Origin of the sequence: Pseudomonas parasichuanensis (genome assembly GCF_021601385.1) — a bacterium.
Lineage (GTDB): Bacteria > Pseudomonadota > Gammaproteobacteria > Pseudomonadales > Pseudomonadaceae > Aquipseudomonas > Aquipseudomonas parasichuanensis.
The window spans coordinates 1-55977 of record NZ_BQHO01000027.1; the positions used below are offsets into that span (position 1 = coordinate 1).

A 55977-nucleotide genomic window follows, 5' to 3' on the forward strand; every position below is an offset into this window, starting at 1 on the left:
TCTGATGCGCTACAACCTCAAGCGGCTCCATAGCTACAACGGCTATGAAACGCCGGTAGCCATGGAGGCAAAGCTCAAAGCGGCGGCATAAACCTTAATCGGTGTCCAAAATTACTTGACCAGATCAAGCCGGCTCCCACAGGGACAGCGCAGATCTCAAGCTTTGCGCGATCCCTGTGGGAGCTGGCTTGCCAGCGATGAGGCCCCTGCAGAAAAGCGCAGAATTTTCTGGTTATTTTTTCACCAAAACCGTAGCTTAACGTTTTGCAACAAACGTTCGAGCGAGGTGTGTGATGTCGATGGAAACCTGGTTGGCCTTCTTTGCCGCGTGCTGGGTCATCAGCCTGTCGCCGGGTGCCGGGGCCATTGCCTCGATGTCCAGCGGCCTGCAGTACGGATTCTGGCGTGGCTACTGGAACGCCCTGGGCCTGCAACTGGGCCTGATCCTGCAGATCGCCATCATCGCCGCCGGTGTCGGCGCCGTGCTTGCCGCCTCGGCCACCGCCTTCCAGCTGATCAAATGGTTCGGTGTCGCCTACCTAGTCTTCCTCGCCTACAAACAGTGGCGCGCACTGCCGATGGACATGAGCGACGAGTCCGGCGTGCGGCCGATCGGCAAGCCACTGAGCCTGGTGTTCCGTGGCTTCCTGGTCAACGTCAGCAACCCCAAGGCGCTGGTGTTCATGCTCGCGGTACTGCCGCAGTTCATCGACCCCCATGCCGCGCTGCTGCCGCAATACCTGGCGATTACCGTGACCATGATCAGCGTCGACCTGTTGGTGATGGCCGGCTACACCGGGCTGGCTTCGCGGGTGCTGCGCCTGCTGCGCACGCCGAAGCAGCAAAAGCGCATGAACCGTACCTTCGCCGGCTTGTTCATCGGCGCGGCCACCTTCCTTGCCACATTGCGCCGCGCGCCGATCTGAGTCAGTTTTGCGGTGGCCGGTCGACCAGCCCCTTGAGCAGGTCGATCGGCACCGGGAAGACGATGGTCGAGCTCTTGTCCCCGGCGATGGTGCCCAGCGTCTGCATATAGCGCAGCTGCATCGCCCCGGGTTCCTTGCCCAGCATCTGCGCCGCCTGCATCAGTTTCTCCGAGGCCTGCAGCTCACCCTCCGCGTGGATCACCTTGGCCCGCCGCTCGCGTTCGGCTTCGGCCTGGCGGGCGATGGCGCGGATCATCGATTCATTCAGGTCGACATGCTTGATCTCGACGTTGGCCACCTTGATGCCCCAGGCATCGGTCTGCGCGTCGAGCACTTCGCGGATGTCGCCGTTGAGCTGTTCGCGCTCGGCCAGCAGCTCGTCCAGTTCGTGCTTGCCAAGCACCGCGCGCAGGGTGGTCTGGGCCAGCTGGCTGGTGGCGGCGAGAAAGTCCTCGACCTGGATGATCGCCTTCTGTGGGTCGAGCACACGAAAGTACAGCACCGCGTTGACCTTGACCGAGACGTTGTCGCGGGTGATCACGTCCTGCGGCGGTACGTCGAGCACCACCGTGCGCAGGTCGACCCGCACCATCTGCTGGATCCCCGGGATCAGGATGATCAGCCCCGGGCCCTTGACCTGCCAGAAGCGCCCAAGCTGGAACACTACGCCACGCTCGTATTCGCGCAGGATGCGCAGCGCCGACAGCAGCAGTAGCATCACCAGCACAAGCAGTGTGCCGAAACCGAATTGCATGAACATCATCACTCTCCTGGCGCCGTTGGCGCGGTGGCGCTGACTTCCAACGTCACGCCGTTGCGTGCGGTCACCCGCACGTGCTGGCCGGGTTGCAGCGGCGTGGCGCACTGTGCCTGCCAGTGCTCGCCCTGGGCCTGTACCGAGCCGTGGAACGGGTTGTCCGCCTGCACGAAGGTCACCGTGACCAGGCTGCCCACCAGCCCGGCGTCACCGCTGACCAGGGCTCGGCGGCGTGCCTTGATCGCCATGCCCAGCACGCCACCGAGCAACAAGGCCGAGAGCACGGCCAGGCCGGCGATCAGCGCCAGCGGGATGCCGAAGCCGGGCGCGTCGGTGTCCATCAGGATGACGGCGCCGGCAATGAACGCGACGATGCCGCCGAAACCGACCACGCCGAAACTGGGCAGGAACGCCTCGGCGACCATGAACGCCAGTCCGAGCAGGATCAGTGCCACACCGGCATGGCTCACCGGCAGCAGCTGCAGCGCATACAGCGCCAGCAGCAGGCAGATGCCGCCGACCACCCCGCCGACCCCGGTGCCGGGGTTGATGAATTCGAACAATAGGCCGTACACCCCGATCATGATCAGGATCAGCGCCACGCTGGGGTTGGTGATCACTGCCAGCAGGCGCGTGCGCCAGTCCGGCAGGTGCTCGACCACGCTGGCCCCGGCGGTTTTCAGTTGTACGGTCTGGCCGGCGGCAACCAGGCTCTGGCCGTCGAGCTGGCGCAGCAGTTCCGGCAGGTCGCTGGCCACCTGGTCGATCACTTTCAGGCGCAGGGCCTCGCTGGCCGACAGGCTGACCGCCTCGCGCACGGCCTTTTCCGCCCAGTCGGCATTGCGCCCGCGCAGCTGGGCCAGGCCACGGATGTAGGCCGCGGCGTCGTTGACCTGTTTACGGGCGAGGGTGTCTTCGTTGGTGTCGGCGGCCTTCTCGGGGTTACCCGGCATGCCGATCTGCACCGGCGTGGCGGCGCCCAGGTTGGTGCCGGGGGCCATGGCTGCCACATGGCTGGCGTAGAGGATGTAGGTGCCGGCGCTGGCCGCCCGGGCACCGCTGGGGGCAACGTAGGTGGCCACCGGCACGGGGCTGGCGAGGATGGCCTTGATGATCTGGCGCATGGCGCTGTCGAGCCCGCCGGGGGTGTCGAGGCGGATCACCAGCAGTTGCGCACCCTGCGCCTGGGCCTGTTCAAGCCCGCGCAGCAGGTAGTCGGCACTGGCCGGGCCGATGGCGTCGTCGACGCTCAGCAGCCACACGCTGCCACCGGGCGCGGCCTGCCCGCCCGGGGCAACGCCGAGCATCAGCAGCAACAGCAACACGCGCCAGCCGTGAGCGATCACCTGTCGTCACCTTGTGGGGGCCTGTGATTGAAGTTTAGCCGTGGCCGCCTGGCTGCGGCCTAAACTTGTGGATGGGGGCGAAACCGGAGGTGCATCATGCGTATGGCCAAGACCCTTCAGCAGCGCCTGGACCAGGCCAACTGCGACTACGACATCATTTCCCACCCGCACTCGGCCACCAGCCTTGAGTCGGCCCGCACGGCTGGCGTACCGGCTGAACGGGTCGCCAAGTCAGTCATGCTCGATGACCGGCATGGCAACTACATCATGGCCGTGCTGCCGGCCAACCGGCACCTGGACATGACCGAGGTGCGCATGACCGGCGCCTGGCAGCTGACCCGTGAAAGCGCGCTACCGATGCTGTTCGGTGATTGCGAACGTGGCGCCGTACCGGCACTGGGCGATGCCTATGGCATGAAGATGCTGCTCGATTCGAGCCTTACTCGCCAGGGCGATGTCTATCTTGAGGCAGGTGACCACGATCATCTGATTCACATGAGCATGGAGCAATACTTGAAACTGGTGCCGCACGCCGAAGTGCGCGAACTGAGCTGATGCTCGCAACCAACGCCGGGCTGGCGTCGTGGACGATCGGCCCGGCCCAAGGAGTGAACCATGGAAGCGCCGATCCACAAGTTTTCCGAACTGTTCAAGCAACTGGGCCTGCCCGACGACCCTGTGGGCATCGACCAGTTCATCACCAGCCATTCCCCCCTCAAGGGTGAGGTGAAGCTGGTCGACGCACCCTTCTGGAACGATGCCCAGCGGTCGTTCCTCAAGGACAGCATCAACGAAGATGCCGATTGGGCGGAGCTGTTCGACCAGCTCAACGAGGCCTTGCGTCGCCCCCGTAAATAAAGCGCCGAGCGGCACCTGATGGGTGACGGGGCCATTGCTATGCTCAGGAAAACAACAAGGGGATGGCGCGATGAAAGATCCCTACGCACCGGGTTTCTGGTGCACCGTGACGATCCTGGGCACCCTGACCGCCGGTTACTTCTACGGTATCCGGCACACCCAGCAGATGAACCAGGCCGTGCAGTTCCTGTATGCCGCCGCCGCCGTCACCGCGGCGGTTGCCTTGTGCGGGCTGGCGTGGATCGCCTGGGAACACCTGCACCTGAACAAGCGCGAAGTCGCCCAGGGGCGAACGTTGCTGACCATCTGGAACACCAAGGTCGCCCTGCGCCGGGTCGAAACCGTGTTCGACCGCTACTTCTGGGGCAGCTACTGGCATTCCGGGCGCACCTTCGAGGAGGTCATGGGCGAGCTCAAGGGCACGCCCCTGGAGCAGAGCCTCGACGCCCTCAAGTTGCAGTGCCGCGAGCTCGACCGGGAAATCCACGATCATCAGCATCACTGGCTGGCCAATGCCCGCGACCTGTCCAGCGTGGCCACGGCCATGGCCCGTGAGCGCTATCAGCTGGACCTGTGCGACGCGCCGATACGTGATGGCGGCAATACCGCCGTGCTCAATCGCGATCTGGAAGTGCTGGTGTACACCTGGTCGGCGCGTCTGCGCAGCTTCGACCATCAGCTGGACGAGCTGGAGCGCGCCTATCACTGAGGGGTCATTCGCCGCGAATGTACTGCTCCAGCTGCTGGATCAGGTTGGCCTGCTCGGCGATGGTTTCTTTGACAAGGTCACCGATCGACAGCAGCCCCAACAGCGCGCTGCCATCCACTACCGGCAGGTGGCGCAGGTGGCGGTCGGTCATCAGTTGCATGCAGTGATCAAGTTTTTCCTTCGGCCCTACGGTGACCACGGGTGCGCTCATGATTTCACGCACCGGAGTGGCGGCCGAAGAGCGCCCTTTGAGCACCAGCTTGCGGGCATAGTCGCGTTCACTGACGATCCCCACCACCCGGTTGTCCTCCACCACCGGCAGTGCGCCGACGTTTTTCTCCGCCAGCATTTTCACGGCATCCAGTACCGAGTCATCAGGGCCGATGGTGTAGACGGTCTGATGCTGGGCCTTGGTCTTGAGGATTTGTTCGACGTTTTTCATGCGAGCCTCGGTGGGTGAAAAAGCGCTGTGTCGGAGTAAATAAAGCATCCGGCACGGCGCTCTGCACGGCAATGCAGGAAACGGCATCGAGGCGATTGAAAAACGTCATGGGCCAGACGTTGTAGTTGTAGGAGCGGCCTTGTGCCGCGAATGGGCCGCGCAGCGGCCCCAGCGATCTCGAAGAAATACCTGCAACTGGGGCGATCGGTCCGGCGCCCCGGCAAGGCCGCTCCTACCCAGGTCAGAGCTTCGGCATCTGCCCGATTCGCGCGACCATCTCGCTGACGATCTGCAGATCGAGCATGAACTGCTCCACAGTCTTGAACTCGTTGTCGTTGTGCCCGGTGTACTTCACATCCGGCATGGCCAGGCCGAACTGCACGCCGTTGGGCAGGTCATGCACCGAGGTGGCGCCGGCGGACGTGCCGAACTCATGCTTCATGCCCAGGTTTTCGCTGGCCACCGCGAGCAGGGCCTTGACCCATTCGCCCTGCGGGTTGCGGTACATCGGCTCGTCCAGGCTGTAGTCGAACGCCACTGCGGTCTTGCTCTTGGCAGTCCAGCTGTCGAGCTTGCCGGAGATCTCGCCCTTGAGCGTGTCGAGCGACTTGCCTTTGGGGATGCGCAGGTTCACCGCCAGCTTCAGCGCCTTGTCATCCACGCCGACGAAGGTCAGCGAGGTGGTCAGCGGGCCCATGAAAGAATCCTTGAAGCCCACGCCGAGCTTGTTGCCCAGGTAGTCCAGGCCCCAGTTGTCGGCGGCGTAGCGGGCGGCGTCGGTGATGTGGTTGTGCTTGAGCGGCACCTCTTTGCCCAGGCCATTGAGGAACACCAGCATGCGCGCCACCGGGTTGACCCCCGACTCGGGCTCGGAGGAGTGCGCCGACACACCGGTCACGGTCAGCAGCACCTGCTTGCCATCGACCTTGGCGTCGATGCTGAAGTTGCCACCGTTGTGTTTGACGAAAGCAGCACCGGCCTTGTTCAGGGCCTTGGCCAGGGCAGCCGGCTGATCGTCGATCAGGGTCGCCACCGAGTTGCCGGGGATCTGGTTGGTGGCCAGGCCGCCGGTCAGGTTCACCACCTCGGCGCCCTTGCCGCTGCCGGCGCGCTTGGCGAAGGTGGCCATGACCGTGCCGTAGCCTTTCTCGGCGATCACCACCGGGTAGCCGCCGTCCAGCGCCAGGTTGTAGTCGGGCGTGGCGTTGCGCTCGAAGTAGTAGGGGATGGCGTCGCCGGTGGTTTCCTCGGTGGTGTCCACCAGCAGCTTGAACTGGCGGGCCAGTGGCAGCTTCTCGTCCTTGGCCACTTTCAGCGCATAGAGCGCGACGACGATGCCGTTCTTGTCGTCCTCGGTGCCGCGGCCGTACATGCGGTCGCCCACCAGGGTGACCTTGAACGGGTCGAGCTTGGTGCCGTCGGCCAGCTTCCAGTTGGCCGGGGTGACCGGCACCACATCGGCGTGGGCGTGGATGCCGATGACTTCCTTGCCTTCGCCAAGGGAGATCTCGTAGACGCGGTTGTCGATGTTGCGGAAGGCCAGGCCAAAGCCCTCGGCCAGGGCCTTGATCTTGTCGGCGATCTTGAGGAACTCGGGGTTCTCGTGCTGCTCCACGCCTTCTTTACGATAGGTCGGGATCTCTACCAGCTCGCGCAGGGTTTCGGTGGCGGCCTTGCCGTACTTGATACGGGTGTACAGGCCCAGCAGGCGGTTGATCTCGTCCTGCTGCTCGACAGCCAGCGGCTTGCCGGCCAGGTACTGCTTGAGGGTTTCGTCGAGCTTGTCGGCCTTGGCCAGGTCACTGCCGGCCAGCTTGCCGAGGAATTGCTTGAAGTCGGCCGGGTCGCTGCCGTCGTAGGCTTTGATGATGGCAGCGGATTGTTGCTGGGACAGGTTGGCCTGGGCCGGGATCGAGAACATGGCCAGGCTGGCCAGCATCAGGGAAGCGGCGGAGAGCTTGGTAAAAGGCATGGTCGTGCGCATTCCTTTGCAAGTGTTGGAGGGTGCCCGTTCACGTAAACGGGAAGACGCCAACGCTAACACCAAAGACCATCTTCGCGGGAGAGGTGGCATTGTGCATCCATGCATGAATCCCTGTGGTGGCGCACGCCAAGTTCAATTTAATAACAAAAATGCGTATCATTATCGCTGTTTGTAATAAGCATTGCGTTATCGAGAAGGATCCTCATGTTCATGAAATACCTAGCACCCCTGGCCGGGGTGTTCGCCCTTGCCCTGTCCTGCATCGCCCCAGCCCAGGCCCGGGACGATGGTACCGACCACTCCGTTACCCTTGAGAAGGTCGTCCAGGCCTACACCGTCCAGGCCGACGGCAGTTTCCAGCTGGACGTCGAAACGGTCACCCGTATCAACGAGGAGCGGGCCATCCAGGCCAAGGCGCAGCAGCCGCTGAGCTACAACCGTTCGTTCGAGACCCTGGAGGTCGTCGAAGCATTCACCCGCAAGCCCGATGGCCGCACGGTCAAGGTGGAGGCCTCGCAGATCAAGGAGCAGCAAGAGCAGGCGTCGTCCTTCGCCCCGATGTTCCAGGACTCGCGGGTGAAGGTGGTGATCTTCCCCGAGGTGGCCATCGGCGACCAATTGGTGCTGCGCTACAAGCTGCAGCGCACCACCGCGCTGTTCCCCGGGCAGTTCGAAGACATCACGGCGCCGGATTTCCATCCGGTGAAGCAATTCACGCTCAGCTACGACCTGCCGGCGGATATGCCGCTGTACGCCGATGCGCGCGGTTTCAAGGCGTCGGCACCCAAGGTTGGCAAAGGCCGCAAGGTCCATCGCTGGGACTTCGTGCCCACCGAGCGAGCGCGGACCGAAGCGGGCTCGGTGTCCTACCTGGACTATGGCCAGTACCTGGCGGTGTCGACGTTCAAGGAATATTCGGCGCTGGCTACCGCTTACCAGGCCCGCGCCGGGGTGGAGGTAACGCCGGCCATCGCCGCCTTGGCCGGGGAGCTCACGGCAAACCTGCCCGGCGCACGGGAAAAGGCCTTCAAGCTCAGCGACTGGGTACGCGAGAACATCCGCTACGTGGCCGTCTATGTCGGCCCTGGCGGCGTGGTGCCCCATTCGGCGCAGAGCGTGCTGGACAACCGCTACGGTGACTGCAAGGACCATGTGGCGCTGCTGGAGGCACTGCTCAGGGCGGCCGGGATCGAAAGCTCGCCCGCCTTGATCAACCTGGGCAACGCCTACACGCTGCCCAAGGTGCCGACGCTGGGCGTGCTGAACCACGTGCTGACCTACATCCCGAGCCTGGATCTGTACCTGGACTCCACCGACCCCTCCATCGCTGCCGGTTACCTGCCCCTGCCGGACCTGGACAAGCCGGTGCTGCTGACCGCCTCGGGCGTGCTCGGCAAGACCCCGGCCAGCCAGCTCAACAAGCAGTCGGGCGAGATGCTGTTCAAGGTCCAGGGCACGGGTGCCGCGGACTTCACCAGTGCCTCGGTCATCGAGGGATGGGCCAGCGAGTTCAGCCGCTACAGCGCCAAGTCGATGAAGCCGGCCGACCTGGACCGGATCGTCGAGCAGGTACTCAATGCCTATGGGCAGCGGGGCAGCGGCAAGATCCTGATTCAACCTTCGCTGGCACCCGAGCACTTCCGTAGCACGGTCGAAGGGCGCACCGAGAACCTGGTCAACCTGCCAGGCCCGGTCGGGGTGCAGGCTTTCAGCAGCCTGGTCGGTGGTATCGCGCAGACCGTGTACGGCTTCGCCGCTGAAAACGAGCGTACCCAGGCGTTCATTTGCCTCACCAATGAAGCGGTGGAGCAATCGCGCTTCGAGTTCCCTGCCGAGGTCACCATCCTGGCCACGCCCAAGCCGGTTGCCGTACAGAATGCCAGCTTCGACTACAGCGCCCGTTACACCCGCGATGGCAACGCCGTGGTCATCGAGCGCCGCCTGCGGTTCAAGCACCCGAAAGCGGTGTGCACCCCGGAGGAATTCAAGGTGATGAAGCCGTCCATCGAAACCATGGTCAAGGACCTGCAGGGGCAGATCATCGTGCAGGCCAGCTGAGGTGGCACACGGCAACGTGCGTTGACCTGATAGGTACAAACAAGCCCCGCCGGAGATATCCGAGCGGGGCTTCTTGTTGCTCTCCCCGGTGCAGGGGCGTTGGGGGCAGCGTGATATTCATGGGGCACTCGGCGGGATTCGAACCCATGGCCCCTGCCTCAGGCAGGGGACCGGTGACGCGCAGGCTCTACCACTTGTAGGTCAGTTCGGCGATCACGCTGCGGCCTTCGCCCAGGTTGCACGCCTGATAGAAGAAGCACGAGGCGACGTAGTACTTGTCGGTCAGGTTGTTGACGTTGATCGCTGCCTGGGCGCCGCGCAGGCTTGGGTCGAGCTTGCCCAGGTCGTAACGCACGGCAGCGTCATACAGGGTGTAGGACGGCACCTTGAAGGTGTTCATGCTGTCGCCGAAGGTCCAACCGGTGTAGCGCACGCCAAGACCGACGCTCAGGCCCTGCAGCGGGTCGAACGGGATGGCGTAGTCGGCCCACAGCGAGGCCAGTTTGGCCGGAGCCTTGTAGGGGCGTTTGCCTTCGTTGCCATCATTGCTCTTGGTGATCTTCACGTCGCTGTAGGACAGCGAGCCGATCAGCTTCAGGTCTTCCATCACGGTGGTGATGGCTTCCAGTTCCACACCCTTGGAGCGGATTTCGCCGGTCTGGATGCTGTTGAACAGATCGTCCGGGTCGGTGGTGACTGCGTTCTGCTTGGTCAGGTCGTAGGCCGACAAGGTGATCTGGGTGTCGGTGCCTGGCGGTTGGTAGCGCACACCCACTTCATACTGCTTGGCGGTTTCCGGCTCGAAGGGCTTGCTGCCACGACCAGGGCCGGTGGTGCCGACAACCGGGTTGAACGACTCGCTATAGCTGACGTACGGCGCGAAGCCGTTGTCGAACAGATAGACCAGCCCGGCGCGGCCGGTGAAGTCATGCCAGTCCTGGTCGGCAGTCTCGATGTCGGTGAAGCGGTCTTCGGTGCGTATGCGTGCACGGTCCTCGCGGCCGCCTACGGTCAGCACCCAGCGATCCCATTTGAGCTGGTCCTGGAAGTAGTAGCCGATTTGGGTGGTGCGCTGCAGGTTGTTGACCCAGCTGGCGTTGACCGAGGTGTCTACCGGGCTGCCATAGGTCGGGTCGAACACGTTGATCGGCGTGGCGTTGCCCCAGCGCTCGTTACGCACCGACTTGCTCCAGCTGTAGTCGATGCCGAACAGTGCAGTGTGGGAGACCGGGCCGGTGTCGAAGCTGGCCTGCAACTGGTTGTCCAGTGCCAGGTGGCTGCCGTAGGCGTGGCGGATCTGCCACTGGCGGTTGATCGAGGCGCCGGGGACGCCATCGGGGCCGGTGATCAGGCCGGTCGAACTGGCACCGAAGGAGCGTGCCAGGTAGTTCTCCTGGTTGTCGAAGTCGGCCCAGCGCACGTTCTGGCGCACGGTCCAGGTGTCGTTGAATTCATGACTGAACTCGTAGCCCAGCGAGGTGCTTTCGACTTCCTCGAAGTCGAAGCCCGGCTCGCCGACGAAGCGGTCCATGGGCACCTTGCCGTAGGGGCTGGAGCCGTTGACGGCGGCCCAGGGGATGGTGGTCGGGGCCAGGGCCTTGTTCTTCTGGTACGACGCCAGCACGGTCAGGCTGGTCTGGTCGTTTGGGCGCCAGGTGAAGCTGGGGGCGAGGTAGCCGCGATCGTCGTCGGTGTGGTCGTACAGGCCATCGGCCTCGCGGCCCAGGCCGACCAGGCGGTACATCAGGGTCTTTTCGTCGTCCAGGGCGCCGCTGACATCGAACTTGGCCTGGCGACGGTGGCCGTTGCCGACGGAAACGCCGATCTCGCCACGGTCATGGTCGGTGGGGCGCTTGGAGATCGAGTTGACCATGCCGCCAGGCTCTGCCTGGCCATATAGGATCGAGGTCGGGCCCTTGAGCACTTCGACGCGCTCCATGCCGTAGGGCTCTTCGCTGAACATGCCGAAGAAGCCCAGCGGGCGCAGGCGCAGGCCATCGCGGTAGGTGAGCGAGATGGCGTAGCCACGCAGGAAAATGTTGTCGGCGGCGTTGCTGGCGCCGCCACCGTCGGAGCGCACGCCCGAGGTGTAGCGCAGTGCCTCGTCCAGGCGCTGCACGCCCATGTCGTCCATGCGCTCGCGGGTCACCACCGAGATGGCCTGGGGGTTCTCCAGCATCGAGGTGTCGGTCTTGGTGCCAGTGGCGGTGTGGCGGGCAACATAGCCGTCTACCGGGCCCCAGGCGCTTTCAGTGCTCGCCAGGGCGGAAACGGTGCTGGGGGCGAGGGTGAGCACATCGCCAGCGGGCTGCAGGCTGTAGTTGCCGCTTGCGTTCGACAGCAGCTGCAGGCCACTGCCCGCGAGCAACAGTGCGAACCCCTGCTCCACGCTGTAGCGGCCCTGGAGCCCCTGGCTGCTCTTGCCGTTGGTCAGCCCGGCGTCGAATGACAGCACCACGTCTGCTTCGTTGGCGAAACGACTGAGGACGGCGCCCAGCGGGCCGGGGGCGATGGCATAGGTTTTCACCACCTCTGCGGCCTGGGCCTTGCCGGCATCACTGAGCAGCGGCTGGACGAAGCCGGTATGCAGGCCCAGGGTGACCGCGAAGAGGGCGAGGGCTAGGGGTTTGCGGCGATAGTGCTGGTGAGTGGTCAGATGTGGCATGTCGGCTCCTTCAGATGCCCGATGAGGCGGTTTGCAGAAGGTGTCGAGCGAGCGCCGGCAAATCGACAATCGAGAATGAAAAATATTTTCAATTGAATGCATCCCGTACAGGGTTCCCCTTCGCCCCGACTGGGGAGCGCGCGATGCACGCGAAGAACTGGCCAACAAAAAACGCGCGCGCAAGAACCCGACGGTTTGCGCGCTTGCACAGGGTTTCAGCCCTGTGGCAGCAGCCTGATCCAGTAGCGCGTGCGGGTCTCGATACGCACCGGCAGGGCCTGCGCGATAGCCGTCAGGGCGCGATCGGTGTCATCCAGCGGGTAGGCACCGGACAGGCGCAGATCGGCCACCGGGTCGGCGCATTCGATAAAGCCGGGGCGGTAGCGTTGCAACTCGGCCAGCACGCGGTCCAGGCGCCAGTTGTCGATCACCAGGCGCCCCTCGCTCCAGGCGGCCAGATCCGGCTCGGCCGGCCGGGGGCTTGGCAACGGGCCGGCATCGAAGTCGAGCTGCATGCCTGCTTCCACTCGCACTTCCTGGGCACCCGGCACATTGCGCACGGCGACCGCATGTTCGAGCACGTTGAGTGCGGTGTGATTGTCGTACTGGCGCACGCTGAAGCGCGTGCCCAGGGCGCGCATCTCGCCGTGGGCGCTGCGCACCTTGAACGGGCGCGCATCCTGGCCTGTTTCGATGAGGATCTCCCCGGCCTGCAGGACAATCAGCCGCTGCGCCGGATCGAAACGGATGTCCACGGCGCTGGCGGTGTTCAGGGTCAGGCGGGTGCCGTCGGCGAGGGTCAGGCTGCGCCGCTCGCCCGTGCGGGTGCGCAGGTCGGCAAGCCAGACCGGCGATTGCCGGTAACCGCTCCAGGCCAGGCCGCTGACACCGAGGCTGAGCACCAGGCCCTTGAGCAGGGTACGCCGTGTCGGTTGCGCCACGCCGCTGGCCAGCGCGTGTCGCGCCAAGGGGCCGGGCAGGCCGTGCAATTCAGCCTGCAAGCGCTCGAGGCGTTGCCAGGCCCACTGGTGCATTTCATGTTGCTGGTGCCAGGCCTGCCACTGCTGGCGGGTTTGCGCGCACTGCGGTGCCGCGCCGAGGCGGGCGTGCCACTGGGCCGCATCGCGCAGGGCCAGGCGTTGCTCGGCGCGGTTCATCCTTCGGCATCCAGGGCGAATAACAGGCACTGCTCAGTGGCTTTGGCCATGTACTTGGTCACCGAACTGACCGACACGCCGAGGCGCTGGGCAATTTCGGCATAGCCCAGGCCGTCGAGCTGGGCCAGCAGGAAGGCCTGGCGCACGCGAGGGCCAAGGCCATCGAGCATGGCGTCGAGTTGCAGCAGGGTTTCCAGCATCAGCATGCGCTCTTCCGGCGAACACGCCTGTAACTCCGGTTCACCAGCCAGGGCTTGCAGATAGGCCTGCTCCAGGCTGCGCCGACGCAGATGGTCGACCATCACCCGCTTGGCCACGATGGCGAGGAAGTGGCGCGGCTCGCGCAGCGGGTGGGCCACACTGCCGACGATCAGGCGCACGAAGGTGTCGTGGGTGATATCGGCCGCACGCTCGCGATCACCCAGACGCCGGCGCAGCCAGCCCAGCAGCCAGCCGTGGTGGTCGCGATAGAGATCGTGCAGATCCTGCGAGGGTGGTACTTCGGGGAATGTCATGGACATCCGCCCTCCATGCGCGCTGAATGCAAATAAGAATTTGTCGCAAGCTTACGGGAGCGCAGAGGGATTGGGAATGGTCCGACGGTGGAGCAGGTGAGGGTACGACGATACGGGATGCCAGCGGTTGACGCTTGAGCGCTTCGAGTCGTTTGGTTTTCCGCTGGGCTGAATAACCCTGGGACAGGCCCCTTGTGACACAAGGGAAAGAAGATGGCGCACTCGGCGGGATTCGAACCCACGACCCCTGCCTTCGGAGGGCAGTACTCTATCCAGCTGAGCTACGAGTGCAACGGGCCGCATGATACCCATCTGTGTCGGTGGCGTCCATCGCCTTGATATGAGGGTGTTTTTCCAACGTTATCCAGCGCGGGTCCAGCCTCACTGGCACCGATCTATTCATATGCGATATCGGTATTTCTCATCGCCGGCTTATGCCCGCTATCTTCTGGTCACAACTTGTTATAACAAGTCAGCCGACAGAGATGACCATGGCCGAACTGCTCCCGCTTTCTCCCGTACCGCTCTACACCCAGCTCAAGGAACTGCTGCGCGAACGCATCCTCGACGGCAGCTACCCCCCGCACAGCCGCATGCCCTCGGAGAGCGAGCTGGGCAAGCTGTTCGATGTCAGCCGTATCACCGTGCGCCAGGCCCTGGGCGACCTGCAGAAGGAAGGCCTGATCTTCAAGATCCATGGCAAGGGCACCTTCGTCGCCAAGCCCAAGGCGTTCCAGAACGTCAGCACCCTGCAGGGCCTGGCCGAGTCGATGACACAGATGGGCTACGAAGTGCTCAACCGCCTGCGCAGTTTTCGCCATGTGCCGGCCACTGCCCTGGTGGCCCAGCGCCTGCTGGTCGAGGAGGGCAGCCTGGTTACCGAGATCCGCCGCGTGCGCCTGATCAACCGTGAGCCGGTGTCGCTGGAAATCACCTGGCTGCCGCACACCGTCGGCGAGAAGCTGGAGAAGGCCGACCTGGTCACCCGCGACATCTTCCTGCTGCTGGAGAACGACTGCGGCCTCGCCCTTGGCCATGCCGACCTTGCCATCGACGCGGTGCTCGCCGACAGCGACCTGACCCAGGCGCTGGAGGTGGAGGAAGGCTCGCCGATCATGCGCATCGAGCGCCTCACCCACACCGCCGACGGCACCCCGCTGGACTTCGAACACCTCTACTACCGCGGCGACGCGTTCCAGTATCGCCTGCGCATCGACCGCCAGAAGGGAGGCAAGGCATGAGCATCCAGACCCAGGACTACGACATCGTCGTCATCGGCGGCGGCACCGCCGGGCCCATGGCCGCGATCAAGGCCAAGGAGCAGGACAAGAGCTTGCGCGTGCTGCTGCTGGACAAGGCCAACGTCAAGCGCAGCGGTGCCATCAGCATGGGCATGGACGGCCTGAACAACGCCATCATCCCCGGGCATGCCACGCCCGAGCAGTACACCAAGGAAATCACCGTCGCCAACGACGGCATCGTCAACCAGGCCGCGGTGCACGCCTATGCCACCAAGAGTTTCGAGACCATCGAGCAACTCGACCGCTGGGGCGTGAAGTTCGAAAAGGACGAGACCGGCGACTACGCGGTGAAGAAGGTCCACCACATGGGCGCCTATGTGCTGCCCATGCCCGAAGGCCATGACATCAAGAAGGTGTTGTACCGCCAGCTCAAGCGCGCCCGGGTGGAGATCAGCAACCGCATGGTCTGCACCCGTGTGCTGCTCGATGCCGAGGGCGCGGCGGCGGGAGTGCTCGGTTTCGACTGCCGCAGCGGTGAGTTCCGGGTAATCCGCGCCAAGGCGGTTGTCCTTGCCTGCGGCGCCGCCGGGCGCCTGGGCCTGCCGTCTTCGGGCTACCTGATGGGCACCTACGAAAACCCCACCAATGCCGGCGATGGCTATGCCATGGCCTACCACGCGGGTGCCGAACTGGCCAACCTGGAGTGCTTCCAGATCAACCCGCTGATCAAGGACTACAACGGCCCGGCCTGCGCCTACGTCACCGGCCCCCTGGGCGGCTATACCGCCAACAGCAAGGGCGAGCGCTTCATCGAGTGCGACTACTGGAGCGGGCAGATGATGTGGGAGTTCCACCAGGAACTCGAAGGCGGCAACGGGCCGGTGTTCCTGAAGCTCGATCACCTGGCCGAGGAAACCATCCAGAACATCGAGGAAATCCTGCACAGCAACGAGCGCCCCAGCCGTGGCCAGTTCCACGCCGGGCGCGGCACCGACTACCGCCAGCACATGGTCGAGATGCACATCTCCGAGATCGGCTTCTGCTCCGGGCATTCGGCCTCGGGGGTGTGGGTCAACGAAAAGGCCGAGACCAGCGTCAAGGGCCTGTACGCCGCCGGCGACATGGCGGCGGTGCCGCACAACTACATGCTCGGTGCCTTTACCTATGGCTGGTTCGCCGGGGTGAATGCCGCGCAGTACGTGGCCGGGCGTGAGTTCGCCGAGGTCGATGCGCAGCAGGTCGAACGCGAACAGGCGCGGGTGTTCGCGCCGTTGCAGCGTGAGCACGGCCTGCCGCCGGCCCAGGTCGAGTACAAGCTGCGGCGCATGGTCAACGACTACCTGCAGCCGCCCAAGGTGACCAAGAAGATGGAAATCGGCCTGGCGCGCTTCGCCGAGATCGAACGTGATCTTGAACAGATGAAGGCCAACAACCCCCATGAGCTGATGCGTGCCATGGAAGTCTCGGTCATCCGCGACTGCGCCGAGATGGCCGCGCGCGCTTCGCTGTTCCGCCAGGAGAGCCGCTGGGGGCTGTACCACCACCGGGTCGATTTTCCCGAGCGCAATGATGGCGAGTGGTTCGTGCATTGCCATCTGAAGAAGGGCGAGGACGGTGAAATGACCAGCTTCAAAAAACCGGTCGAGCCGTACCTGATTGCCCTGGATGCCGAAGAACAGACCGCGTATGACCGGCTGCGGGTGAAGGCTGACGCGGCGTGAATGGGGCCGCTGTGCGGCCCTTTCGCCGGCAAGCCGGCTCCCACAGGGTACGCATAGCGCTTTTGTGGGAGCTGGCTTGCCAGCGATAGGGCCAGCAGCCCCGGCGATGAACCATAAAGAGGGCCAAAGGCCCCAAGGACCCCGTGAAAATGGCCTACCAACCCCAGGAAATCTTCTTTCGCAGCAGCGCCCCGGTAACCATCGACGAAGACAAATGCATCGCCGAGAAAGGCTGCACGGTCTGCGTCGAGGTCTGCCCGATGGACCTTCTGGCCATCAACCCGGCCACCCAGAAGGCCTACATGGCCTTCGACGAATGCTGGTACTGCATGCCCTGCGAAAAGGACTGCCCCACCGGCGCGGTGAAGGTCGATATCCCGTACCTGCTGCGCTGAACCCGAACCCCCCGCCATCCGGCCGAACCACCGGACGCCCACCTGCGATGCCCCTCGTTTCCCACCACCCATGCCGGGCGGCGGAGACGACCTCATACCTATAAACGATTCGAGGGGAACACCCATGCGCCTTGTAGCAACCGTGGCCAGCCTTGCGCTGGCAATCACTGGCCTGAACGCCAGCGCCGAAACCATCCGTATCGCCATCGGCACCCAGGACACCACCATCAACTGCGCCACCGGCGGCCTGCTGATCCGCGAGCTGGGCCTGCTCGACAAGTACCTGCCCCATGACGGCAAGTACAAGGACGCCCAGTACCAGGTCGAGTGGAAGAACTTCACCAGCGGCGCGCCGCTGACCAACGAGATGGTCGCCGGCAAGCTCGACTTCGGCGCCATGGCCGACTTCCCCGGCTCGTTCAACGGTGTCGCCCACCTCGACGCCGGCAAGCGCAGCCTGTTCATCAGCGTGCTGTCCGGCAGCGTGCATGGCAGCGGCAATGGCATCGTGGTGCCGGCCGCCTCCAGCGTGCAGTCGCTGGCCGAGCTCAAGGGCAAGACCATCTCCGTGCCGTTCGCCTCCACCGCCCACGGCATGCTGCTGCGCGCGGTCGCCGCCCAAGGCTGGGACCCGCAGAAGGACGTGAAGATCATCGCCCAGGCCCCGGAGATCGCCGGCTCCGCCTTGCGCAGCAACCGCATCGAGGCCCATGCCGACTTCGTGCCGTTCGCCGAGCTGTTCCCCAACCGTGGCTTCGCCCGCAAGATCTACGACGGCGCCCAGGCCAACGCGCCGACCTTCCATGGCGCGCTGGTGGACGCCGACTACGCGAAAAAGTACCCGGAAGTGGTCACCGCCTACCTGCGGGCGAGCCTGGAAGCCGACCGCCTGATCGCCGCCGAGCCCGAGAAGTACAGCGAGCTGATCGAGAAGGTCACCGGCATCGAGGCCGAGGTGAACTACCTGTTCCACGGCCCGCTCGGCCTGCAGACCCGCGACCTCACCTGGAAACCCGAGTACCGCCAGGCCGTGGCCACTTCCATCGACACCCTCAAGCTGCTGAAGAAGACCGACCGGGGCCTGGACACCGCGCATTTCATCGACGACCAGTACATCCGCAGCGCCTACAAGCAGGCCGGGCTGGACTACGACAAGGCCCTGAAAAACTACGACCCGCTGCCACTCAAGGCCAATGATGCCGCGACCGGCAAGCCCATCACCGACTTCAGCCGCCTGGCGCAGATCTGGGTGCGCGGCGAGGACAAGGTGCGCCACTATGCCTCCCCGGAAGCCGCGCTCAGCGCCCTGGCCCAGCTGGAGCAGGAGGGCAAGGACATCCGCGCGATCTACGCCCAGGCCGCCGACAGCGGCATCAAGCTGCTGGCCAACCAGGCCTGGTTCGTGCGCAACGGCCAGGGCCAACTGGCGGCCTTCCTGCTCAAGGACCAGGCCGAGCAGTATGCCAAGGCCCATGGCGGCGAGGCGCTGGACTTCGTCCATGCCAACCAGAAACTGCTGGCCCAGCGCTGACCGGGAGCCGCCGCCATGACCCGTGACCTTGCGCGCTGGCCCCTGCGCCTGGCGTCGCTGCTGGCCTGCCTGCTGTTCTGGCAGCAGGCCGCGAGCCACAAGCTGGACCTGCTGCTGTTCACCTTCACCTACGTACCCACGCCCGGCGCGGTGCTCGACGCCGCCTGGCAACTGCTGGCCTCCAACGCCCTGCTGGCGCACCTGGGCAGCAGCCTGGCGCGGGTATTTGCCGGTTACGGCGTGGCGGCGTTGCTGGGGGTGGGCCTGGGCTTGCTGATCGGCCGCTCGAAGTGGCTGGAGGACACGCTGATGCCGCCGCTGGAGGTGCTGCGGCCGATCCCGGCGGTGGCCTGGATCCCGCTGGCGATCCTGATGTTCCCCTCGTCGGAGCTGTCGATGGTGTTCATCACCTTCACCGGTGCGGTGTTCCCGATCCTGCTCAACACCGTGCACGGCGTCGAGGCCATCGACCCGCGCCTGGTGGCCTCGGCGCGCAGCCTGGGCGCCGGGCGCGGGGCGATCCTGCGCGAAGTGGTGCTGCCGGGCGCGTTGCCGAGCATCGTCACCGGGCTGGCCATCGGCATGGGCACCTCGTGGTTCTGCCTGGTGACCGCCGAGATGATCGCCGGGCAGTTCGGCATCGGTTACTACACCTGGGAGTCCTACACCTTGCAGAACTACCCCGACATCATCGTCGGCATGCTGCTGATCGGCGTGCTGGGCATGGGCAGCAGCGCGCTGGTCAAGCGCCTCGGCGCGCTGGCCACGCCCTGGATACGGAGGAGCGCGTGATGAGCCGTTATCAACAGGTGCCCGGGCGTATCGAAGCGCTGGGTCTGTCGATTCGCCTGGGCCATGGGCGTGATGAGTTCGAAGCGGTGCAGGCGCTGGACTTTGCCATCGCCCCGGGCGAGTTCGTGTGCATCCTCGGGCCGTCCGGCTGCGGCAAGTCCACGTTGCTCGGCGCACTGGCCGGGCACCTGACGCCGGCTGTCGGCCAGCTGTTGGTGGACGGGCAAGCGGTCGACGGCCCTTCGCCGCAACGGGGCATGGTGTTCCAGCATCACACGCTGCTGCCTTGGCGCAGCGTGCTCGACAACGTGGCCTTCGGCTTGAAGATGCAGGGGCAGGGCAAGGCCGAGCGCCAGTTCAAAGCGGCCGAGATGCTGCAACTGGTCGGCCTGGGTGACTTTGCCCAGCGTTGGCCCAGCCAGTTGTCCGGCGGCATGCAGCAGCGCGCCGAAATCGCCCGGGTACTGATCAACCGCCCACGCCTGCTGCTGATGGACGAGCCCTTCGGCGCCCTCGATGCGCAGACCCGCGCGCGCATGCAGGAACTGCTGCTGGATATCTGGGCGCGCATCCGCACCACCGTGGTGTTCGTCACCCATGACATCGACGAAGCGTTGTTCCTCGCCGACCGCATCCTGGTGATGAGCCCGCGCCCCGGCCGCTTCATCGAAGACCTGCGCCTGGACTTCACCCGCCCACGGCGCGCGAGCCTGCTGACCAGCCCCGAATTCACCCACCTCAAACGCCATTGCCTGGCGCTGCTGCGCCATGAAGAAGGCCGCGAACTGCCGCGCCTGACACCGTTGGGCCTGCCCGACACCGACCATCCTCCGCTGCGGATTGCGCTATGACTGATCGAATCACTGACAACCCCGACATCATCGACCTGCTGCCACGCCTGAACGACCGTGATGCCGGCGTGCGGCGCATCGCCCTGATCGAACTGGCCGACCTGGAAGACCCGGACGGCCTGCCCTGGCTCACCGACGCGCTGTTGGTCGACGCCAACGCCGAAGTGCGCGCCGAGGCCGCGCGGCTGCTCGAAGCCTGGGAGGAGCCAGAGGTAGTGCAGGGCCTGTGCGCCGCACTGGCCGACCCCGCCGAGCCGGTGCGCCTGGCGGCCGCCCAGAGCCTGAGCGAGCTCAAGACCCAGCAGGCCGGGCAACTGATCCTGCCCTGGGCCAGCCATGCCGATGCTTTCGTGCGGGCCAGCGCCTTGCGCGCCCTGCGCGAGCTGCGCCTGGAGGATGCCGCGGTGCCAGCGTTGAAAGCACTGGGGGATGTTGATGCCGGCGTGCGCCGTGAAGCGGTGGGTATCCTAGGCTGGCTCAAGCACGCGCCGGCCTTGCCCGCGCTGGCACAACTGGCGGCCAACGAGCCGGATACCGACGTGCGTCGCGCCGCCATTGGCGCGTTGGGCCTGGCCCGGGACGCCCGGGTGCTGCCGGCGCTGATCGGCGCCCTGGCCGATGAGGCCTGGCAGGTGCGTGAAGAGGCGGCGACCACCCTGGGCAAGGTCGGCCAGGCTGAAGCGGGCCAGGCCTTGATCGCGGCGCTGGCCGACAGCTACTGGCAGGTCCGCTTGCGCGCGGCGCGGGCCTTGGGCCGGCTGCGCCATGGCGCGGCGCTGGATGGGCTGGCGCAGTTGCTGGGCCATGGCATCGCCAACCTGCGCAAGGAGGCGGCGCTGGCGCTGGGCGAGCTGGGTGAAGCCCGGGCATTGCCGGCGTTGCGGGCGGCCGAGGCCGACAGCGACCCGGAAGTGCGCAAGGCCGTGCGCATTGCCCTGGCGCAGTTGCAGGGAGCGGTGTGATGGACGCGCCCAGCGCTTTGCGCAACCGACGCGAACGCGGCGAGCTGCTGGTGCAGTGGGGTGAGGCTGAGCAGGTGATCAGCCACGCCCGGCTGCGCGGTGCCTGCCCGTGTTCACAATGCCGGGCGGCGCGGCTGAAAGGTGCGATTTCGCTGGTGGGCGAGGATGTGCGGGTGGCGCGCATCGAGGCCCAGGGGTATGGGGTGCAGCTGGTGTTCAGCGATGGGCATGAGCGGGGGATTTACCCCTGGGATTACCTGCGCAGTCTCGGTTGACCGCTCCGCCATCATCCCCTGTAGGCGCGGCCTTGCGCCGCGAAAGGGCCGCAACGCGGCCCCAGGATTTCAGCGTGAAAGCAACAATGGTCGGGGCTGCTTCGCAGCCCTTTCGCGGCACAAGGCCGCTCCTACACAGGCGATGAGGCCAGTGCAGGCCACCTGCTTCTAGAGCGCGATCAACTCCGGCCGCAACCCTTCCACCCGTTGCACCGCCGGCCGCAGATACCCGCCATCGCCGGTAATCTGGTGCAGCACCTTCTCGCGCAAGCCATGCAGCGCCACCCCGGTGCGTTGGCGCGGATGCGGCAGGCCGATCTGCACCACCGCCTTGATCCGCCCCGGCCGCGGCTCCAGCACCACCACCCGGTCGGCCAGGTAGGTCGCTTCTTCGGCATCGTGGGTCACCAGCAGAATGGTCACCCCCGAGCGCTCGCGAATCGCCAGCAGCTCGTCCTGCAGTTGCTGGCGGGTCAGTGCATCCAGGGCGCCGAACGGCTCGTCGAGCAGCAGGATGCGCGGGCTGGCCACCAGCCCCCGGGCGATCGCCACGCGCTGGGCCATGCCACCGGAGAGCTGGTGCGGGTAGGCCGATTCGAACCCGACCAGCCCCACCAGTTGTACGAACTCATGCACCCGGCGGGCGCGCTCGCCCTGGGTGAGTTTATCGTTGACCAGGCCCAGGCCGATGTTCTGCGCCACGGTCAGCCAGGGGAACAGGCGGTGCTCCTGGAACACGATGCCGCGTTCACCGCCGATGCCGCTGACCACCTGGCCATCGACGCGGATCTGGCCGCTGTAGTCGTTGTCCAGGCCCACCAGCAGGCGTAGCAACGTGGACTTGCCGCAGCCCGACGAGCCGACGATGGCGATGAATTCGCCCTGCTCGATCGCCAGGTCGAAATCGCGGATGGCTTCGAACGGCTGGCCGTCCACGCTGAAGGTCTTGCCGACCTTTTCGAAGCTGACCAGCGGCGGTGTGGCGTCAGGTTGGTTGGCCGCTGGCAGGGCCGGGGTGATGAAGGCGTTCATGCGGATCTCCAGCGCGTGGCGCGCGATTCGAGGCGTTGGCCGAGGTGGCCGAGCAGGGCGCCGACCAGGCCGATCAGAACCATGGCGGCCATCACCTGGTCCATGCGGAACAATTGCTGGGCGCCGATCATCAGGCTGGCGATACCGCCGTCCGAGGGCATGAAGTATTCGGCGCCGATGGTGCCCAGCCAGGCGTAGATCAGCGACAGGCGCAGGCCGGCGAAGATCGCCGGCGCGGCGCCCGGCAGCACCAGCAGGCGCAAGCGCTGTGGCAAGCCCAGGCGCAGCGCCTGGGCGGCCTCGCCCAGCTGCGGCGACAGGCTGGCGATGCCGCGCTGGGTGGCGATCAGCAGCGGGAAGAACGCGGCCAGGGCGACAAACACCAGCTTGGCGCCTTCCCCCAGGCCGAACCAGGCGGTGAGCAGCGGCACCCAGGCAAACAGCGCCACCTGGCGCAGCGCCGACAGGCTCGGGCCAAGCAGGCGCTCGCTGTGTTGCGACAAGCCCAGCAGCAGCCCCAGGGCAAACCCAGCGCCGCCCCCCAGCAGCAACCCGGCCAGGGTGCGTTGCAGGCTCAGGCGCAAGGCTTCGCTCAGCGATCCATCCAGCAGCCCGGCAGACAGGCTGCGCAGGACATCCAGGGGTGAGGCAAGGATGTTGGCGTCTACCCAGCCAAAGCTGTTGGCGGCCTGCCACAGGCCCAGCAGCGCTGCCGGCAACAACAGGCTCTGCCAGCCCTTGGCCACAGCGCCACGCGGCTGCTCGCCGGTGGCCGGTTGCGGCCAGTACAGCAGGCTGCGCTCAAGGCGCGAAAAGCCTCGGTCCATCAGCGCGCCAACCAGGCCGATCAACAGGATGCAGAGGAACACCAGGTCGAGCATGAACAGCTGGCGGCCCCAGACCATCAGGTAGCCGATGCCTTCGCTGGAGGCCAGCAGCTCCACCGCCAGCAGCGACGTCCAGCCGGTGGCCAGGGCCAGGCGTACGCCGGCAAGAAAGGCGGGCAGGGCGGCTGGCAGCAGCAGGCGCAGGAACAGCAGGTGCGCCGGCAGGCGCAAGGTGGCGGCGGCTTCGCGCAGCTTGGGTTGGGCGTCGCGCACGCCGACCAGGGTGTGCAGGGTGACCGGTACCACCACCGCCTTGACCAGCACCACCAGCTTGAGCACTTCGCCAATGCCGAAGAACAGCATGAACAGCGGGATCCAGGCCAGCGTGGGGATTTGCGCGAGGGCCACGAAGGTCGGCAGCACCAGTGTCTGCGCCCGCCGCGAAGCCCCCAGCCAGGTGCCCAGCAGCAGGCCACTGCCGATGCCCGCCAGCAAGCCCCACAGCAGGCGTTGCAAGCTTATCCACAGCTGGCTCCACAGCTCCCCGGAACCAAACTCCAAGGCGCTCTGCCAGACCAGCGACGGCGCCGGCAGGATCTGCTCGCTCATCCAGTGCTCGCGGCTGGCCACCACCCACAACGCCGCCAGCAGCACCGGCATCACCCAAGGCAACACGGCATGGCTGTTGTAGCAGCGGCCTTGCGCCGCGAAAGGGCCGCGCAGCGGCCCCGGAAGCCACCTGGGCTTGCTCAAAAATCCGCTCATCAGGCCATCTCCCAAACGGTTCCTTGTTTATTCATTTATGGAATTAAAAATTCACAAAAATAACATTCAAGGGATAAGAGCATGCGCCCCCTGCATCGGGAAGCCCCAACCCGTTGCGTTTTCCTCATATTTTCCATGCGCTGCCTGCAAGCCAGCCCAAGACCCGCATGGCCGCTGATTTATGCCTTCTGGTTACTGAAGAATGACGTATTGATCTTTGTAGGTTCTAACCAGACCCGCCTAGCTTCTGGCCAAAGCGCCGGCCATCGCCGGTGGCAGCCTGCCAAGGAGCCTTGCCATGAAAACCCCCTTTCGCCATCTGCTCACCCCATTGCTCGCCGGCTTGCTGAGTGCCCTGCCGCTGGCGGCGCAGGCCGCCCAGCCCGACGTGATCCGTATCGCCGTGCCCGACCTCAGCGCCGGCAGCAAGCCCAGCGCTGGCGGCGTGGTCGATGTGCTGCGCGACCAGCAGTTGCTGGAAAAAGAGTTTGCCAAGGACGGCATCCGTATCGACTGGCGCTTCTTCAAGGGCGCCGGCCCCGTGGTCAACGAAGCCCTGGCCAACGGCCAGGCCGACTTCGCCTACCTGGGTGACCTGGCCGCAATCATCGGCAAGGCCAATGGCCTGGACACCCGCGTGCTGTCGGCCGGGGTGCGCGGGGTGAAGAGCTACCTCGGTGTGGTGCCGGGCTCGGGCATCCACAGCCTGGCGGACCTCAAGGGCAAGCGCGTGGCGGTGTTCCGCGGCACCGCCAACCAGCTGTCGTTCGCCAGCGCCCTGGCCAGCCAGGGACTATCCGAGCGTGAGCTGAAAGTCATCAACCTGGACTTCAACGCCGCCAACGCCGCGCTGGCGGCCAAGCAGATCGACGCTACCTGGGGGCTGTCCAACCTGCTGTCGCTGCGCGAGCGCGGCCTGGTCGAACTGCCGGTCAACTCCCGCGACCTGAAAGGCGCCGGCAGCACCCAGGCGGTGCTGCTGGGTACCGGCGACTTCATCCGCCAGCACCCCGAGCTGGTGCAGCGCCTGGTCAATGCCCAGCTGCAGGCGGTGAAGTGGCTGCGCGACGAGCACAACCGCGATGCCTACATCGACCTGGTGGCCACCACCGCCAACTGGCCAAAAAGCATCCTGCGCGATGACCTGGCCCAGGAAAACCTCGCCGCCTATTTCGACCCGCGCCTGGACGCAGGCTTCGTCGGCCTGCTGCAACAGGGCGTGGACCTGGCCGCCAAGGAGCGCCTGATCCGCCGGGATTTCCAGGTAAGCGAGTGGGTCGAACCGCGCTTCCTCGATGCCGCGCTGCAACAGGACCAGGCCGTGCAGGCCGCCCGCTGATTCAAAACCCCGACAAAAACCGTGAGGACCACGACCATGAGCAATGCCGCACTGGCTACCGCGCCACACACCCTTGAGCTGGATATCCACCCCGTTGCCGGGCGCATCGGCGCCGAGATTCGTGGCGTGAAACTGTCCGCCGACCTCGAGCCGGCCATCATCGACGCCATCCAGGCGGCGCTGGTGCAGCACAAGGTGATCTTCTTCCGCGGCCAGGACCACCTCGATGACATCGGCCAGGAGGCCTTCGCCCAACTGCTGGGCGAGCCGATCGCCCACCCCACGGTGCCGGTGGTGGACGGCACCAGCTACCTGCTCCAGCTCGATGGTGCCGAGGGCCAGCGGGCCAACTCCTGGCACACCGACGTGACCTTCGTCGATGCCTACCCCAAGGCCTCGATCCTGCGCAGCGTGGTGGCCCCGGCTTCGGGCGGCGACACGGTGTGGGCCAACACGGCCGCCGCCTACCAGGAGCTGCCCGAGCCCCTGCGCGCGTTGGCCGACCAGCTATGGGCGGTGCACAGCAACGAGTACGACTACGCCAGCGTGAAGCCGGACGTGGACCCGGCCAAGCTCGAGCGCTACCGCAAGGTGTTCACCTCGACGGTGTATGAAACCGAGCACCCGGTGGTGCGGGTGCACCCGATCAGCGGCGAGCGGGCGCTGCAGCTGGGGCATTTCGTCAAACGCATCAAGGGCTATTCACTGGCCGATTCGCAGCACCTGTTCGCGGTGCTGCAAGGGCATGTGACGCGCCTGGAGAACACCGTGCGCTGGCGCTGGCAGGCGGGGGATGTGGCGATCTGGGATAACCGTGCCACCCAGCATTACGCGGTGGATGACTACGGCACCCAGCCGCGTGTGGTGCGCCGGGTCACCCTGGCGGGCGAAGTGCCGGTGGGGGTGGATGGGCAATTGAGCCGGACTACCCGTAAAGGTTGAGACCACAAAAAGGGTCGCTTGCGGCTAATGCCAGTCAGCTAAGCCACATTTGGGGCTGCTTCGCAGCCCTTCGCGGGTAAACCCGCTCCCACAGGATCGCGCATTTCGCGACATATGCGCCGTACCTGTGGGAGCGGGCTTGCCCGCGAAGGGCCGCAGAGCGGCCCCTTCTGTGTACTGCAGGGTTTACTTGTCACCCTCGTGGGTCAGCTCCAGCACCCGGTCCACCAGCTTGTAGATGCCGCCAGCCGCTTCGCTGATCGACTTGGCCAGCATGTAGGCCGGGGTGGTCACCAGCTTGCGCTGGGTGTCTTCGACGATGTCATGCACATCGCACTCTTCGTGGGTGCCGCCCATCTTCACCACGGCGGCGCTGGTGCCCTTGTCGTTACCGATGGTGCAGACCACGCCTGGGCCATAGATCTTGGCGGCCAGGGCCGGCGAGATGCAGATCAGGCCGACCGGCTTGCAGGCGTCGGCGAAGGCTTCGGCCAGCGCCAGTACGTCGGGGTTCACGGTGCAGTTGGCACCTTCGACAGCGAAGTTGGAGAGGTTCTTCGCCGCGCCGAAACCGCCGGGCACGATCAGCGCATCGAAGTCCTCGACCTTGGCTTCGCGAATGTCCTTCACTTCGCCCCGGGCGATGCGTGCCGACTCGACCAGCACGTTGCGCGACTCGGGCATCTGTTCCCCGGTCAGGTGATCGATCACATGCATCTGCGCAATGTTCGGTGCGAAGCACTGCACCTGGGCGCCGCGCTGGTCGAGGCGCAGCAAGGTGATCACGCTCTCGTGGATTTCGGCGCCGTCATACACGCCACAGCCGGAAAGGATCACCGCAACTTTCTTCGTCATGCTCATTACTCCAGTGTCGAGGCGCTAAATGTCCTCTAGTTTGGCAGATGTGGCCATAGGGGTTCAGGCAGGCGCGGCCTAATCTCTTGCGACAACCCTGGAGACTGCCGCCGATGGACCTGATTCTGCTGGCTGTGCCGATGTTCTTTGTGCTGATCGCCGTGGAGCTGGTCGCCGACCGCGTGCGCGGCCAGCGCAATTACCAGCTGGCCGACTCGATCAACAGCCTCAGCACCGGCGTGCTGTCGACCAGTACCGGCCTGCTGACCAAGGGCGTCGGGCTGCTCACCTATGCCCTGGCCTGGGAGCACCTGGCGCTGCTGCGCCTGCCGGCCGAGGCCTGGTGGGTGTGGGTGGGGGCCTTTGTGCTCTACGACTTCTGCTACTACTGGCTGCACCGCATGGGCCACGAGCGCAACGTGCTGTGGGCCGCGCATTCGGTGCATCACCAGAGCGAGGAATACAACCTCACCACGGCGTTGCGCCAGACCAGCAGCGGCTTCATCTTCTCGTGGATCTTCTACTTGCCGCTGGCGCTGCTCGGCGTGCCGCCGGTGGTGTTCATCACCGTGGCGTCGCTGAACCTGCTGTATCAGTTCTGGGTGCACACCCGCCATGTGCCCAAGCTGGGCTGGCTCGAATGGGTGCTGATCACGCCGTCCAACCATCGTGTCCACCATGCGCAGAATCCTCGCTACTTGGATTGCAACTACGGCGGTGTGTTCATCTTCTGGGACCGGCTGTTCGGCACGTTCCAGGAGGAGGACGACGATGAGCCGGTGATTTTCGGCGTGACCACGCCGCTGGCCAGCTGGAACCCGTTGTGGGCCAACCTGCAGTTCTATGCGCAGCTCTGGGCGGATGCCCGGCGCACCGATCGTGTGTGGGACAAGCTGCGTATCTGGTTCATGCCCACCGGTTGGCGCCCGGCGGATGTGGCGGCGGCGGATCCGCACCCCAGGCAGGACCTGGCGCGCTTTCGCAAGTTCGCCATCCCGCTGCGCGGCCTGCAGCAGTTGTATGTGGTTGTGCAGTTCGCGGTTTACGTGGCGCTGGGCAGCTACTTGATGGACGTGGCCGAGCGTGTGCCCTTCGCTGCCCTGGTGCTGGGCTGGGCGGTGATGGCGTTCGGCTTGTTCGTGTTGGGCGCGGCGCTGGAAGACCGGCCCTGGGCGGGGCGCATGGAACTGTTGCGGTTGCTTGCGAATGCGCCGGCACTGTACCTGGCCGGCGCTTCGGGGTTAGTGCTGGTCACGCCCCTGGCCTGGGGACTGCTCCTGGCTTACAGCCTGCTCAGCGGGTGCTTCCTGGCCTTCTGCCGCCGCGCGGCGCTCGGCGCGCTGGGTACGGAAGCGGCGGCGCAGCCAGAGCACCAAGCCCAGGCCCAGCAGGGCGCCGAGCACCCATAGCTCGTACTTCTTGATGCTGCCCAGCATGCCTTCGAGGATGGCGCCGAAGTGGTAGGCGGCCAGCCCGAGGGCCAGGGCCCAGACGGCGGCGCCGATACCGTTGAGCAGCAGGTAGCGGCGTGGCGGGTAGCCGGACAGGCCGATGGCCACCGGCATCACCGTGCGCAGGCCGTAGACGAAGCGGAAACTCAGGACCCAGAGGTCGGGGTGGCGGCGGATGTGTTCCAGCGCCCGGTCACCCATGGCCTGCCAGCGCGGTTTGCGGGCGAGGATCTTGCGCCCGTGGCGGCGGCCCATGAAGTACCACAGTTGGTCGCCCGCATAGCTGCCGCAGAACGCCACCAGCACCACGAGCTTGATGTCCATGTATTCGCGGAACGCCAGAAAACCTGCGAGCACGAGGATAGTCTCGCCTTCGAAGAACGTGCCGAGAAACAGGGCGAAATAGCCGAAATCGTTCAGGAATTGTTGAAGCATTTTCTGACGTGCTGGCGAAATGAACGCGCAGCCTACCCCTTCGTGCTCGTTCGGGAAAGTGTCCAAATGTGTCTCGACGTGAACATTTCCTACAAGGACAATGTCTGCGGCCACGAGTCGCAGGGTTGCCCTAGGGTGTAACACAGGCGTCATAATGGCCGCTTATAACTGTCGCGCTCGCCCGCCTGCGCGGGCTCAGGAGTCTGCCGTGAGCTTTACCCTCGCCAACCGTCTGTTTCCTGCCACCCGCCTGCGTCGCAACCGCCGGGACGACTTTTCCCGTCGCCTGGTTCGCGAAAACACCCTGACCGTCGATGACCTGATCCTGCCGGTATTCGTGCTGGACGGCGACAACCGTCGCGAAGAGGTGCCGTCGATGCCGGGCGTCGAACGCCTGTCCATCGACCTGCTGCTCGAAGCCGCACAGGGCTGGGTAGAGCTGGGCATTCCGGCGCTGGCGCTGTTTCCGGTAACGCCGACCGAGAAGAAATCCCTCGATGGCGCCGAAGCCTGGAACCCGGACGGCATCGCCCAGCGTGCCACCCGCGCCCTGCGTGCGCGCTTCCCGGAACTGGGGGTGATCACCGACGTGGCGCTGGACCCGTTCACCACCCACGGCCAGGACGGCATCCTCGATGAAGAGGGTTACGTTCAGAACGACATCACCGTCGACGCCCTGGTGCGCCAGGCCCTGTCCCACGCCGAGGCCGGCGCCCAGGTGGTCGCCCCGTCCGACATGATGGACGGGCGCCTCGGTGCGATCCGCGAGGCCCTGGAAGTGGCCGGCCACGTCAACGTGCGCATCATGGCTTACTCGGCCAAGTACGCCAGTGCCTACTACGGCCCGTTCCGCGATGCGGTCGGTTCGGCGCTGAACCTGGGCAAGGCCAACAAGGCGTCCTACCAGATGGACCCGGCCAACAGCAACGAAGCCCTGCACGAAGTGGCCCTTGACCTGGCCGAAGGCGCCGACATGGTCATGGTCAAGCCGGGCATGCCGTACCTGGACATCGTCACGCGGGTCAAAACCGAGTTCAAGGTGCCGACCTTCGCCTACCAGGTCAGCGGCGAGTACGCCATGCACATGGCTGCGATCCAGAACGGCTGGCTCAGCGAAGCCGTGATCCTTGAGTCCCTTACCGCATTCAAACGGGCAGGTGCCGATGGCATCCTGACTTATTTCGCCGTGCGCGCCGCTCAAATGTTGAGAGGGCAGTAACGCCCTCACAGGAATCTCAGATGAATAACGAAGTGCTCACACCTGTCGCGATCAAGGATGCCCAGGCCGTGCCCGAAGAGATGGTGCAGACCCCGCCCGACCTGCCAGCGGCAGCAGAGGCCGAGCCTGCGCCCGTGGTCGAGGCCGTGGCCCCCGCGCCGGCGCCGGCCCCGGCGATCGCCGTGCCGAGCCTGGACGACAGCAGCCTGTACATTCATCGCGAGCTTTCCCAGCTGCAGTTCAATATCCGCGTGCTGGAGCAGGCGCTGGATGAGTCGTACCCGCTGCTCGAGCGGCTGAAGTTCCTGCTGATCTTCTCCAGCAACCTGGACGAGTTCTTCGAGATCCGCGTGGCGGGCCTGAAGAAGCAGATCAACTTCGCCCGTGAGCAGGCGGGCGCCGACGGCCTGCAGCCGCACCAGGCGCTGGCACGGATCAGCGAGCTGGTGCATTTCGAAGTGGAGCGCCAGTACGCGATCCTCAACGACGTGCTGCTGCCAGAGCTGGAAAAACACCAGATCCGCTTCATCCGCCGCCGCTACTGGACGCCCAAGCTCAAGGCCTGGGTGCGCCGCTACTTCCGCGACGAGATCGCCCCGATCATCACCCCGATCGGCCTCGACCCGACCCACCCGTTCCCGCTGCTGGTGAACAAGAGCCTGAACTTCATCGTCGAGCTCGAAGGGGTCGATGCCTTCGGCCGCGACTCGGGCCTTGCGATCATCCCGGCGCCGCGCCTGCTGCCGCGGGTGATCCGCGTGCCGGAAGAGGTCGGGGGTGCTGGCGACAACTATGTGTTCCTGTCGTCGATGATCCACGCCCACGCCGATGACCTGTTCCAGGGCATGAAGGTCAAGGGCTGCTACCAGTTCCGCCTGACCCGTAACGCCGACCTTGCGCTGGACTCCGAAGAGGTCGACGACCTGGCCCGTGCCCTGCGCGGCGAGCTGTTCTCGCGCCGTTATGGCGATGCGGTACGCCTGGAGGTGGCCGACACCTGCCCGAAACACCTGTCCGACTACCTGCTCAAGCAGTTCAGCCTGAGCGAGAGCGAGCTGTACCAGGTCAACGGCCCGGTCAACCTGACCCGCCTGTTCAGCATCACCGGCCTCGACAGCCACCCGGAGCTGCAGTACACGCCGTTCACCCCGGCGATCCCCAAGCTGCTGGTGAATGCCGACAACATCTTCAGCGTGATCGGCAAGCAGGACATCCTGCTGATGCACCCGTTCGAGTCGTTCACCCCGGTGATCGACCTGTTGCGCCAGGCCGCCAAGGACCCGCACGTGCTTGCCGTGCGCCAGACCCTGTACCGTTCGGGCGCCAACTCGGAGATTGTCGACGCCCTGGTGGACGCGGCGCGTAACGGCAAGGAAGTCACGGCGGTGATCGAATTGCGCGCACGCTTCGACGAAGAGTCCAACCTGCAGATGGCCAGCCGCCTGCAGGCCGCCGGCGCGGTGGTGATCTACGGGGTGGTGGGCTTCAAGACCCACGCCAAGATGATGCTGATCCTGCGCCGCGAGCAGGGTGAGATCGTGCGTTATGCGCACCTGGGCACCGGCAACTACCACGCCGGCAACGCCCGCCTGTACACCGACTACAGCCTGCTGACCTCCGACGACGCCCTCACCGAGGACGTCGGCAAACTGTTCAGCCAGCTGATCGGCATGGGCAAGACCCTGCGCATGAAGAAGCTGTTGCACGCGCCGTTCACCCTGAAGAAGGGCATGCTCGACATGATTGCCCGGGAGACCCAGTTCGCCCTGGACGGCAAGCCTGCGCACATCATCGCCAAGTTCAACTCGCTGACCGACGCCAAGATCATCAAGGCGCTGTACAAGGCCAGCCAGTCGGGCGTGCGCATCGACCTGGTGGTGCGTGGCATGTGCTGCCTGCGCCCGGGCATCCCGGGGGTGTCGCACAACATCCACGTGCGCTCGATCATCGGCCGCTTCCTCGAGCACACCCGGGTGTTCTACTTCCTCAATGGCGGCGAGGAGCAGATCTACCTGTCCAGTGCCGACTGGATGGAGCGCAACCTCGACAAGCGTGTGGAGACCTGCTTCCCGGTGGAAGGCAAGAAATTGCTGCTGCGGGTGAAGAAGGAGCTGGAAGGCTACCTGACCGACAACACCCAGGCCTGGACCCTGCAGCCGGACGGGCGCTACGTGCGCAGTTCGCCGACCGGCAACCAGAACCCGCGCAGTGCCCAGGCGACGTTGCTGGAGCGGTTGAGCAACCCGGTGTTGAACGTACGCTAGGTGTGATGGCGAGCCGCTTCCCCTGTGGGAGCGGCTTCAGCCGCGAAGCAGGCGACGCGATGGATGGCACCGGCTACGCCGGTGTTCGCGCCTAAAGCCGCTCCCACATGGATCGCGCCATCTTCGAGGCCTGTGCTGTTCCTGTGGGCGCTTCGGTTCGCCGCTGCGACTTGCCAGCGATGAGGCCAATGCAAGCAACACAAGACAGTTGCTCCCACAGGTCCCTGCTACACCAGGCTTTCAACGTACGCTAAGAACGAACCCAACCCGAGCCAGCCACTCCGCCTCGTTGGCGAAGTCGGCCTGGGTCAGTTGGTTCTGCTCCAGCCAATCGTTAGGGAACACCACCTCAAGGCTGTTCTCCCCGGCCTGCAGCTCCACCTTGGGCATCTGCTGGGTGCCGCGGATGTGGTGGAACAGGATGGCGAAGCGCAGCAGCACGCACAGGCGAATCAGCTTGACGCCTTCGTCGCCGAATTCGGCGAACTTGTCCTTGGGGATGTTGCGGCGGTGGCCACGCACCAGCAGGGCCATCATCTGCTGGTCCTCGCGGGAGAAGCCCGCCAGGTCGGAATGCTCGATCAGGTAGGCGCCGTGCTTGTGGTAGTGGTAGTGGGCGATGTCCAGCCCCACTTCGTGCACTTTCGCCGCCCAGCCCAGCAGATCGCGCCAATTACCCTCTTCAAGGTCCCATGCCGCAGCCACCTGGTCGAAGGCGTGCAGCGCCTTGCGCTCGACGCGCGCGGCCTGGCCCTGGTCGACGTGGTAGCGCTCCATCAGCGAGTTCAGGGTGCGTTCGCGCACGTCTTCATGGTGGTGGCGGCCCAGCAGGTCGAACAGCACGCCTTCACGCAGGGCGCCGTCGCAGTGGTCCATGCGCGCCAGCTCCAGGGCGTCGAAGATCGCTTCGAGGATCGCCAGGCCAGCCGGGAAGATCGCCCGGCGGTCGGGCTTGACCCCTTCGAAGTCGATCTTGTCGGTTTCGCCCAGCTTGAACAGTTTGCGCTTGACCCAGGCCAGGCCCTCGGCGTTGACCTCGCCGTTGCCCAGGCCGCCGGCCTTGATCGCCGCGCCGATGGCACGGATGGTGCCGGACGAGCCGATGGCTTCGTCCCAGGTCAGGCGGTGCAGGGCGTTCTCGATGCTCATCAGCTCCAGGCGCGCGGCGGTGTAGGCCTGGGCATAGCGCGCCGGGGTGACCTTGCCATCGCGGAAGTAGCGCTGGGTGAAGCTCACGCAGCCCATCTGCAGGCTTTCGCGCAGCAGTGGCTCGAAGCGCTGGCCGATGATGAACTCGGTGCTGCCGCCGCCGATGTCGGCGACCAGGCGCTTGCCGGGGGTGTCGGCGAGGGTGTGGGAAACCCCCAGGTAGATCAGTCGCGCTTCTTCACGGCCGGAGATGACCTCGACCGGGTGGCCGAGAATGGCTTCGGCGCGCAGGATGAATTCATTGCGGTTACGCGCTTCGCGCAAGGCGTTGGTGCCGACGATGCGCACCGCGCCGGCCGGCATGCCGTTGATCAGCTGGGCGAAGCGTTTGAGACACTCCAGGCCCCGTTGCATGGCTTCTTCGCTGAGCTTGCGCTCCTCGTCGATGCCGGCAGCGAGCTGAACCTTTTCCCCGAGCCGCTCAAGAATGCGGATTTCCGTGTGATGGGCCTTGGCCACGACCATATGGAAGCTGTTGGAGCCCAGGTCGATGGCGGCGATCAGAGACAGGTTCTTCGCGGTGGTATGCGGCATGGTCTGGGGGTTCTCGGTCGTTAACCTGGCAATCGTGCCACGATCGTGGCCATCCGCCAACGCGCAGCACTGCAAGGCTTTGATGCATGGCAATGTGATAGCGATGTTATGACGGCGATATGACAGTTTCGATTCGTGGGGTCTTGCACAACTATAGATACAGTCAATCGTCCGTGGCTTCCTGTAGCCAGCCGGTGCCGCTATCATGGGCCACGTTTTTTTGCTTACGACCTGGAGATATCCATGAGCAGCGATCTGATCAAACACGTCACCGATGCCACCTTCGACGCCGAAGTACTGCAGGCTCAAGGCCCGGTGCTGGTGGACTACTGGGCTGAATGGTGCGGCCCATGCAAGATGATCGCGCCCGTGCTGGACGACATCGCCTCCACCTACGAAGGCAAGCTGACCGTCGCCAAGCTGAACATCGACGACAACCAGGAAACCCCGGCCAAGCACGGCGTGCGCGGTATCCCGACGCTGATGCTGTTCAAGAACGGCAACGTCGAAGCCACCAAGGTCGGCGCCCTGTCCAAATCGCAGCTGGCCGCGTTCCTCGACGCCCACCTGTGATGTGAAAAAGCCCCGCAAATGCGGGGCTTTTTTTTGCTCGTGAGGGCGGCGCGAGTCCTGTGGGAGCGGGTTTACCCGCGAATGCGCAGGTGAGTCCGGGGCCGTCTTCGCGGGTAAACCCGCTCCAACAAGGTTCGATTTCCACAGGCAAGACCACTAGACGTCGAAAAAAGCAAGTGTTACATTCGGCCTCGCACTGCTTCTTTCAGTGCCCTCTGCACGCCGTCGCCGAAGCATCCCAATTCGAATCAGTACGCGATCCTGTCGCCATCTAGCGGCGCGGCCTCATTAAGCCAAAGCTTAACTCTCCCTTCTTACATGATTACGTCACTCCCCTTATGAACCTGACTGAACTCAAGCAAAAGCCGATTACCGATCTTTTGGAAATGGCCGAACAGATGGGCATCGAAAACATGGCCCGTTCGCGCAAACAGGACGTGATTTTCGCCCTGTTGAAGAAGCACGCGAAAAGCGGCGAAGAGATCTCGGGTGACGGCGTGCTGGAGATTCTCCAGGATGGTTTCGGTTTCCTGCGTTCCGCTGATGCCTCTTACCTGGCCGGCCCCGACGATATCTACGTTTCGCCCAGCCAGATCCGTCGCTTCAACCTGCGCACCGGCGACACCATCGTCGGCAAGATCCGACCACCGAAGGAAGGGGAGCGTTACTTCGCCCTGCTGAAGGTCGACACGATCAACTTCGATCGCCCGGAAAACGCGAAGAACAAGATCCTGTTCGAAAACCTGACGCCGCTGTTCCCCAACAAGCGCCTGAAGATGGAAGCCGGTAACGGTTCCACCGAAGACCTCACCGGTCGCGTCATCGACCTGTGCGCGCCAATCGGCAAAGGCCAGCGTGGCCTGATCGTCGCGCCGCCAAAAGCCGGTAAGACGATCATGCTGCAGAACATCGCGGCCAACATTACCCGCAACAACCCCGAGTGCCACCTGATCGTCCTGCTGATCGACGAGCGCCCGGAAGAAGTGACCGAGATGCAGCGCACCGTGCGCGGCGAAGTGGTCGCCTCCACCTTCGACGAGCCACCAACCCGCCACGTGCAGGTTGCCGAAATGGTCATCGAGAAGGCCAAGCGCCTGGTCGAGCACAAGAAGGATGTGGTCATCCTGCTCGACTCCATCACCCGTCTGGCCCGTGCCTACAACACCGTGATCCCGAGCTCCGGCAAGGTGCTGACCGGTGGTGTCGATGCTCACGCCCTCGAGAAGCCGAAGCGCTTCTTCGGTGCCGCGCGCAACATCGAAGAAGGCGGCTCGCTGACCATCATCGCCACCGCGCTGGTCGAGACCGGCTCGAAGATGGACGAAGTGATCTACGAAGAGTTCAAGGGCACCGGCAACATGGAGCTGCCACTGGACCGCCGCATCGCCGAGAAGCGTGTGTTCCCGGCCATCAACATCAACAAGTCCGGTACCCGCCGCGAAGAGTTGCTGACCGCCGACGACGAACTGCAGCGCATGTGGATCCTGCGCAAGCTGCTGCACCCGATGGACGAAATCGCCGCCATCGAGTTCCTGGTCGACAAGCTCAAGCAGACCAAGACCAACGACGAGTTCTTCCTGTCGATGAAGCGTAAGTAAGCGTTTCAGGCCGGCATTGATTGGGGCTGCTTCGCAGCCCATCGCGGCACAAGGCCGCTCCTACAGGATTATGCATTCCCCTGTAGGAGCGGCCTTGTGCCGCGATGGGTCGCAAAGCGGCCCCAAGTCATTTTTGGCCTTTACCCCGCCAACGGCGCTACACTCTGCCCTCCGACCGACACGCCCCCCACACGAGGCCCTTGCATGCAGTATCGCGATTTGCGCGACTTCATCCGTGGCCTGGAACAGCGCGGTGAACTCAAGCGCATCCAGGTTCCCATCTCCCCTGTCCTGGAAATGACCGAAGTCTGCGACCGCACCCTGCGCGCCAAGGGCCCGGCATTGCTGTTCGAAAAGCCCACCGGCTTCGATATCCCGGTACTGGGCAACCTGTTCGGCACCCCCGAGCGCGTGGCCATGGGCATGGGCGCCGAGTCGGTCAGCGAACTGCGCGAGATCGGCAAGCTGCTGGCGTTCCTCAAGGAGCCCGAGCCGCCGAAGGGCCTGAAGGACGCCTGGTCGAAACTGCCGATCTTCAAGAAGGTCGTGTCGATGGCGCCAAAGGTGGTCAAGGATGCTGTGTGCCAGGAGGTGGTGGTCGAGGGCGATGACGTCGACCTCGGGCAGCTGCCGATCCAGCACTGCTGGCCTGGCGACGTGGCGCCACTGATCACCTGGGGCCTGACCGTCACCCGCGGCCCCAACAAGGACCGGCAGAACCTCGGTATCTATCGCCAGCAGGTGATCGGCCGCAACAAGGTCATCATGCGCTGGCTGAGCCACCGCGGCGGTGCCCTGGACTACCGCGAGTGGTGCGAGAAGCACCCCGGCCAACCCTTCCCGGTGGCCGTGGCCCTGGGGGCGGACCCTGCGACCATCCTCGGGGCCGTGACCCCGGTCCCGGACACCCTGTCCGAATACGCCTTCGCCGGCCTGCTGCGTGGCAACCGCACCGAGTTGGTGAAATGCCGTGGCAGCGACCTGCAGGTGCCGGCCACCGCCGAGATCATCCTCGAAGGTGTGATCCACCCGGGTGAAATGGCCCCGGAAGGCCCGTACGGCGACCACACCGGTTACTACAACGAGGTGGACAGCTTCCCGGTGTTCACCGTCGAGCGCATCACCCATCGGCAAAAACCGATCTACCACAGCACCTACACCGGCCGGCCACCGGATGAACCGGCGATCCTCGGCGTGGCGCTGAACGAAGTGTTCGTGCCGATCCTGCAGAAGCAGTTCCCCGAGATCACCGACTTCTACCTGCCGCCGGAAGGTTGCTCGTACCGCATGGCGGTGGTGACCATGAAAAAGCAGTACCCCGGCCACGCCAAGCGCGTGATGCTGGGTGTCTGGTCGTTCCTGCGACAGTTCATGTACACCAAGTTCGTTATTGTCACCGACGACGATATCAACGCCCGCGACTGGAACGATGTGATCTGGGCCATCACCACGCGCATGGACCCCAAGCGTGATACGGTGATGATTGACAACACCCCCATCGACTACCTCGACTTCGCGTCGCCGGTGTCGGGGCTGGGGTCGAAGATGGGCCTGGATGCCACGCACAAATGGCCGGGCGAGACTACACGCGAATGGGGCCGGGTCATCGTCAAGGACGAGGCCGTCACCCGCCGTATCGATGAGCTGTGGGATCAGTTGGGAATAGATTGATGCAGGTAACCTTGCAGCCGTCCGGCGCGGTGCTGGCGGTGGAACCGGGCGAAAGGATTCTGGATGCGGCGCGGCGCCTGGGCTACGACTGCCCGAACAGCTGCCGTAACGGCAACTGCCATGTCTGCGCCGCGCTGTTGGTGGAAGGGCGTATCCGCCAGGAAGGCGTCATTCGCGATCACGGTGAGCTGTTCACCTGCATCGCCGAGCCGCTGGAGGACTGTGTCTTGCTGTGGGACGGTGTGCTGGCCCTGGGCGAGCTGCCGGTGCGCAAACTGGCTTGCACCGTCAGCGAGTGCGTCGACGTCGGCGGCGATGTCTGGCGCGTGCGCCTGCGCGCGCCGGCGGGCAAGCCGCCGCGCTACCACGCCGGGCAATACCTGATGATCGAGCGTGAAGGGGCGGACAAGGCCGCTTTCTCGCTGGCCTCTGCGCCCCATGGCGGGCGTGAGCTGGAGCTGCATGTGCTGGCCCGCGAAAGCAGCGCCGTGCAGTTGATCGAGCAGTTGCGCCGCAATGGCCTGGCGCGCATCGAGCTGCCCTTCGGTGATGCGCACCTGGCCGAACTGCCCGATGGCCCGTTGGTGCTGATTGCCGCCGGTACCGGCATGGGCCAGATGCACAGCCTGGTCGAGCACTGCCGCGCCCAGGGCTTCAAGCACCCGGTACACCTGTACTGGGGCGTGCGCCGGCCCGAGGACTTCTACCAGATCGAACACTGGGCCGAGTGGGAGCGGCTGCCCAACCTGTTCCTGCACAAGGTAGTCAGTGACCTGTGCGGTTGGGAAGGGCGTTGCGGCCTGTTGCACGAAGCGGTCTGCGAAGACATCGGCGACCTCAATCAGGTGCACGTCTACGCCAGTGGCTCACCGAACATGGTCTACGCCACCCTCGATGCCCTGGTGGAAGCCGGCATGGACCCTCACCGCATGCGCGCCGACGTCTTCGCCTACGCGCCCCGTGGTTGAAGCACCAAGGCACGCCGCAAGGGCGTGCCATGTTTAATAACCAACCTATTTAATTTCGGATATATAGCGGTAACTCTTGCCGTTGCCGAAAATAACTTTCGCTATACTCGTAATACTTGTTTCCGTTCGGCGGAATATTGAATGAAACTTCCTGTGCAGGCTTGAGTGCCAGGTGCATTTTGCCTTAGGTTGGCGGCAGGCCCAGTCGCACAGCTCCTGCGAAGGCACTGGTACAGGCAGCGCACACCGCTTTTCGGTAGTTCACAGGGAATCATGGCGGCAGCTCATGTCGACACTTGAAAGTTCGTCCTGGCAAATCTCCTATCCCCCGTCGCTCGACTTCGGGCAACAACTGACCCGCGAACAACTGCAGCACTCGATGCAGCAAACAATGGCTCAACACACGGGTGGCCCGGTGTGGCTGTTCGCCTATGGTTCGCTGATCTGGCGCCCTGAGTGCAATTCGGTCGAGCGCCAGCGGGCGCGGGTGCATGGTTATCACCGTGGGCTTTACCTCTGGTCCCACGAGCATCGCGGCACCCCGGAATGCCCGGGGCTGGTGTTCGGCCTTGATCGGGGCGGTTCGTGCAGTGGTTTCGCCTACCGCCTGGACGAAGCCAACCTGGACGATTCGCTGATGGCCCTGTGGCAACGCGAGATGCCGTACCCGGCCTATCGCCCGCACTGGCTCAGTTGTCGGCTGAGTGACGGCAGCAAGGTGCAGGCCCTGGGTTTTGTGCTGGAAAGGCACCTGCCGTGCTATGCGGGCAACCTGCCGGACACCCTGTTGAGCCAGATCCTCGCCAGTGCCACAGGGCGCTATGGCACCACGCGCGAATATGTGGAGCAGACGCTCAATGCCCTGCGCAGCCACCAGATGCCGGATCGCAACCTGGAGGCGCGGTTCAGGCGCTGCCATAACCTGCGTGAGGTCTGATTCATAAGTTGGTCGTGCTGGCGCTTTCGCGGGTAAACCCGCGAAGATGCGAGCAGGGTTTCAGCAACCTTACCTGGCCACCACCACCAACTTACCCACAGCCTGCCGCTGCGCCAGCCGCTCGATCGCCGCGCCCCCTTCAGCCAATGCATAGGTCTGCGACACCAGCGGCTTGAGCTTGCCCTCGGCATGCCAGGCAAACAGCTGGCGGAAGTTGGCCGCGTTGTCCTCCGGCTGGCGTTGGGCGAACGCGCCCCAGAACACCCCGATCACCGCCGCGCCCTTGAGCAGCGCCAGGTTCACCGGCAGCTGCGGGATCGTGCCGCTGGCAAAGCCCACCACCAGCAGCCGCCCGTTCCACGCCAAACCGCGCACAGCCTGGTCGAACAGCGCGCCGCCCACCGGGTCGTAGATCACGTCCACCCCCTGGCCGCCGGTCAGGCGCTTGATCTCGTCCTTCAGGCTGGCCTGGCTGTAGTCGATCAGCTCATCGGCTCCGGCCGCCTTGGCCACCGCCAGCTTGTCGGCGCTGCTGGCGGCGGCGATCACCCGCGCCCCCAGGGCCTTGCCGATTTCCACCGCAGCCAGGCCCACGCCTCCGGACGCGCCCAGCACCAACAGCGTCTCGCCGGCCTTGAGCTGGCCACGCTGGGTCAGCGCGTGCATCGAGGTGCCGTAGGTCATGCCGAAGGCGGCGGCGGTGGTGAAGTCCATACCTGCCGGGAGCGGCTGTACGTTGTAGTACGGCACCGCCACCTGCTCGGCGAAGGCGCCCCAGCCGGTCAGGGCCATGACCCGGTCGCCGACCTTGAACGCGCCGGCCTTTTCCCCGACTGCGGCGACCACCCCGGCCGCCTCGCCGCCGGGCGAGAACGGCAAGGGCGGCTGGAACTGGTACTTGCCTTCGATGATCAGGGTGTCGGGAAAGTTGACCCCGGCGGCGTGCACCTCGAGCAGGATCTCGTTCTTCTTCGGCGCAGGGCTTGCGACCTCTTCCAGAACCAGGTCCCGCGCCGGGCCCAGGGCTTTGCACAACAAGGCTTTCATCAGGGCTATTCCTTTGCGAGTGGTGGCCGATAAGTGTAGGAGGGCCGCTTTGCGGGTCAACGAGCATGGCCCGCCCTGATGTGCCGGCATAAGCCCGGGCTTGGGTTTGCCCGGCGCGCTGGGTAAGCTGGCGCCAACTGTATTGAGGAGCGTAATTGGTGAAAGCGTGGATCTTGATGGTGCTGGCCCTGATGCTGCCAGCCGCGGCAATGGCCGAGGAAGCCAAGGAAGGGGCGCCCAAGGTGAGCTATATCAGCCTCAGCCCGCCCTTCGTCGGCAACTATGCCCTCGATGGCAGCCCCAAGCTGCGGGTGTACAAGGCCGACGTTGCCCTGCGTGTGACCGGTGATGCCGCCGCTGCTGCGGTCAAGCACCACGAGCCGCTGATTCGCAACCAGCTGGTGGCGCTGTTCACCCAGCAAGGTGTAGACAACATGAGCAACGTCGAAGCCAAGGAAAAACTGCGCCAGGACGCCTTGAAGCAAGTCCAGCAGGTGATGGAAGCCGAAGAGGGCAAGCCGATCGTCGAGGACCTGCTGTTCAACAACTTGATCGTGCAGTGATCAGCTGGCGAGGGTGCGGCGAAAGCGCGCCAACGCCACGCTGAAGAACACCAGGCCGATGATGGCCAGGGCCAGCACGTCTGGCCACACCACGCTCAGCCCGGCGTCGCGGAACAGGATCGCGGCGCCCAGGCTGACGAAGTGGGTCGAGGGCGAGCCCTGCATGACCCACTGCAGCCACTGCGGCATGCTGTCCAGCGGCGTGCTGCCGCCTGACAGCAACAGCATCGGGATGATCACCGGGATCGCCAGCAAACCGAACTGCGGCGTCGAGCGCGCCAGGGTGGCGAGGAAGATCCCCAGCGCCGTGCTGGCGAACAGGTAGAGCGCGGTCACCCCCAGAAACAGCCCCATCGAGCCTGCCAGCGGCACACCCAATGCCCCTTTCACCACCACTTCCAGCGATATCCAGGTACACACCACCACCACCAGGGCGTTGCTGGCGATTTTCGCCAGCATGATTTCCAGCGCGCTCAGCGGTAGCACCAGCAGGTGGTCAAGGGTGCCGTGTTCGCGCTCGCGCAGTAGCGCGGTCCCAGTGAGGATGATGGCGAGGATGGTGATGTTGTTGACGATCTGGATCACCGCGAGAAACCAGCCACCTTCCAGGTTGGGGTTGAACAGCGCTTTGGGGTTGAGCAGTACCGGGCTGTCGGCTGCTGGGCGATGGGCGTATTCGAGCAGCTCGCGTTCGAAGATCCGGCCGATGTAGCCTGCGCCCATGAACGCCTGGCTCATGGCCGTGGCATCGACGTTGATCTGCAGGTCCGGCGAGCGCCCGGCCAGCAGGTCGATGTTGAAATTTGCCGGGATGTTGATCACGAAGGTGTACTGGCCGCTGTCCATCGCCTGGTCCAGGTGCTGCGCAGCCAACGCGACAGCGGGTTGGAATTCTGGCGGTTGCAGCGCCTCGGCCAGCTTGCGTGACAGCGCGCTATGGTCTTCGTCGACCACCGCGACACTGGCATGGTGCACGCCAATCACCGAGCCTGCTGCGGGCATGTAGATCGCCACGCTGAAGGCGTACAGCAGAAACAGCAGCAGCACGCTGTCGTGGCGCAGGCTGGTCAGCTCTTTCAGGCCCAGGCGCAGGGTGTGGGACACGCGGCTCATCTCAGGCCTCCTGCTTCTTGAGCATGGCCAGGCTCAGGCCGGTGAAGGTGACAAAGAAGCCCAGCAGCGCCAGGCACTGCGGCCATAGCTCGCGCAAGCCCAGGGCCTTGGTGAAGGTGCCGACGGCAATGTCGAGAAAGTAGCCGGCCGGGAACAGTTGGCCCATTAACGCCGCCGCCCCTTCGAGCGACGAGCGCGGCACGATCAGCCCGGAAAACTGGATGGTCGGCAGGCTGGTGATGATTATGGTGCCGAGGATCGCGGCGATCTGCGTGCGGGTGAACGCCGAGATCAGCAGGCCCAGGCTGGTGGTTGCCAGCAGATAGGCAACACCGCCGCAAGCCAGGGCCAGTGGGCTGCCCTTGAGCGGTACGCCGAACAGCCAGCGGTTCATCGCCACCAGCAAGGCCAGGTTCACCAGGCTCACCGCCAGGTAGGGCGCTTGCTTGCCCAGCAGGAACTCCAGACGGGTGAGCGGGGTGGCGTAGAAGTTGGTGATCGAGCCTAGCTCCTTTTCCCGGACGATCCCCAGCGCTGTGAGCATCGCCGGGATGAAGGCCAGGATCAGCGCCATCACCCCAGGGCCGATGGCGTTTACGCTGACCACATCCTGGTTGTAGCGAAAGCGGGTTTCCAGGCGCACCGGTGGTTGCCGCGGCACCGGGTTCGGGCTGAGCGCTGCCAGGTGCTCAAGGTTGGCCTGGTGCACGGCTTCGATATAGTTGCGGCTGGTTTCGGCACGGAACGGCATGCCGCCGTCGAGCCAGGCGGCCACCACCGGTTGGCGCCCGGCGTGCAGGTCGCGGCCAAAGCCCGGTGGAACTTCCAGCGCCAGCTTGATCTCGGAACGCTGCAGGCGCTGGTGCAGTTGACGGGTGTCACGGATCGCTGGTTGTTCGGCAAAGTAGCGTGAGCCGCGGAAGGCTTCCAGGTAGGCGCGGCTCTGTGGGCTCTGATCCTGGTCGTAGACCGCGAAGGCGAGGTTTTCCACGTCCAGCGAGATGCCGTAGCCGAAGATCACCATCATGAACAGCGCACCGAGCAGGGCGAAGGCCAGGCGTACCTTGTCGCGCAGCAGCTCCTTGCCCTCGCGGCTGGCGACCGCCAGCAGACGGCGCAGGCTAAAGCCCTTGCGCAGGGGTGGCGTGGCGGCGTTGGCCTGGGGCAAGTCGGTGTCGTCGGCCTGCGCCTCGCTGGGTGCGTCCTGGGCTTGTTCCAGGCAGCGTACGAAGGCGTCTTCCAGGGTGTCCCCGGCGAATTGTCGTTGCAGGGCCTGGGGCGTGTCGCAGGCCAGTACCCGGCCGGCGTGCATCAGCGAGATGCGGTCACAGCGCAGGGCTTCGTTCATGAAGTGGGTCGAGAGGAAAATGGTCACGCCCTGCTCGCGCGACAGCTCCACCAGCAGGCGCCAGAAACCGTCGCGGGCCGCTGGGTCGACACCCGAAGTCGGCTCGTCGAGGATCAGCACCTCCGGGCGGTGCAGCACCGCCACTGCCAGCGACAGGCGCTGACGCAGGCCCAGGGGCAGGGCGCCGGAAGGTTGCTCGGCGATAGCGCCCAGCTCGAAGCGCTCGATCAGCTCAGCGATGCGTGGGGCGCTGTCGGCCTTGGCCAGGTCGAACAGGCGGGCGTGCAGCTCGAGGTTCTGCCGAGCGCTCAATTCGCCGTACAGCGAGAAGCTCTGGGACATGAAGCCTACCCGCTTGCGTGTCGCCAGGTCGCCGGCATCTACCGGCCGGCCGAGCAGGCTGGCGTGGCCCTCGGTGGCAGGCATCAGGCCGGTGAGCACTTTCATGGTGGTGGTCTTGCCGCAGCCGTTGGAGCCGAGGAAACCGAAAATTTCGCCGCGGCCAATGGCGAAGCTGACCTTGTTGACGGCAGTGAAGTCGCCAAAGCGCAAAGTCAGGTCGTGGGCTTCGATGGCGACCGGGCTGCCGTCGACCTGGCGGGGTGGGATGCGCAGCAGCTCGGGCTGTGCGCGGCCAGCCCCCTGAAAATGGGTGAAGGCGTCGTCCAGCTTGCCGCTGGCAGTGGCCGCCGCCAGTTCCCGGCTGGGGCCGGCCGCCAGCAGGCGGCCGCTGTCGAGCATCAGGCAGTGCTCGAACTGTTCGGCCTCTTCCATGTAGGCGGTTGCTACCAGCAACGTCAGTTGCGGGCGATGGGCGCGCACCTGATCCACCAGCTCCCAGAAGCGCCGCCGCGACAACGGGTCGACGCCGGTGGTCGGCTCGTCGAGGATCAGCAGGTCGGGCTCGTGGATCAGCGCGCAGCACAGCCCCAGCTTCTGCTTCATGCCGCCAGACAGCTTGCCCGCCGGGCGCTCGGCGAAGCGCTCCAGGTCGGTGGCGCGCAGCAGGCTGGCCATACGTTGCTCGCACTCTGCGCGGCCCAGGCCGAACAGGGTGGCGAAGAAGCGGATGTTCTCGCGGATCGACAGTTCCGGGTACAGGTTGTTGCCCAGCCCCTGGGGCATGAAGGCGACCTTGGGGTACAGCGTGGTGCGATGGCGGCGCAGGTGGATCGGCCCGCCGAGTACCTGCAGCTCCCCCTGTTGCAGGCGCTTGACCCCGGCGATCAGCCCAAGCAGGGTCGACTTGCCGGCCCCGTCCGGGCCAATCAGGCCGCAGCGGGCGCCGGCCGGCAGGCTGAAACTGAGCGAATGCAGGGCCTGCAGGTGGCCATAGCGATGGCTGATGCCCTCGGCCAGCAGTGCCGGTGCGCTGCTCATTGCAGGTTGGCCGGCCAGTCCACCTCGGCGGTGCGCACGTAGCCAGCGCCGGGCATTCCGGGCTTGGCCTGGGGCACGGCGCTCGGCTGGATCAGGCGTAGCTTGACGCGGAACACCAGCTTTTGCCGCTCGTCACGGGTCTCGACCTGTTTCGGGGTGAACTGCGACTTGGCCGCGACGAAGGCGATCTTGGCGGGCAGGGCCTGTTCGGGCAGGGCGTCGAGCACGATGCGCGCCGGGGCGCCGACGGTAAGCCGGCCAGTGGTGGAGGCGGGCAGGTAGAGGTTCATGTATTGGTCGCTGGGGTCGATCAGCATGAGTACCCGGCCACCGGCCCCGAGCACTTCGCCGGGCTCGGCCAGGCGCAGCTGGATGATGCCGTCGATGGGCGCGCGCAGGCTGCTGTCGTCGATCTCGCTGGTCAGTTGCGCGACCTGGGCCTGGGCGGCGCCGATGGCGGCCTTGATCGCCGCCAGCTGGGCGCGGGTGGCTACCAGCGCTGCGTTGGCGGTGTCGTAGCGGGCCTGCTGCTGGTCGAGCAATTGCTGGCTGGCGAATTTGCGCTGGTAGATTTCGCGCACCCGCTTGAGCTCCTGGCTGGCCAGTAGCAGCTCGCTCTGGCGCAACTGCACGTTGGCCTGGGCGGCGGCGTAGTTCTCGCGGGCACGCAACACCTCGGCTTCGGCCTGGGCGCGCTGGGCTTGCAGGGTTCGGGTGTCGATCCGCGCGAGCAGTTGGCCGCGGCTGACCGTGTCGCCTTCATCGACCAGCACTTCGGCCAGGCGCCCGGGCACCTTGGTGGCAATTTGCACTTCGGTGGATTCGAGCCGGCCGTTGCCCATGCTCAGGCCTTCGGGCAGGCGGTCGTGGAGGGATTTCCAGTAACCCAAGCCGCCCGCCGCCAGCAGCAAGGCGACCAGGGCGGTGGCAAAGAGTCTGGGGGTGTTGTGATTCATCGGTCGGCATCCTGCGACGGGCACGTCTTAGTGTGACGTGGCGCGGTTCTTTGCGCGTTGATACTGGTCAAGCCCCAGACGATAGGCGCAGGGTCAACTCAGCGCGAGGATGGCCGACCATTGCTCGGGGGTGACCGGCATTACCGACAGGCGGCTACCCTTCTGTACCAGCGGCAGTTCTTCGAGCGCGGTCTGCTGCTTGAGCAGGCCCAGGCCGAGCACCTGGCGGAAGGTCTGCACATGCTCCACGTCCACGGCGCTCCAGGGGTTCTTGTCGGCACTGGCCTTGGGGTCGTGGTAGTGGCTTGCAGGGTCCAGCGCGGTCGGGTCCGGGTAGGCGGCGGCACTGATCCGCGCGATGCCGGCCACGCCCGGTTGCGGGCAGCTGGAGTGATAGAAGTAAAATTCGTCACCGACGCTCATGGCCCGCAGAAAGTTGCGCGCCTGGTAGTTGCGTACCCCGTCCCAGCGGGCGTTGCCGAGCCTTGCCAAGGCTTCGATGGAGAGCTCGTCGGGCTCGGATTTCATCAGCCAGTAGGCCATGGATGCTGCTCCTGAAAGGGTTTGAAATAACTGGTTGCATCAAACCGACAGCCGGTTGGCGTCAACGTTTGCGTGTGGGCTCACGTTGGCGGAAAATGCGCCGATTTTAAAGACAGACGCTCCGGCCGCCACCCATAAAGGCGCCGAGCACGGACAGTATGCCTAGGGGGGCATTCGATGAAACAACGTAAACCGGACCTGCTCTGGATCCTCGCCTTCATTTTCGGCCTGGGCGTGGTGACTACCGGTTACGCGCAGGGCCTGTGGGAGCGCAAGCTCGATGCCGCCAGTCAGCAGATGCCGATCGACCCTGCGCAACAGCAACGCTGATCCCCCTTTTCGCGCCTGATCACCTCGGCGCCAGGTACCTGCCACGGTCCGAGACCGTCCCCCGCAGCGGTACATCCCAGCTTGACTGATTGAGGCGTTCGACCTTCTGGCATTCGTGTGCCAGCCCCAGCAGCAGCGGTTTTTTCCAAGCCTTGCGCCGCGCCAGGTAAGCCAGGCTGCGGTCGTAGAAGCCACCGCCCATACCCAGGCGCCCCCCCACCTCATCGAAACCGACCAGTGGCAGCAGGATCAGGTCCAGCGCCCAGACAGGCCGTTGGCGCTTGCGCTCGATCATCGGCTCAGAGATGCGAAAGCGATTAGGCCTTAGTTTTTCGCCTTGCTCGAAGCGCTGGAACACCATGCGCGTGCGTGGCCATGCGTGCAGCACCGGCAGGTAGACGCGCTTGCCGCGCTTGTGCGCCTCACGCAACAGCAGGCGCGGGTCGATCTCGCCGTCGTTGGGCAGGTACAGGGCAATGTGGCGGGCGCGGCGGAACAGCGGATCCTGCGCCAGCTGGCGGTACAGGCCAAGGGCGGCCTGGCTTTGCTGGGCGGGGGTAAGGGCGCGGCGCGCATTGCGCAGCAGGCGGCGAAGCTGGGGGCGGGTGAGCGGCGCGGTGTCGGTCATGGCACGGGCGGTCCCAGAGAAAACGAAATGCCCGCCGTGTGAGGCGGGCAGTTCTGAAGCAGGCTCCCCGACAAGACCGCTATCGGTGTAGCCCTTGAACCCGAAAGTTCAAGGTGGAGATTGCAGGGGGCGTTAAGGCTTTCCGTCGGGCGGACATGCACACCGGCCCCAGCGTGCAACCCCCGTGGTTGTGCGTATCGGCTCAGGGACATAACCGACTGGCGCATCCCCCAGGGAGTGGCGCCAGTATACCAATCTCAGTCGTTTTTGCTAACCGGATCGTCGGCCAGTGCCTGATCGACCCGTTCCAGCAGGTCGCGCACCTGCTCACGGGTGGTGCCGCCACTGGCTGGCGCTTCCGGGCGGTCCTGGCGGTGCAGCAGTTCGTGGGTGATGTTCAGGGCGGCCATGACCGCGATGCGGTCGGCGCCGATCACTTTGCCGCTGCTGCGGATCTCGCGCATCTTGCCGTCGAGGTAACGGGCGGCGCCGACCAGGTTGTTGCGCTCCTCGGGCGGGCAGATGATCGAGTATTCCTTGTCGAGGATCTGGACGGTGACGCTATTGCTTGAACTCATGAGTCTTGCTCCAGGGCCTTGAGACGCAGGATCATCGATTCGATCTTGCGCTTGGCGATCTCGTTCTTTTCGATGAGGTGGGCGCGCTCCTCGCGCCAGGTTTTTTCCTGCGCTACTAAGAGTGCATTTTGCCGTTTTAGTTGCTCGACCCGCTCGATCAGCGACTCGAACCGGCTCATCAGCGCTTGCAGGTCGTTCTCTTGCATGGGTTGCACTCGATTCGCTCCATCGTCGACTCACCTTGCGATCATGCCCGCACCGTGGCCACGCGGCCAGTGCTGATGGTCTTGGCGCGCCTGCCGGTGCTAGGATACAAGGCCTTCATTCTAGTCATTGCGCCGTCTGGCGCCTAGCTGCCCATGCCCAATACCCAATCGCCCTACATCGCCTTCGCCATGCTGCTGTCGAGCAATGGCCACCCTGTCACCCCGGCCGAGCTGCACGGCCTGCTGATCGGCCGCAGCTGCGCCGGTGCAGGCTTCGATGCCGATGCCTGGCTGGCCGACGCCGCCCAACTGCTGGAAACCGAGCCCGGTGACACGGTCCGCAATGCCCTGGTCGGCCTGCAGGAGATGGTCAAGGCCGAGCTGACCGGCGAGGACGTCGCCATCGTCCTGCTGCTGCCTTCCGACGATGCCGCGCTGTCCGACCGCGCCACCGCTATGGGCCAGTGGTGCCAAGGCTTCATCACCGGTTTCGGTTTGAACGCCGGTGGCAAGGACCTGTCCACCGAAGCCAAGGAAGTGCTCCAGGACCTGGTCGCCATTTCGCAAGTCCAGGAAGCCCTGGAAGAGTCCGAGGACGGCGAGAGCGACTACATGGAAGTCATGGAGTACCTGCGCGTCGCGCCGATGCTGCTGTTCACCGAACTGGCCGCACCCGCCGCGCCCGCGCCCAAGCCATCGCTGCACTGATCGATTCGGGGTCGTTTGCCCATGAGCCACATACCCAAGGCGGAGTACGCCCGTCGGCGCAAGGCGCTGATGGCGCAGATGGTCCCCAACAGCATCGCCATCCTGCCCGCCGCCGCGGTTGCCATCCGCAACCGCGACGTCGAGCACGTCTATCGCCAGGACAGCGACTTCCAGTACCTCAGCGGCTTCCCCGAGCCCGAGGCGGTGATTGCCCTGATCCCTGGCCGCGAGCACGGCGAGTACGTGCTGTTCTGCCGCGAACGCAACCCTGAACGCGAGCTGTGGGACGGCCTGCGCGCCGGCCAGGACGGGGCGATGCGCGATTTCGGCGCCGACGACGCCTTCCCCATCACCGACATCGACGAGATCCTGCCCGGCCTGATCGAAGGCCGTGAGCGGGTCTACAGCGCCATGGGCAGCAACCCCGAGTTCGACCGCCGGCTGATGGACTGGATCAACGTGATCCGCTCCAAGGCCCGCCTCGGCGCGCAGCCGCCGAACGAGTTCGTTGCCCTGGATCATCTGCTGCACGACATGCGCCTGTATAAATCGGCGGCAGAAGTGAAGGTCATGCGCGAAGCCGCGGCGATCTCGGCGCGGGCCCATGTGCGGGCCATGCAGGCCTGCCGCGCCGGGCTGCACGAATACAGCCTGGAAGCCGAGCTGGACTACGAGTTCCGCAAGGGTGGGGCGAAGATGCCGGCCTACGGCTCGATCGTCGCGGCCGGGCGCAACAGCTGCATCCTGCATTACCAGCAGAACGACGCACCGCTCAAGGACGGTGACCTGGTGTTGATCGACGCCGGTTGCGAGATCGACTGCTACGCCAGCGACATCACCCGCACCTTCCCGGTCAGCGGGCGTTTTTCGCCGGAGCAGAAGGCGATCTACGAATTGGTGCTCGCGGCCCAGGCCGCCGCCTTCGCGGTGATCGCCCCCGGCAAGCACTGGAACCATGCCCACGAGGCCACCGTGCGGGTGATCACCGAAGGCCTGGTGGCGCTGGGCCTGCTCAAGGGCGAGGTGCAGGCGCTGATCGACAGTGAGGCCTACCGCGCCTTCTACATGCACCGTGCCGGGCACTGGCTGGGCATGGATGTGCACGACGTGGGCGAATACAAGGTCGGTGGCCAGTGGCGGGTGCTCGAACCGGGCATGGCACTGACCGTCGAACCAGGCATCTACATTGCCGCCGACAACCAGAACGTCGCGAAGAAATGGCGCGGCATCGGCGTAAGGATCGAGGACGACGTGGTAGTCACCAGGCAAGGTTGTGAAATCCTCACCTCGGGCGTACCGAGCACCATCGCCGAAATCGAAGCGTTGATGCTCGATGCCCGCAAGGCGGTGGCATGAGCCGGATCAACCTGGCGATCATCGGTGGCGGGCTGGTTGGCGCCAGCCTTGCCCTCACGCTCCAGGCCGGGGCCAAGGCCCGCGGCTGGAAAATCCTGCTGATCGAGCCGTTCGCCCCGGGCGACAGCTTCCAGCCCAGCTACGACGCGCGCTCCTCGGCGCTGTCCTACGGCACCCGGCAGATCTACGAGCAGTTGGGGCTGTGGCAGACCATCAGCCGCCGCGCCGAGCCAATCAGCCAGATCCAGGTGTCCGACCGTGGCCGCTTTGGCGCCACCCGCCTGGACGCGCTCGAAGAGGGCGTGCCGGCGCTGGGTTACGTGGTTGAGAACGCCTGGCTTGGCCAGTGCCTGTGGCAGGCCATCGACAACGAGGTGGTGAGCTGGCGCTGCCCGGCCGAGGTCAGGGCGATGCAGGCCATCGCCGGCGGCTACCGCCTGCAGCTGGACGACGACACCTCGCTGGAATGCGACCTGGCGGTGCTGGCCGACGGCGGCCGTTCCGGCCTGCGTGAACAGCTGGGCATCCACGTGCGCAGCACGCCGTATGACCAGAGCGCGCTGATCGCCAACATCACCCCGGGCGAGGCCCACCGCGGCCAGGCCTTCGAACGTTTCACCGAGCAAGGCCCGATGGCGTTGCTGCCGTTGCCGGAAAACCGCTGTGCGCTGGTCTGGACCCGCCAGGGGATGGATGCCCGACGCCTGGCCGAGGTGGACGAGCGCAGCTTCCTGCGCGAATTGCAGGACGCCTTCGGCTACCGCCTCGGCGCCCTGCGCCAGGTGGGCGCGCGACACCTGTACCCGCTGGCGCTGGTCGAAGCTCAGGAACAGGTGCGCCCGCACCTGGTGGTGCTCGGCAACGCCGCCCACAGCCTGCACCCGATTGCCGGCCAGGGCTTCAACCTGTCGCTGCGTGACGTGCAGTCGCTGGCCGACGCGTTGCTGGCCGGCCCGCAGCAACCGGGCGATCTGGCCACCCTGCAGGCCTACCAGCAGCGCCAGCGCCTCGACCAGGCGCTGACCATCGGCTTCTCCGACCAAGTCACCCGGGTGTTCGGCAGCAACCAGCCACTGATCACTACCGGGCGCAACCTCGGCCTGCTGGGCCTCGACCTGCTGCCACCGGCAAAAAGCTGGTTCGCCCGCCAGGCCATGGGCCTCGGTACCCGCCCTGACCCGCGGGGCCGGCCATGAGCGATCCCCGCAAGCTCGCGCGCAAGGCCCGCCTGCTGCGCTGGCTGCTCAACTGCTACCCGCCCTACCTGGGTGCCGGCATCCGCGTCCAGGCCATCAGCCCGGACATGCGCAGCGTCAAGGTGCGCATGAAGCTGACGCGGTGGAACCGCAACTACGTCGGTACCCAGTTCGGCGGCAGCCTGTACTCGATGGTCGACCCGTTCTACATGCTGCTGCTGATCGAGCAGCTGGGGCGCGAATACATTGTCTGGGACAAGGCCGCCAGCATCGATTTCATTTCGCCGGGCAAAGGCCCGGTGTACGCCGAACTCCGCGTCGACGACGCGCTGCTGGACGAGATTCGCCAGCAGACCGCCAGCGGCAAGAAATACCTGCCCAGGTTGCAGGTGGAGATCCGCGATGGCGCCGGCGAGCTGGTGGCGCGGGTCGACAAAACCCTATATGTGCGGCTCAAGCCGCAAGCGAGGCAGGCGTAAGGCATGGAAATGCGCGCAGATCTGTTGATTGTCGGTGCCGGTATGGTCGGCAGCGCCCTGGCCCTGGCCTTGCGCCACAGTGGCCTGGAAATCCTCCTGCTCGATGGCGGCCCGCTGTCGGTCAAGCCGTTCGATGCCCAGGCACCGTTCGAGCCGCGCGTCAGTGCACTGTCGGCGGCCAGCCAGCGCATCCTCGAGCGCCTTGGCGCCTGGGACGGCATCGCCCGGCGGCGGGTATCGCCGTACTCGGACATGCATGTCTGGGATGGCAGCGGCACCGGGCAGATCCACTTCTCGGCCGCCAGCGTGCACGCCCAGGTGCTTGGCCATATCGTCGAGAACCGGGTCATCCAGGATGGCCTGCTGGAGCGCCTGCACGACAGCGACGTCGGCCTGCTGGCCAACGCCCGCCTGGAGCAGCTGCGCCGCTCCGGCGACGAGTGGCTGCTGACCCTCGCCGATGGCCGCACACTGCGAGCGCCGCTGGTGATCGCTGCCGACGGCGCCAATTCGGCGGTGCGCCGCCTGGCCGGTTGCCAGACCCGTGAGTGGGATTACCTGCACCACGCCATCGTCACCAGCGTGCGTTGCAGCCAAGCGCACCGCACCACGGCCTGGCAGCGGTTCACCGACGAAGGCCCGCTGGCCTTCCTGCCGCTCGATCGCGATGGCAAGGAGGACTGGTGCTCGATCGTCTGGTCGACCACGCCGGAGCAGGCCGAGCAGGCCATGGCGATGGACGATGCGGCGTTCCGCGCTGCGCTGGAGCGGGCTTTCGAGGGGCGTCTGGGCGACGTGCTCGAGGCGGACCCACGGGTGTGTGTACCGCTGCGCCAGCGCCATGCCAAACGCTATGTGGAGCAGGGCCTGGCGCTGATCGGCGATGCTGCCCACACCATCCACCCGCTGGCGGGGCAGGGGGTCAACCTGGGCTTCCTTGACGCTGCGGTGCTGGCCGAAGAGCTGGTGCGCGCCTGCGAGCGTGGCGAGTGTCTGGCCGATGTGAAGGTATTGAGCCGCTACGAGCGCCGACGCATGCCGCACAACCTGGCGCTGATGGCGGCGATGGAAGGCTTCGAGCGGTTGTTCCAGGCTAACCCGCTGCCGTTGCGCTGGTTGCGCAACACGGGCTTGAAGCTGGTGGAGCAGATGCCCGAGGCCAAGGCATTGTTCGTGCGCCAGGCGCTGGGGTTGTCCGGGGACTTGCCGGAGCTGGCCAGGGCTTGAGATTGCCGGGGCCGCTTCGCGGCCCATTTCGCCGGCAAGCCGGCTCCCACAGGGACGGTGCTACCTTCAGCCACTGTGGGAGCTGGCTTGCCAGCGAAAGGACTGCGCAGCAGTCCCCTGCAACATCTGGTAACTGCTCCGCAGGTGAGCAAGAAAATGGGATTCACTACCATTCGCACCTCTCAATCCAGCGAGGAGTGCCCCCCGATGTTGCCCCGCAAACCCCTACTGGCCGCCCTGGCCCTGACTCTGTTCGGCGGCACCGCCCAGGCGGCGGACGAAGTGGTGGTGTACTCCTCGCGCATCGACGAGCTGATCAAGCCGGTATTCGACGCCTACACCGCCAAGACCGGCGTCAAGATCAAGTTCATCACCGACAAGGAAGCGCCGCTGATGCAGCGCATCAAGGCCGAGGGCCAGAACGGCGTGGCCGACCTGCTGCTCACCGTCGATGCCGGCAACCTCTGGCAGGCCGAGCAGATGGGCATCCTGCAACCGATCAAGTCGGACATCATCGACAAGAACATCCCCGCGCAGTACCGCGCCTCGTCCCACGACTGGACCGGCCTGAGCCTGCGTGCGCGGACCATCGTCTACTCCACCGAGCGCGTCAAACCGTCGGAGCTGAGCACCTACGAAGCCCTGGCCGACAAGCAGTGGGAAGGCCGCCTGTGCCTGCGCACGGCGAAGAAGGTCTACAACCAGTCGCTGACCGCCACGCTGATCCAGAACCACGGCGAGGCTGACACTGAAAAGCTGGTCAAAGGCTGGGTCAACAACCTGTCCACCGACGTGTTCTCCGACGACACCGCACTGCTCAACGCCATCGCCGCCGGCCAGTGCGACGTAGGCATCGTCAACACCTACTACTACGGCCGCCTGCACAAAGAGAAGCCGGACCTGCCAGTGAAGCTGTTCTGGCCTAACCAGGGCGACCGTGGCGTGCACGTCAACCTGTCGGGCATCGGCCTGACCAAGCATGCACCGCACCCGGAAGCGGCGAAAAAGCTGGTGGAGTGGATGACCGGCGAAGAAGCGCAGAAGCTGTTTGCCGACATCAACCAGGAATTCCCGGCCAACCCGAAGGTGAAGCCTTCGGAAGAAGTGGCGGCCTGGGGCAGCTTCAAGGCTGACAGCATTCCGGTGGAAGTAGCCGGCAAGCGCCAGGCTGAAGCCATCCGCTTGATGGATCGGGCTGGCTGGAACTGAGTTTCACCGCTTATCCTTGCGGGGCCTTCAAGGCCCCCTTCGCGGCTAAAGCCGCTCCCACAGGTTTTGTGCTGCCTGCAAGGCTTGCGCGGTCCCTGTGGGAGCGGCTTTAGCCGCGAACGACCGCGCAGCGGTCGCAATCCGCCACCGAGACTCCCGCCTTGCCCCACACCCCCCAACGCCGCTGGTACCCCCCGGTCTTTCTCATCGCCGCGCTGGTCCTGCTGCCGCTGAGCGTCCTGCTGCTGTCCTGGCAGGCGGTCGACCTGCAGATATGGTCGCACCTGCTCGACACCCAGATGAGCCGCCTGCTGGGCAACACCCTGACCCTGGTGCTGGGCGTCGGGGTCGGCGTGACCGTGGTGGGTGTGAGCCTGGCCTGGCTCACCAGCCTCTGCGAGTTCCCCGGGCGGCGCTGGCTGGATTGGGCGCTGATGCTGCCATTCGCCATCCCGGCCTATGTCCTGGCGTTCGTGTTCGTCGGCCTGCTGGACTTCGCAGGCCCCGTGCAGAGCGCCTTGCGCGAAGTATTCGGACCGATGCGCCTGCCCCGGGTGCGCTCCACCGGCGGGGTGATCACCGTGCTGGTGCTGGTGTTCTACCCCTACGTCTACCTGCTGGCGCGCACCGCGTTCATGGCCCAGGGCAAGGGCCTGATGGAGGCGGCGCGGGTGCTTGGGCTGTCGCCGTTGCAGGCTTTCTGGCGGGTGGCATTGCCCATGGCGCGGCCGGCCATCGGTGCGGGTATCGCCCTGGCGCTGATGGAGACCCTGGCCGACTTCGGTGCGGTGTCGGTGTTCAACTTCGACACCTTCACCACCGCCATCTACAAGACCTGGTACGGCTTCTTCAGCCTGTCCAGCGCGGCGCAGCTGGCCAGCCTGCTGCTGCTGGCGGTGATGCTGGTGCTGTACGGCGAGCGTCGTTCACGCGGCGCCAGCCGCAGCGGCAACGAACGGCCACGGGGGCAGGCGCTCTATCACCTGCGCGGCATCAAGGCGTTCGCCGCCAGCACCTGGTGCCTGCTGGTGTTCGCCTGCGCCTTCGTCATCCCGTTGCTGCAACTGCTGGTGTGGTGCTGGCAGCGGGGCCGGCATGACCTGGACGAACGGTATCTCGGGCTGGTGCTGCATACCCTCTACCTCGGTGGCATGGCGGCGCTGATCACCGTCTGCGCCGCCTTGCTGCTGGCCTTCGCCCGGCGCCAGGCGCCGACCACCGGCATCCGCGCCGGGGTCGGCCTGGCGAACCTGGGCTATGCCTTGCCGGGCTCGGTGCTGGCGGTGTCGATCATGTTGGCGTTCAG

At 65.3% G+C, this 55977-nt stretch carries 51 protein-coding genes, 1 tRNA gene, 1 other RNA gene and 1 pseudogene (1 of these 54 only partly in view); 32 read left to right on the forward strand and 22 right to left on the reverse strand.

The features are described 5' to 3' along the window. Positions 1-293 precede the first annotated feature (293 nt). Entirely contained in the window at positions 294-926 is a 633-nt protein-coding gene (locus tag L6D77_RS19665) for a LysE family transporter (RefSeq protein ID WP_153785567.1), read from the forward strand. A 1-nt stretch (position 927) separates the two neighbouring features. Here L6D77_RS19665 and L6D77_RS19670 read toward each other — a convergent pair whose 3' ends face one another. Next, the gene (locus tag L6D77_RS19670; protein ID WP_373870605.1) at positions 928-1686 is read right to left on the reverse strand and encodes a slipin family protein; all 759 of its coding nucleotides are present in this window, start codon (positions 1684-1686) and stop codon (positions 928-930) included. 2 nt (positions 1687-1688) lie between these two features. Further along, positions 1689-3029, reverse strand: a complete 1341-nt coding sequence (locus L6D77_RS19675; protein ID WP_232883178.1) for an NfeD family protein — start codon at positions 3027-3029, stop codon at positions 1689-1691. Positions 3030-3125: 96 nt separating this feature from the next. Between L6D77_RS19675 and L6D77_RS19680 the strand changes: the two genes are divergently transcribed. The 3 genes from L6D77_RS19680 (at position 3126) to L6D77_RS19690 (ending at position 4596) form a co-directional block, all read left to right on the forward strand. Next, entirely contained in the window at positions 3126-3584 is a 459-nt protein-coding gene (locus L6D77_RS19680) for an aminoacyl-tRNA deacylase (RefSeq protein WP_232883179.1), read from the forward strand. A 60-nt stretch (positions 3585-3644) separates the two neighbouring features. Then, a complete protein-coding gene (locus L6D77_RS19685) occupies positions 3645-3887 on the forward strand; it encodes a DUF2789 domain-containing protein (RefSeq protein ID WP_232883180.1) in 243 nt (80 codons plus the stop codon). A gap of 70 nt (positions 3888-3957) precedes the next feature. Then, the gene (locus tag L6D77_RS19690; protein ID WP_153785570.1) at positions 3958-4596 is read left to right on the forward strand and encodes an NADH:ubiquinone oxidoreductase subunit N; all 639 of its coding nucleotides are present in this window, start codon (positions 3958-3960) and stop codon (positions 4594-4596) included. Between the two features lie 4 nt (positions 4597-4600). Here the strand turns inward: L6D77_RS19690 and L6D77_RS19695 are convergent, their stop codons facing one another. Together L6D77_RS19695 and L6D77_RS19700 are read right to left on the reverse strand one after the other, a co-directional pair. Continuing rightward, a complete protein-coding gene (locus L6D77_RS19695; protein ID WP_232883181.1) occupies positions 4601-5038 on the reverse strand; it encodes a CBS domain-containing protein in 438 nt (145 codons plus the stop codon). A 241-nt stretch (positions 5039-5279) separates the two neighbouring features. Beyond that, positions 5280-7010 carry a dipeptidase gene (locus L6D77_RS19700; protein WP_232883182.1) on the reverse strand — a complete coding sequence of 577 codons (1731 nt, stop codon included), beginning with the start codon at positions 7008-7010 and terminating at the stop codon, positions 5280-5282. 222 nt (positions 7011-7232) lie between these two features. Here L6D77_RS19700 and L6D77_RS19705 point away from each other — a divergent pair, with 222 nt between their 5' ends. Then, complete coding sequence (locus L6D77_RS19705) at positions 7233-9080, forward strand: DUF3857 domain-containing transglutaminase family protein (protein WP_232883183.1); 1848 nt, start codon at positions 7233-7235, stop codon at positions 9078-9080. Positions 9081-9267: 187 nt separating this feature from the next. Here the strand turns inward: L6D77_RS19705 and L6D77_RS19710 are convergent, their stop codons facing one another. From L6D77_RS19710 to L6D77_RS19725, 4 genes are all read right to left on the reverse strand, one after another. Further along, complete coding sequence (locus L6D77_RS19710) at positions 9268-11745, reverse strand: TonB-dependent siderophore receptor (protein WP_232883184.1); 2478 nt, start codon at positions 11743-11745, stop codon at positions 9268-9270. Positions 11746-11960: 215 nt separating this feature from the next. Continuing rightward, positions 11961-12902 carry a FecR domain-containing protein gene (locus tag L6D77_RS19715; RefSeq protein ID WP_232883185.1) on the reverse strand — a complete coding sequence of 314 codons (942 nt, stop codon included), beginning with the start codon at positions 12900-12902 and terminating at the stop codon, positions 11961-11963. Next, entirely contained in the window at positions 12899-13417 is a 519-nt protein-coding gene (locus L6D77_RS19720) for a sigma-70 family RNA polymerase sigma factor (RefSeq protein ID WP_232883302.1), read from the reverse strand. Before L6D77_RS19720 ends, L6D77_RS19715 begins: the two co-directional genes overlap by 4 nt. A gap of 214 nt (positions 13418-13631) precedes the next feature. Beyond that, positions 13632-13708 (reverse strand) — tRNA-Arg (locus L6D77_RS19725). 200 nt (positions 13709-13908) lie between these two features. Here L6D77_RS19725 and L6D77_RS19730 point away from each other — a divergent pair. The 8 genes from L6D77_RS19730 to L6D77_RS19765 all read left to right on the forward strand — a co-directional run bounded on the left by L6D77_RS19730 (position 13909) and on the right by L6D77_RS19765 (position 21185). Next, the gene (locus L6D77_RS19730) at positions 13909-14658 is read left to right on the forward strand and encodes a GntR family transcriptional regulator (protein ID WP_232883186.1); all 750 of its coding nucleotides are present in this window, start codon (positions 13909-13911) and stop codon (positions 14656-14658) included. Continuing rightward, positions 14655-16379 carry a fumarate reductase/succinate dehydrogenase flavoprotein subunit gene (locus L6D77_RS19735; RefSeq protein WP_232883187.1) on the forward strand — a complete coding sequence of 575 codons (1725 nt, stop codon included), beginning with the start codon at positions 14655-14657 and terminating at the stop codon, positions 16377-16379. The genes L6D77_RS19730 and L6D77_RS19735 overlap by 4 nt, the downstream gene beginning before the upstream one ends. A 149-nt stretch (positions 16380-16528) precedes the next feature. Continuing rightward, entirely contained in the window at positions 16529-16774 is a 246-nt protein-coding gene (locus L6D77_RS19740; RefSeq protein WP_008096634.1) for a 4Fe-4S dicluster domain-containing protein, read from the forward strand. Between the two features lie 124 nt (positions 16775-16898). Beyond that, the gene (locus tag L6D77_RS19745; RefSeq protein WP_232883188.1) at positions 16899-18305 is read left to right on the forward strand and encodes an ABC transporter substrate-binding protein; all 1407 of its coding nucleotides are present in this window, start codon (positions 16899-16901) and stop codon (positions 18303-18305) included. 15 nt (positions 18306-18320) lie between these two features. Further along, on the forward strand, positions 18321-19097 hold the full coding sequence (locus L6D77_RS19750; protein WP_232883189.1) for an ABC transporter permease: 777 nt from the start codon (positions 18321-18323) through the stop codon (positions 19095-19097). After that, positions 19097-19948, forward strand: a complete 852-nt coding sequence (locus tag L6D77_RS19755; RefSeq protein ID WP_232883190.1) for an ABC transporter ATP-binding protein — start codon at positions 19097-19099, stop codon at positions 19946-19948. Before L6D77_RS19750 ends, L6D77_RS19755 begins: the two co-directional genes overlap by 1 nt. Beyond that, positions 19945-20910, forward strand: coding sequence for a HEAT repeat domain-containing protein (locus L6D77_RS19760; RefSeq protein ID WP_232883191.1), 966 nt, complete (start codon positions 19945-19947; stop codon positions 20908-20910). The genes L6D77_RS19755 and L6D77_RS19760 overlap by 4 nt, the downstream gene beginning before the upstream one ends. Continuing rightward, positions 20910-21185, forward strand: coding sequence for a DUF971 domain-containing protein (locus tag L6D77_RS19765; RefSeq protein WP_232883192.1), 276 nt, complete (start codon positions 20910-20912; stop codon positions 21183-21185). The genes L6D77_RS19760 and L6D77_RS19765 overlap by 1 nt, the downstream gene beginning before the upstream one ends. A 168-nt stretch (positions 21186-21353) precedes the next feature. Here the strand turns inward: L6D77_RS19765 and L6D77_RS19770 are convergent, their stop codons facing one another. Together L6D77_RS19770 and L6D77_RS19775 are read right to left on the reverse strand one after the other, a co-directional pair. Further along, a complete protein-coding gene (locus tag L6D77_RS19770; RefSeq protein ID WP_232883193.1) occupies positions 21354-22217 on the reverse strand; it encodes an ABC transporter ATP-binding protein in 864 nt (287 codons plus the stop codon). Then, entirely contained in the window at positions 22214-23809 is a 1596-nt protein-coding gene (locus L6D77_RS19775; RefSeq protein WP_232883194.1) for an ABC transporter permease, read from the reverse strand. Before L6D77_RS19775 ends, L6D77_RS19770 begins: the two co-directional genes overlap by 4 nt. Positions 23810-24107: 298 nt before the next feature. On the opposite strand from L6D77_RS19775, the gene L6D77_RS19780 reads away from it, so the two are divergent. Together L6D77_RS19780 and L6D77_RS19785 are read left to right on the forward strand one after the other, a co-directional pair. Continuing rightward, positions 24108-25148, forward strand: a complete 1041-nt coding sequence (locus L6D77_RS19780) for an ABC transporter substrate-binding protein (RefSeq protein WP_232883195.1) — start codon at positions 24108-24110, stop codon at positions 25146-25148. 36 nt (positions 25149-25184) lie between these two features. Beyond that, positions 25185-26090 carry a TauD/TfdA dioxygenase family protein gene (locus L6D77_RS19785; RefSeq protein ID WP_232883196.1) on the forward strand — a complete coding sequence of 302 codons (906 nt, stop codon included), beginning with the start codon at positions 25185-25187 and terminating at the stop codon, positions 26088-26090. Positions 26091-26276: 186 nt separating this feature from the next. On the opposite strand, the gene elbB is transcribed toward L6D77_RS19785, so the two are convergent. Continuing rightward, positions 26277-26945, reverse strand: coding sequence for an isoprenoid biosynthesis glyoxalase ElbB (elbB, locus tag L6D77_RS19790; protein ID WP_232883197.1), 669 nt, complete (start codon positions 26943-26945; stop codon positions 26277-26279). Positions 26946-27085: 140 nt separating this feature from the next. Here elbB and L6D77_RS27315 point away from each other — a divergent pair. Beyond that, positions 27086-27685 (forward strand): annotated as a pseudogene (locus L6D77_RS27315) (sterol desaturase family protein); the annotation flags it as partial. 501 nt (positions 27686-28186) lie between these two features. Here L6D77_RS27315 and L6D77_RS19800 read toward each other — a convergent pair. Next, complete coding sequence (locus L6D77_RS19800; protein WP_232883198.1) at positions 28187-28831, reverse strand: DedA family protein; 645 nt, start codon at positions 28829-28831, stop codon at positions 28187-28189. A gap of 208 nt (positions 28832-29039) precedes the next feature. On the opposite strand from L6D77_RS19800, the gene hemB reads away from it, so the two are divergent. Continuing rightward, the gene (gene hemB / locus L6D77_RS19805) at positions 29040-30050 is read left to right on the forward strand and encodes a porphobilinogen synthase (RefSeq protein ID WP_232883199.1); all 1011 of its coding nucleotides are present in this window, start codon (positions 29040-29042) and stop codon (positions 30048-30050) included. 20 nt (positions 30051-30070) lie between these two features. Beyond that, a complete protein-coding gene (gene ppk1, locus L6D77_RS19810) occupies positions 30071-32314 on the forward strand; it encodes a polyphosphate kinase 1 (protein WP_232883200.1) in 2244 nt (747 codons plus the stop codon). A gap of 240 nt (positions 32315-32554) precedes the next feature. On the opposite strand, the gene ppx is transcribed toward ppk1, so the two are convergent. Then, positions 32555-34057, reverse strand: coding sequence for an exopolyphosphatase (ppx, locus tag L6D77_RS19815; protein ID WP_232883201.1), 1503 nt, complete (start codon positions 34055-34057; stop codon positions 32555-32557). Between the two features lie 243 nt (positions 34058-34300). On the opposite strand from ppx, the gene trxA reads away from it, so the two are divergent. The 5 genes from trxA (at position 34301) to L6D77_RS19840 (ending at position 39804) form a co-directional block, all read left to right on the forward strand. Beyond that, positions 34301-34630, forward strand: a complete 330-nt coding sequence (gene trxA / locus L6D77_RS19820; RefSeq protein WP_054894093.1) for a thioredoxin TrxA — start codon at positions 34301-34303, stop codon at positions 34628-34630. A gap of 338 nt (positions 34631-34968) precedes the next feature. Continuing rightward, entirely contained in the window at positions 34969-36228 is a 1260-nt protein-coding gene (rho, locus tag L6D77_RS19825) for a transcription termination factor Rho (protein WP_011536308.1), read from the forward strand. A 204-nt stretch (positions 36229-36432) separates the two neighbouring features. Beyond that, positions 36433-37899: a 4-hydroxy-3-polyprenylbenzoate decarboxylase gene (gene ubiD, locus L6D77_RS19830; RefSeq protein WP_232883202.1), complete on the forward strand. Its 1467-nt coding sequence runs from the start codon at positions 36433-36435 to the stop codon at positions 37897-37899. Then, the gene (locus tag L6D77_RS19835; RefSeq protein WP_125462166.1) at positions 37899-38867 is read left to right on the forward strand and encodes a CDP-6-deoxy-delta-3,4-glucoseen reductase; all 969 of its coding nucleotides are present in this window, start codon (positions 37899-37901) and stop codon (positions 38865-38867) included. Before ubiD ends, L6D77_RS19835 begins: the two co-directional genes overlap by 1 nt. 286 nt (positions 38868-39153) lie before the next feature. After that, the gene (locus L6D77_RS19840; RefSeq protein WP_232883203.1) at positions 39154-39804 is read left to right on the forward strand and encodes a gamma-glutamylcyclotransferase; all 651 of its coding nucleotides are present in this window, start codon (positions 39154-39156) and stop codon (positions 39802-39804) included. Positions 39805-39873: 69 nt separating this feature from the next. Here L6D77_RS19840 and L6D77_RS19845 read toward each other — a convergent pair whose 3' ends face one another. Next, positions 39874-40851 (reverse strand): NADPH:quinone oxidoreductase family protein, encoded by a 978-nt coding sequence (locus tag L6D77_RS19845; RefSeq protein WP_232883204.1) that lies wholly within the window; start codon positions 40849-40851, stop codon positions 39874-39876. A gap of 158 nt (positions 40852-41009) precedes the next feature. Between L6D77_RS19845 and L6D77_RS19850 the strand changes: the two genes are divergently transcribed. Then, a complete protein-coding gene (locus tag L6D77_RS19850; RefSeq protein WP_232883205.1) occupies positions 41010-41414 on the forward strand; it encodes a flagellar basal body-associated protein FliL in 405 nt (134 codons plus the stop codon). Here the strand turns inward: L6D77_RS19850 and L6D77_RS19855 are convergent, their stop codons facing one another. The 4 genes from L6D77_RS19855 to L6D77_RS19870 all read right to left on the reverse strand — a co-directional run bounded on the left by L6D77_RS19855 (position 41415) and on the right by L6D77_RS19870 (position 46754). Beyond that, on the reverse strand, positions 41415-42527 hold the full coding sequence (locus L6D77_RS19855) for an ABC transporter permease (RefSeq protein ID WP_232883206.1): 1113 nt from the start codon (positions 42525-42527) through the stop codon (positions 41415-41417). It abuts the gene before it with no gap. Between the two features lies 1 nt (position 42528). Further along, a complete protein-coding gene (gene rbbA / locus L6D77_RS19860; RefSeq protein ID WP_232883207.1) occupies positions 42529-45255 on the reverse strand; it encodes a ribosome-associated ATPase/putative transporter RbbA in 2727 nt (908 codons plus the stop codon). After that, positions 45252-46211, reverse strand: coding sequence for an HlyD family secretion protein (locus tag L6D77_RS19865; protein ID WP_232883208.1), 960 nt, complete (start codon positions 46209-46211; stop codon positions 45252-45254). Before L6D77_RS19865 ends, rbbA begins: the two co-directional genes overlap by 4 nt. Positions 46212-46304: 93 nt before the next feature. Further along, a complete protein-coding gene (locus tag L6D77_RS19870) occupies positions 46305-46754 on the reverse strand; it encodes an EVE domain-containing protein (protein WP_232883209.1) in 450 nt (149 codons plus the stop codon). Positions 46755-46931: 177 nt separating this feature from the next. Between L6D77_RS19870 and L6D77_RS19875 the strand changes: the two genes are divergently transcribed. Beyond that, positions 46932-47084 carry a hypothetical protein gene (locus tag L6D77_RS19875; RefSeq protein ID WP_178125766.1) on the forward strand — a complete coding sequence of 51 codons (153 nt, stop codon included), beginning with the start codon at positions 46932-46934 and terminating at the stop codon, positions 47082-47084. A 19-nt stretch (positions 47085-47103) separates the two neighbouring features. Here the strand turns inward: L6D77_RS19875 and L6D77_RS19880 are convergent, their stop codons facing one another. From L6D77_RS19880 to L6D77_RS19895, 4 genes are all read right to left on the reverse strand, one after another. Further along, positions 47104-47712, reverse strand: coding sequence for a 5-formyltetrahydrofolate cyclo-ligase (locus tag L6D77_RS19880; RefSeq protein WP_232883210.1), 609 nt, complete (start codon positions 47710-47712; stop codon positions 47104-47106). Between the two features lie 60 nt (positions 47713-47772). Next, positions 47773-47952, reverse strand: a non-coding RNA gene (gene ssrS / locus L6D77_RS19885) — 6S RNA. Positions 47953-47969: 17 nt separating this feature from the next. Then, complete coding sequence (locus L6D77_RS19890) at positions 47970-48290, reverse strand: cell division protein ZapA (protein WP_153785593.1); 321 nt, start codon at positions 48288-48290, stop codon at positions 47970-47972. After that, positions 48287-48496: a TIGR02449 family protein gene (locus L6D77_RS19895; RefSeq protein ID WP_110992146.1), complete on the reverse strand. Its 210-nt coding sequence runs from the start codon at positions 48494-48496 to the stop codon at positions 48287-48289. The genes L6D77_RS19890 and L6D77_RS19895 overlap by 4 nt, the downstream gene beginning before the upstream one ends. A 153-nt stretch (positions 48497-48649) precedes the next feature. On the opposite strand from L6D77_RS19895, the gene L6D77_RS19900 reads away from it, so the two are divergent. From L6D77_RS19900 to L6D77_RS19930, 7 genes are all read left to right on the forward strand, one after another. Next, a complete protein-coding gene (locus L6D77_RS19900; protein ID WP_232883211.1) occupies positions 48650-49204 on the forward strand; it encodes a YecA/YgfB family protein in 555 nt (184 codons plus the stop codon). Positions 49205-49225: 21 nt separating this feature from the next. Continuing rightward, the gene (gene pepP / locus L6D77_RS19905; RefSeq protein WP_232883212.1) at positions 49226-50560 is read left to right on the forward strand and encodes a Xaa-Pro aminopeptidase; all 1335 of its coding nucleotides are present in this window, start codon (positions 49226-49228) and stop codon (positions 50558-50560) included. Further along, positions 50557-51756 (forward strand): 2-octaprenyl-6-methoxyphenyl hydroxylase, encoded by a 1200-nt coding sequence (ubiH, locus tag L6D77_RS19910; RefSeq protein ID WP_232883213.1) that lies wholly within the window; start codon positions 50557-50559, stop codon positions 51754-51756. The genes pepP and ubiH overlap by 4 nt, the downstream gene beginning before the upstream one ends. Then, on the forward strand, positions 51753-52235 hold the full coding sequence (locus tag L6D77_RS19915; RefSeq protein ID WP_232883214.1) for a DUF4442 domain-containing protein: 483 nt from the start codon (positions 51753-51755) through the stop codon (positions 52233-52235). Before ubiH ends, L6D77_RS19915 begins: the two co-directional genes overlap by 4 nt. A 9-nt stretch (positions 52236-52244) precedes the next feature. Continuing rightward, positions 52245-53462 (forward strand): 2-octaprenyl-3-methyl-6-methoxy-1,4-benzoquinol hydroxylase, encoded by a 1218-nt coding sequence (locus L6D77_RS19920; RefSeq protein WP_232883303.1) that lies wholly within the window; start codon positions 52245-52247, stop codon positions 53460-53462. Between the two features lie 207 nt (positions 53463-53669). Continuing rightward, positions 53670-54671 carry an extracellular solute-binding protein gene (locus L6D77_RS19925; protein ID WP_232883215.1) on the forward strand — a complete coding sequence of 334 codons (1002 nt, stop codon included), beginning with the start codon at positions 53670-53672 and terminating at the stop codon, positions 54669-54671. A 161-nt stretch (positions 54672-54832) separates the two neighbouring features. Continuing rightward, positions 54833-55977, forward strand: the 5' portion of a protein-coding gene (locus L6D77_RS19930) for an ABC transporter permease (RefSeq protein WP_232883216.1). Its footprint extends 478 nt past the window's final position; the window shows 1145 of its 1623 coding nt (coding positions 1-1145); its start codon is at positions 54833-54835; its stop codon lies beyond the right edge, outside the window.

Bases quoted from the DNA above. Each gene is read 5' to 3' on its own strand.
- rbbA (WP_232883207.1), bottom strand. From the start codon at position 45,255: ATGAGCAGCGCACCGGCACTGCTGGCCGAGGGCATCAGCCATCGCTAT.
- L6D77_RS19835 (WP_125462166.1), top strand. From the start codon at position 37,899: ATGCAGGTAACCTTGCAGCCGTCCGGCGCGGTGCTGGCGGTGGAACCG.
- L6D77_RS19695 (WP_232883181.1), bottom strand. From the start codon at position 5,038: ATGAAAAACGTCGAACAAATCCTCAAGACCAAGGCCCAGCATCAGACC.
- rho (WP_011536308.1), top strand. From the start codon at position 34,969: ATGAACCTGACTGAACTCAAGCAAAAGCCGATTACCGATCTTTTGGAA.
- L6D77_RS19700 (WP_232883182.1), bottom strand. From the start codon at position 7,010: ATGCCTTTTACCAAGCTCTCCGCCGCTTCCCTGATGCTGGCCAGCCTG.
- L6D77_RS19915 (WP_232883214.1), top strand. From the start codon at position 51,753: ATGAGCGATCCCCGCAAGCTCGCGCGCAAGGCCCGCCTGCTGCGCTGG.
- L6D77_RS19855 (WP_232883206.1), bottom strand. From the start codon at position 42,527: ATGAGCCGCGTGTCCCACACCCTGCGCCTGGGCCTGAAAGAGCTGACC.
- L6D77_RS19925 (WP_232883215.1), top strand. From the start codon at position 53,670: ATGTTGCCCCGCAAACCCCTACTGGCCGCCCTGGCCCTGACTCTGTTC.
- L6D77_RS19890 (WP_153785593.1), bottom strand. From the start codon at position 48,290: ATGAGTTCAAGCAATAGCGTCACCGTCCAGATCCTCGACAAGGAATAC.
- L6D77_RS19870 (WP_232883209.1), bottom strand. From the start codon at position 46,754: ATGGCCTACTGGCTGATGAAATCCGAGCCCGACGAGCTCTCCATCGAA.
- L6D77_RS19800 (WP_232883198.1), bottom strand. From the start codon at position 28,831: ATGCTTCAACAATTCCTGAACGATTTCGGCTATTTCGCCCTGTTTCTC.
- L6D77_RS19760 (WP_232883191.1), top strand. From the start codon at position 19,945: ATGACTGATCGAATCACTGACAACCCCGACATCATCGACCTGCTGCCA.
- L6D77_RS19875 (WP_178125766.1), top strand. From the start codon at position 46,932: ATGAAACAACGTAAACCGGACCTGCTCTGGATCCTCGCCTTCATTTTC.
- L6D77_RS19880 (WP_232883210.1), bottom strand. From the start codon at position 47,712: ATGACCGACACCGCGCCGCTCACCCGCCCCCAGCTTCGCCGCCTGCTG.
- L6D77_RS19845 (WP_232883204.1), bottom strand. From the start codon at position 40,851: ATGAAAGCCTTGTTGTGCAAAGCCCTGGGCCCGGCGCGGGACCTGGTT.
- ppk1 (WP_232883200.1), top strand. From the start codon at position 30,071: ATGAATAACGAAGTGCTCACACCTGTCGCGATCAAGGATGCCCAGGCC.
- L6D77_RS19735 (WP_232883187.1), top strand. From the start codon at position 14,655: ATGAGCATCCAGACCCAGGACTACGACATCGTCGTCATCGGCGGCGGC.
- L6D77_RS19770 (WP_232883193.1), bottom strand. From the start codon at position 22,217: ATGAACGCCTTCATCACCCCGGCCCTGCCAGCGGCCAACCAACCTGAC.
- L6D77_RS19785 (WP_232883196.1), top strand. From the start codon at position 25,185: ATGAGCAATGCCGCACTGGCTACCGCGCCACACACCCTTGAGCTGGAT.
- L6D77_RS19765 (WP_232883192.1), top strand. From the start codon at position 20,910: ATGGACGCGCCCAGCGCTTTGCGCAACCGACGCGAACGCGGCGAGCTG.
- L6D77_RS19745 (WP_232883188.1), top strand. From the start codon at position 16,899: ATGCGCCTTGTAGCAACCGTGGCCAGCCTTGCGCTGGCAATCACTGGC.
- L6D77_RS19685 (WP_232883180.1), top strand. From the start codon at position 3,645: ATGGAAGCGCCGATCCACAAGTTTTCCGAACTGTTCAAGCAACTGGGC.
- ppx (WP_232883201.1), bottom strand. From the start codon at position 34,057: ATGCCGCATACCACCGCGAAGAACCTGTCTCTGATCGCCGCCATCGAC.
- L6D77_RS19775 (WP_232883194.1), bottom strand. From the start codon at position 23,809: ATGAGCGGATTTTTGAGCAAGCCCAGGTGGCTTCCGGGGCCGCTGCGC.
- L6D77_RS19690 (WP_153785570.1), top strand. From the start codon at position 3,958: ATGAAAGATCCCTACGCACCGGGTTTCTGGTGCACCGTGACGATCCTG.
- L6D77_RS19750 (WP_232883189.1), top strand. From the start codon at position 18,321: ATGACCCGTGACCTTGCGCGCTGGCCCCTGCGCCTGGCGTCGCTGCTG.
- L6D77_RS19705 (WP_232883183.1), top strand. From the start codon at position 7,233: ATGAAATACCTAGCACCCCTGGCCGGGGTGTTCGCCCTTGCCCTGTCC.
- L6D77_RS19840 (WP_232883203.1), top strand. From the start codon at position 39,154: ATGTCGACACTTGAAAGTTCGTCCTGGCAAATCTCCTATCCCCCGTCG.
- L6D77_RS19755 (WP_232883190.1), top strand. From the start codon at position 19,097: ATGAGCCGTTATCAACAGGTGCCCGGGCGTATCGAAGCGCTGGGTCTG.
- L6D77_RS19895 (WP_110992146.1), bottom strand. From the start codon at position 48,496: ATGCAAGAGAACGACCTGCAAGCGCTGATGAGCCGGTTCGAGTCGCTG.
- L6D77_RS19920 (WP_232883303.1), top strand. From the start codon at position 52,245: ATGCGCGCAGATCTGTTGATTGTCGGTGCCGGTATGGTCGGCAGCGCC.
- elbB (WP_232883197.1), bottom strand. From the start codon at position 26,945: ATGACGAAGAAAGTTGCGGTGATCCTTTCCGGCTGTGGCGTGTATGAC.
- L6D77_RS19715 (WP_232883185.1), bottom strand. From the start codon at position 12,902: ATGAACCGCGCCGAGCAACGCCTGGCCCTGCGCGATGCGGCCCAGTGG.
- L6D77_RS19900 (WP_232883211.1), top strand. From the start codon at position 48,650: ATGCCCAATACCCAATCGCCCTACATCGCCTTCGCCATGCTGCTGTCG.
- L6D77_RS19780 (WP_232883195.1), top strand. From the start codon at position 24,108: ATGAAAACCCCCTTTCGCCATCTGCTCACCCCATTGCTCGCCGGCTTG.
- L6D77_RS19720 (WP_232883302.1), bottom strand. From the start codon at position 13,417: ATGACATTCCCCGAAGTACCACCCTCGCAGGATCTGCACGATCTCTAT.
- ubiD (WP_232883202.1), top strand. From the start codon at position 36,433: ATGCAGTATCGCGATTTGCGCGACTTCATCCGTGGCCTGGAACAGCGC.
- L6D77_RS19665 (WP_153785567.1), top strand. From the start codon at position 294: ATGTCGATGGAAACCTGGTTGGCCTTCTTTGCCGCGTGCTGGGTCATC.
- L6D77_RS19730 (WP_232883186.1), top strand. From the start codon at position 13,909: ATGGCCGAACTGCTCCCGCTTTCTCCCGTACCGCTCTACACCCAGCTC.
- L6D77_RS19680 (WP_232883179.1), top strand. From the start codon at position 3,126: ATGCGTATGGCCAAGACCCTTCAGCAGCGCCTGGACCAGGCCAACTGC.
- ubiH (WP_232883213.1), top strand. From the start codon at position 50,557: ATGAGCCGGATCAACCTGGCGATCATCGGTGGCGGGCTGGTTGGCGCC.
- L6D77_RS19865 (WP_232883208.1), bottom strand. From the start codon at position 46,211: ATGAATCACAACACCCCCAGACTCTTTGCCACCGCCCTGGTCGCCTTG.
- pepP (WP_232883212.1), top strand. From the start codon at position 49,226: ATGAGCCACATACCCAAGGCGGAGTACGCCCGTCGGCGCAAGGCGCTG.
- trxA (WP_054894093.1), top strand. From the start codon at position 34,301: ATGAGCAGCGATCTGATCAAACACGTCACCGATGCCACCTTCGACGCC.
- L6D77_RS19710 (WP_232883184.1), bottom strand. From the start codon at position 11,745: ATGCCACATCTGACCACTCACCAGCACTATCGCCGCAAACCCCTAGCC.
- L6D77_RS19670 (WP_373870605.1), bottom strand. From the start codon at position 1,686: ATGTTCATGCAATTCGGTTTCGGCACACTGCTTGTGCTGGTGATGCTA.
- L6D77_RS19740 (WP_008096634.1), top strand. From the start codon at position 16,529: ATGGCCTACCAACCCCAGGAAATCTTCTTTCGCAGCAGCGCCCCGGTA.